Here is a 57,671-nt window from a genome sequence, read left to right as displayed (position 1 = left end):
ACCCGCCCGCGTGTTGTCACGCCGGGTTGGCAGTCAGGAGGCTGTGGGCTGATCGTGGCATCATGCCAGTGTTTTGCCCGGACGGGTCAAACGCGCCTCGGCCGGCAGAAAAAGCCGGACGAAAAAGTACAATGCCGTCAATGCCCTCGCTACTGTGCATGGGGTTGTTTTCGACCTTTTTTGATTCAGCGATAGTGCAGGGCGATCAGCTCGGCGATGCAGGCGGGCTTCTTGCCGCCTTCGATCTCGATCACGAGGTGATAGTTGACGCGCAGCCCGTCCGGCGGCACGTCCTCGGCTTCGGCGACGGTGACGCGGCCGCGCAGTTTTGAGCCCGCCGGCACCGGCGCCAGATATCTGATCCGGTCGGCGCCGTAGTTCAGCGTGTTGCGCAAGCCCTTCAGGCCGATCACCGAGCGGATGAAGAGCGGCGCGAGCGCCAGCGACAGCAGGCCATGGGCGATGGTTTTGCCGCCGGGCATCTCCTTGGCTGCGCGCTCCTGGTCGACATGGATCCATTGCTCGTCGCAGGTCGCCTCCGCGAACTGGTTGATGCGCTCTTGCGACACCTCGACCCAGTCGCTGACGCCGATCTCGGTGCCGACGGCGGATTTGATTTCGTTGAGATCGCTGAAGACGCGCATGGTTACCTCGTCAGATCTTCATTTCCGGGACAGTGTCGGGAATGGCGAGTTCGGCCTCCGTCACCGCCAGGACCTCGCCGATGCTGATGCCGGGCGCCGTTTCCAGCAGCGTCGCCTTGCCGTCGGGAAAGCCGATCACGGCCATGTCGGTGACGACGAGGTTCACCGGCCGCGCCGAGGTCAGGGGCAGCGTGCATTTGGCAACGATCTTCGACTTGCCCTTGGCCGCGTGCTGCATGGCGACGATGACGCGCTTGGCGCCGCTGACGAGGTCCATCGCGCCGCCCATGCCGGGCACCATCTTGCCCGGGATCATCCAGTTGGCGAGAAGGCCGTGCGCATCGACCTGAAGGCCGCCGAGCACGGTGACGTCGACGTGGCCGCCGCGGATCAGGCCGAACGACATCGCGCTGTCGAAGGTTGCCGCGCCCGGAAGCGCACTGATCGGCCGGCCGCCGGCGTCGGTGAGCAGGGGATGCGCCATTCCCTGCTCCGGTATCGGTCCGGTGCCGATCAGCCCATTCTCGGACTGGAAGAAGACCTTCAGATCGGACGGAACGTAGTTCGCGACCAGCGTCGGGATGCCGATGCCGAGATTGACGAGATTGCCTTGGCGGAGCTCCTTGGCGACGCGTCGAGCGATGATGATCTGCGGATCCATGACGTCACCCGTTCGCAATGATGTAGTCGACCAGCGGCGCCGGCGTGACGACGTGATCGGGGGCGATGACGCCGACGGGCACGATATGCTCGGCTGCGACAATCACGGTGTCGGCCGCCATCGCCATGATCGGATTGAAATTGCGCGCGGTCAGCGCGTAGGCGAGATTGCCGAGATAGTCGGCGAGGAAGGCGTGGATCAGCGCGAACTGCGCGCGAATGGCGGTCTCCAGCAGGAACGGCTTGCCGTCGACCTCGATCTGGCGCTTGCCCTCCGCAACGAGTGTGCCGACGCCGGTCGGCGTCAGCACGCCGCCCAAGCCGCATCCGCCCGCCCTGATGCGTTCGACGAAGGTGCCTTGCGGCACCAGATCGACCGAGATCTGGTTTCCAAGCATCTGCTGCTGGACCTTCGGATTGAGGCCGATATGCGTCGCCGTCAGCTTCGAGACCAACGTCGCATCGAACAGCTTGCCGACGCCCTTGCCGGGCGTGGCGGCGTCGTTGCAGATCAGGGACAGGCCTGTCTTGTTCTGCCGGACGAGCTCGTCCAGCAGACGTTCCGGTGTCCCGACGCCCATGAACCCGCCGACCATGACGCTCGCGCCGGACGGGATCATCGCGACGGCTTCTTCGACGGAAACGGCCTTCATGATCGGACCTCCGGTCGGCAGGCACAGGTGAATTGCGGTTCGATGTTGGAGGCGGGCGGTGTCGCAGCTTTGATCTGCGTCAAGGCTGCAGGCTCATTGCTGCGGGACGACACCGATGCTCTCCAGCGTCTCGTTCCAGAGTCTGCGCACCTCGGCATGCCGCCGATCGAGCGCTGCGCTCACGGCGTCCCGGGAAGGAAGGAGATCCGGTCCCTTCAGGAACAGGATCTGCGCCTGCAATAACCGGCCGCTCTCGAACTCGATGCGGCGCAGCGCCGTCACGAAAGGATCGTCGGCATTGGCGTCCGTCGGCAGTAGGGCCGCGGGCCGAATTCCGGCGTGAACGGCATGCGCGAGGATGGCGAGCTGGACCGCCTGCGCGCGGACGTGATCGGCGATGCCGTCGACCGGCGCCGGAAGCCAGGCCATCTCCCAGGACGCGGCCATGGGGCCCAGCGCAAGGTCCGGGACCCACGCGGTCGCACGCATCAGAAGCGAAACGATCTCGCTCTCGCGATAGAGCTGGGCGTTCAGCTCGGTCTGCCAGGCCGCGTCGAACTTCGCGGGAAGGGCGAGCGCGAATTGCCGCGCCAGTGCCCCATGAGCGGAGAGTAGGAATGCGGAGACCCGCGTCTGCTGATGCGGCGGGACGCGACCGTCGGCCTCCAGCGGTCCGAAGAAGGCGCTCATGTTGCCGCCCTCTGCACCGGGATCGCGCGCAGATGGTCATACCCGTCCGGAAACGGCGAAAAGTCTCCGCCGGCCTCTTCCGGCGCGATCAAGACCTGCTTGTTGCCCTGCCAGCGGCCGGCCATCACGTCCTCGGCGAAGCGCGCCAGCAGGTCGGCGGTGAGCGCCGCTTTTTCGAGGGTGAAAGCATGATAGGCCTTCGGGATGATGACGAGGGCGCTGTCGGGAATCTCGACCCGCAGGGTCTCGTGCAGCGCGCGTGGCGTGAGGAAATCGAACTCGCCATTCAGGATCATGGTCGGGACGGCGATGGCGGAGAGCTGCGGCGTCAGCGGCTTGAAGTCGAGAAAGGACTCCATCAGGTTCTGAAGGGCGTAGACGTCGTTCACCAGCCAGCCCTGCCGCTTCACGCTGTCGAGCTTGTCCAGCAGCGGCTTCAGCCATTGATCCGAGAGGTTCATCGGCAGCAACAGATCCTGGAGATAGCTGGTGCCGCCAAGGATGAGGCCGGTGCGCAAGGCATTGCCGATCAGCAGCAGTTGCGGTGAGAGCTCCGCAAAGCAGCTCATCGGCACGAGGCCCGACAGCCGTGCGCCGTGCTCGATGGCATAGCGCAGCGCGATCAGGCCGCCGAAGCTGATGCCGCCGAGAAAGACCGGGCCATCGCCGAGCTCGCCGATCAGGCGATGCAGCACGGCAACGTGGTCGTCCTGATTGATGAACAGCGCAGGCTTGTCGGAGACCCCCTGGCCGAGCAGATCGAATGTCGCGACGCGAAAATGACGCGCGATCAGTGCATCGCGGTAGGCGCCCCAGAGCTCGGAATATTGCGTGAGGCCGTTAACCAACACATAGGCCGGCGCACCCGCCGGTCCGTCGAGCTCATAGCGGATCCGATATGAGCCATGACTGAGGAAGGGCATTGCGGGCACCGGCCGGGTGATGATGGCCGCGATCCTCGGCGCCAGCGCGGGGATTCCATTGAGCTAAGTCAAAGCTCCCAGGTGCACGCAACCTAGCGTGCGCGCAAAACATCGCCAGGAGGAAGTTCGCCATGACCGGGAGAAGCGCGCTTGAGCGCTGCCTCATCAGCCTGATCTTGTTGCTGGTCGGCACCGCGCTTGCGGTGGCGCAGCCGTTCACGCGCCGCTCGTCGCAGATGCAGCATGACGGTCTCAAGAAGACCTACGAGATCGCCAATTTCCGCCTCGGCGGAAAGTACGACCTGGCCAATCCCTCCAAATGGGAAAATGGCGGCGAGGGCGGCGTGACGCTGGAATCGCTTGGCGGCGGCAAGCTGCGCACCGGCTACATCGCGATCGGCAACGCGCGGCGCAATGCCGCCGGCGAGATCACAAATGCCGTCGTGATCAACTCGTATTACTCCGGCGACTCCACCGACATGTACGAGCAGTGGGTCAAAGGCGCCGCCCTGTCAGGCGGCGTGCCGATCATCGGTCCCGGCCGGCCGATCGACACCGACCGTTACTACGTCATCATGGTCGATCCGCTCGGCACCTGGGGGGCGAGCAAGCCATCCGACGGTCTCGGCATCAAGTTTCCGCAGTACAGCTACTACGACATGGTGCAGGCGAACTACCGGTTGCTGCGCGACGAGCTGAAGGTCGCGCGCGTCGCGCTGGTCACCGGCGTCTCCATGGGTGGTACCCAGACCTATGTCTGGGGTGTCATGCATCCCGAATATATCGGCGCGTTGATGCCGATCGGCGGCACCACGCAGTCCGACGGCGAGGATCCCGTCGGCAACTGGACGTTCCAGATGATGACGGCCGCGATCCAGGGCGATCCGGTCTGGCAGGCGACCAAGGGTGACTATTACAAGCTGCCCAAGGAGAAGCATCCGGTTCCGGGCCTGGCCTTCGGCTGGTCGATCCTCGGCATGACGGGCTATGACTTCGCTTTCCGCACGACCCAGAACTGGGCGGCCGTCCAGCCCGAAATTTTCTATTGGGACCCGCCGAACGAGAAAGCCGGCTTGAACGTTATCAACCGCGCCAAGCTCTATGACGCGGTTGATCTCGTCTGGCGCAACCGGGTGGGCGAGACGCACAACGTCAATCCCTATCTCGGCCGCATCCAGGCCCGCACGCTGGTGATGCACATTACCAATGACCTCTGGCTGAACTTCAAGCTCGCCCAGAAGGCGGTCGACCGCGTGCCCGGTGCAGATCTGATCGCCGAGGAAAGCCCGGTCGCCCATTACGGCGTGTTCCCGCTGATCAACAATCGAAAGAACGATCCGAAGTTCGTCGCCTTCATGGACGACGTTGCGAGCCTCGATCGCGCGCAGAAATTCGTCGACAAGAATTACCGCGTGCCGGGCGTTGCTGAGAAGATCGATCCCCAAAAATCCTTCTGGAAGGATTCTGTGACCTATCCCTATCCGGTCAAATTCGCCAGTGCCAAGGACAAGAGCGGCAATGCCTGGCAGATCGGCTACATGGATGAATATGCCGGCACCGACAAGGATCCGAAGGTGCTCGTCATCATCCACGGCAAGGGCGCATTCGGCGGGCACTACGGCAACATCATGCAGTATGCCTTGCGCAGCGGCCTGCGCGTGATCGTGCCGGACCTGCCGCATTACGGCATGTCCGGGCCCGGCAATCTCGACAAGAGCCCCGCGCGGACCATGCAGGACATGCGCGAGGTCATCTACGATCTCGTCGTCAATCAGCTCGGCGTCAAGAAGGCCTATTATCTCGGCCACTCGCTCGGCGGCCAGTTCGTGGTGGGCTACGCGCTGACCTGGCCGGATGCGGTGCAGGGCCTTGCCCTGGAAGCACCCTCCGGCCTCGAGGAATATCCGCGCGAGATCACCATCGCCAAGGACAAGAAGGCGCCTCTTTTCGCCGACGGCCTCGGCCGCGATTTCGACAAGTGGAAGCAGATCTGGGACCAGACCGGCATCCTCGCGGCGGAGAAGGCGCGCGATGAGCAGAACATCCGCGACTTCTTCTATTTCAAGAAGCGCGATCCGAACACCGGCGCGGTATCGGCAGCCAAGAGCGGGTACTTCTTCAGCGACAGCGAATATGCCCGCCTCCACACCGAGCAGCGCGTCGGGCTCACCAAGGGCAACCCGAAAGAGCTCGAGCAATGGTGCAACGTCTTCATCTTCGACATCTACACGATCGGCGCGGAGCTACAGCAGGATGATCCGAAGAATCTCTATGAGCGCATCACCCAGATCAAGGCGCCGATCTTCCTGTCATTCGGCGACAAGGAGCCGTTCATCCCGACGCCCGCCTTCAACGGGCTGACGGACCTTGGGCGCGACGTCATCACACCGTTCATGTCGCGGATGACCAATGCCGGCAACCGACCGATCCTCAAGATCTATCCGGAGACCGGACATTTCATCCATACGGATAACCCGGTCGAGTTCTCCGTCGACGTGGTGGACTTCGTCACCAAGGGAACGGTCGACACGTCGTCGCCGCTGGGCACTGATCGCATGATCAGGGGCGCGGTGGTGTCGGCGCTGCCGGTAGCGCCCACGCCTCCCGGCGCAGCGCCGACGGCGGGTCTCAACAAATAGGACGCTCCGATGCCGAGAGTGCAGGCGGGCGAAGTCCAGCTTGGCTGGCGAGAGTGGGGACAGGGCGACGTCACTGTCGTCTTCATCCACGGCAATCTCGCGAGCAAGGACTGGATCGAGCTTGCCGCGCCTCTGTTTCCAAAGGGGCTGCGCGTCATCGGCCTGGACTGGCGCGGGTGCGGTGACAGCGACCGGCCGAAGCCGAGCGTGGCCTATTCCAACTATTCCATGCAGCAGCATGCCGAGGATATGCTGGCGGCGCTCGACACGCTGGGCATCGGCTATTGCCATCTCGCGACGCATTCGACCGGTGGCATCATCGCTGCGCGCATGCTGCTGATGCAGCCGCAGCGCTTCGGACGGGTGTTTGCGCTCGATCCGGTGACGCCGCTCGGCATGGCCTTCAACGCTGACCAGATCGGCCTGTTCCGGTCGATGATGATGAGCAAAGAGCTGACTCGCACGATCATGGCAACGGCGGCGTCCTCGCTGTTTGTGCCGGAGAGCATGGCGCCGAACGCCGTCCCGCGCTTCCGCGAAGGGCTGGGCGAGATCGAGGCGCTGTTCGACCGCATCATCGACCAGACGTTTGGCGTCTCGGAAGGAATCTGGATCGGCACCCCCGTCAACCTCACGCGCGAAAGGGAAAGCCGCGAGCTCGAGCGCCGCATGCCGGAACTGCGGCATCCGCATATGGTGCTGTGGGGTGAAAGGGACGGCTGGATTGCGCCGGACGATCTTCGTGCGATGGCCAAGGCGATGCCGGATTGCCGCCTCGTGATCGTGCCGGGCATCGGGCATTCGATGAATCTCGAACGACCGGCGCTCTATGCCGGCTATTTCGGTGCCTGGTTCGGAGGCCTGCCTTCCAGCTCCTGACTGGTCCTACAACAAGGGCAGTCCCGGCGCCCTCTCATGACGCCAGTGCTAGGCTTGCCATCATCAGACCGATCGCAGCGATCCAGCCGCCGAGTGCGCGGACGGCAATGGCGCGCCAGGATGTTGCGCTGTCCGAGTTCGTTCGCCTGAAGACCGCGGTCAGCGCCATCGTCAGGGTGATGGCGGCGTAGCCGACGCAAGCCAGTCCTGCCGCAAACAGCATCCGGTCGGTTTCGGGCGCGAGGTCGGCGCCATTCGCGGCGCCCCTTATCACGGCGACCGCGAAAGCCATCGCGCAGAGCAATACTGTGGGCACTTGCGCCGCTGCCGCGAGCAACAGGCCGATTGCCAGCATCATTGCCGCATCCGCGAGCTGTGTGGACGCCGCGCCGAAGACGTGCCCAAGGAGCAAGCCGGCCAGCAGCCCGAGCGGAAACACGGCGATCAGCCAGCGCCCCCTGGCGGCTCCGAGCGTACCCGCCAGCACGCCGGTCGCAGTCCAGAGAACGACATCCTGGAGATCGGTGACGGGATGTACGACCCCCATATAGAAGTCGCCGAGGCGGGCCGCGACGATATGCGCCTCGGCGGCATGTCCGCCGGCGAGCAGCATCGCTGCCGCGATCAACAGGCGCGCGGGATTCAGCTTCATGCGAAAGCTCCGACGCCCTGGGCGAGGAAATAGCAGCCGATTGCCGCAATGCCGGCCCCAAGTCCCTGGATGAGGCGCTCGCCGGCGGGCCAGCGCGTCAACGTGCCGATCGCGATGCCGCACAGATGCAACAGGCCGGTGGCGGTGACGAAGCCGACGCCATAGGCGAGCGCATTCGCCGCGCGCGGCAGCTCGGCGCCGTGCGCATGGCCGTGAAAAATCGCGAACACCGCGACGACGAGGGCGGCCGCGGCAAAGGGCAGGCGCAGCCGAGCGGCGACGGCAACCCCCAGGATCACGGCGGAGACGGCAATCATCACCTCCGGCATCGGCAGCGGCACATGCAGCACACCCAGCACTCCGCCGATCGCCATGACGAGCGGGAAGGTGATCGGCAGGATCCAGATGGCCGGCGCGCCGAGCTGCGCGCCCCAGATCCCGACGGCCACCATCGCGATCAGATGGTCGATGCCCGTGACCGGATGGAGCAGGCCGCTGACGAGGCCGCCCGCAACGCCGGCCTGCTCATGCGCGAGGGCCGGTTGCGTCAGCGCGAGCGAAACGATCGCGGTCGTGAGGGGGACGGGAAGGCGCAAAGACATTGTGTGGACTCTCGCTCAGATCGCTGCGAACACGCGCACCAGACGGCCGAAGAACCAGAACATCGACACCGATCCGATGAGGTAGGCCGGAAGGGCCTCGCCCCAGCGAGGCACGACGGCATCAAGCCGCCGGTGCGCCCAGATCAAGGCGAGCACCAGCAGCACGAAGGCGAGCTGTCCGATCTCCACGCCGATGTTGAAGAACAGCAAAGCTGCCGGAAGCAGGCGGCGTTCGAGCCCAAGGCCCGCGAGCGCGCTTGCAAAGCCGATGCCGTGCACCAGGCCGAAGCTGAACGCCACGATCCAGGGATAGCGGGCGGTGAGTCCGATCTCGCCGCGCTGCTGCTTGACGATTTCCACCCCGACGAACGCGATGCTCAATGCGATGCAGGCATTGAGCGGACGTTCCGGCGCGCCGATCAGGCCGAAAGCTGCCGCGGCGAGCGAGGCGCTGTGTCCGATGGTGAAGGCCGTGATGGTCTTCACCAGACGCCAGCCGCCGCCGACGATCCAGATCAAGCCGAGCACGAACAGCAGGTGATCGGCGCCGAGCAGGATGTGATCGATGCCGTAGTTCACATAGGTCCTGGCGAGCTCGAGCCACACCTCGAGCGTCGGCGCGCCGGTGCCGAGAACGGAAACGACCGGATTGGCCGTCGAGATCGTGTAGCTGCGCGGCTCGCCCTCGATCGGGATGACCTTGATCAGGACGACCGACATGTTGGAGCCGAGATTGGTGATGGTGATCGGGCCCACCAGCCCCTTCGCGCCGCAGTTCATCTCGGGCAGGCGGAGAAAACAGTGCGGCGGCATTCGCAGATCGACCCGCGATGCCCCGATCGAGGGCTCGATGCTCCAGCGGCCGACAAAGGCGCCGGGCCGGACCTCGCGGAATTCGAGCACGCCCATCGCCGCTTCATGCGCACTGAGCGCCGACGGCCGGATGATTACGGCCAGCGCCAACATCAGAGCCAGCAGCGCCAAACGCGGATATTGGATCGCTCTCACGGCTCGTACCGCACTTGATAGGATGCCTTGAGCCGCTTGACCGCTTCCCAGGCCTGCTTGCGGGTCTCATCCGTATGCCAGATCCTTGCGGCCTCATCCCGAACCTTGTCGAGGCTGGCGAGAGTCCCTGGACGCCGGGAATCCAGCCGGGCGACGTGCCATCCATCCTTGGACTGCAGCAGCTTCCATTCACCTTCCGGCATCGCCAGCAATTGATCGCGGAATCCTTCGCCGAAGGCGGCGGCAAGACTGTCGACCGGCCGGGCTAGGATGGCGCGCGTCAGATGCTGCAGCTCCTCGGATTCGCGCTGCTGGACGATGTCGTCGAGCTGACGCTGCGCCGTCGACTGGTCGGTGGGCGGGGTGATGTAGAAGGACACGCGCTCCGGCTCGTCGAAGCGGGCGTGATTTTCCGCAAACCACGCCTTGAGCTGTTCGTCCGTAGGACGCGGAACGCGGATCTGGTCGAAGATCAGCAACTGCATCTTGAAGGCAATCCGGTCGCGGATCGTCTCGTCGCCGCGGTCGACGCCAAGCGCCTTGCCTTCGCGGTAGAGGATCTCGCTTGCGACCCAGCTGTCGATCATCTTCTGGAGCTGTTCGCTGGACGGGGCGCGTTCCTTGTCCTCGTCGAAATTGTCGATGAAGGACTGGCGCATCGCCTTGGTCACCGTGATGACCTTTTCGTCCTTGGCGGGCGGATGCAGCACGGCGTCGACGCCGAAGATGATCGCTCCGAGCAGTGTGAAATGCAGCAAGGGTTCGCGCGAGAGCCGCACAAGCGCCGAGACGAAGGAGCGCGAGGGCTTTGCTGCGCTATGGGCGACATCGGCGCCCGAGTCCGAACCTCCCGCGTGCGATATCGGGAAAGACTGCACTTCAACTGGTGTCGCCGGCATTGACATATGGTTGTCACAAATCTCGCAGCACGCGCCGCCGCTTTATTCGGCAGAGCATTTCAACTGTCATCTTCAAGCGGCGCGGAAAATGCAACGGACAAACGCTGGAGGCAAGATGCCTGGCGGAAATTGTCGACCTGCGCGCGCCAAACATAAATCCTTCACGAAGTTGTATCGGAACTCTGGTCATGATCGCCGCGCGCAGGGAGTCGCTCACGCCGTTGGATCACATGGTGTCCGAATTCCCAAAGTCTCTGTTGTTGTTTCGCGATATCTGACTTGAATGAGGGGAGATAGATGTTTCCATCTGGCAAGACGATCCTGTTGACCGCCGCATCGGCATCATTGGCGCTGACTCAAAGCGCTACGGCCGAGGAGTTCGGTCGGGGCGAGCGCCGCGGCAATCCGTATGTCGCCGGCGACATGCACAATCACAATACGTGCACGGATGGTTCGGTTGCCGCCGGCTACACGATCGATCGCGCGGTCGGGCGGGGCACCGCATCGGCGGGCGGCAACAATTTCGATCTCGACTGGTTCACGCTCGGCAACCACGGCGGTTCCGGCAATCGCGACTGCCGCTTCAGCGACACCAGCGCCAACATTCCGGGGCAAACCACGACGACCTGGAGCCAGACTCTCGGTCAGACCATCGACGGCATCACCATCAGCAGCCTGAAGGGCACCCCGAACGGCTCCGGCACTGGCGCGCAGATGTGGCGCTGGCAGTCGATCCGCGAGGTCGAGTATCCGACCATCGTCGATCGTTCGGCGAAGTACGACAAGGTGCTGATCGAGGGTCTCGAATGGATCGCGCCCGGCCATGAGCACGTCGACGTTGCCGTCATCACCGGCCAGCACCCGCTGCACACGAGGAAGGGGCCCGGCAACGCGGACAAGATGGCGGAATTCGAATACCGCTTCGACCGCGCCGATACCGATGCGATCGGCCCCGTCATCGACGCTGGCGGCAACCAGCTCTGGCCCGGCAAGGACAACGTCAACAACACCGGCACGGCAGGCCACCAGAAGGCGCTCACGGGCGTCAAGTGGCTGCAGGCGAACTACCCGCTGCAATCCTACATCATTCCGACCCACACCGAACGTCAGGGGCCGTTCAACGCGACCGCCAACAAGGGCTACAACATCGAGCATTTCCGCGACTTCAACAATGCGGGACCGACGGTGGCGTTCGGCATCGAATCGCCCGGCCACTTCGCCGAAGGCGGCCTCAATGGCGGCTCCGGCTCTTACACCTCCAACGCGGTCGGCGGCGGCACCTACGGCATGAGCGGCATCTACACCGCGAAGGTCGGCGGCCTCTGGGACGGACTGCTCGGCGAAGGCCGCAACTTCTTCATGTATGTGAGCTCCGACTGGCACAGCCGCGGTGCGGGCGGTGCGCGCGATTCCTTCACGACCGCCGATTTCATTCCCGGCGAATACACCAAGCTCTATGTCCCGAACGCCGGACGGTTCTCGTCGCAGCACGTCGTCGACGGCATGCGCTCGGGCAACTCGTACTCGGTCAATGCGGATCTGATCGGTCCGGATCTGGTGTTCCGCGCCAAGACGCGCGGCGACGACTGGAAGACCATGGGCGAGACCCTGGTCGTGCGGCCCGGCGAAAAGATCACGGTCGAGATGGAGCTGACCGTTCCGAACGAGAACAACAGCCCCTACACCTTCAACAACCCGCTGCTGGTGCCGGTGGGCATCAAGCAGCCGCTCAACAAGCCGTCGCTCGACCACGTCGATCTGATCACCGGCCAGATCACCGGCGTCGTTGCGCCTGACGCGCCCAATTACGCGGTGGCGAATGCCGCGGGCACGGCCGGCGCCTCGATCGTGTACAACCCCTCGGCGACCATCGCCCGGCAGATCCCCGCGACGCAGATGCATCGCGAGCATCGGGGCGATCCTGACGGCGTGCGGCTGAAGTTCACGACGACGTTCACCGCAGGCACCAAGCCGTTCTACATCCGCGCGCGCGGAACCAACATTCCGAACGGCACTCCGAACGTCAGTGATACCGCCGGCAATCCGCTGCTCGATGCCAACAACGCGCAGGTCAGCTGCACCGACCCGGCATGCCCGACGCATCTGGAGACGGTGAATGGCGCCAAGAAGGTGACCCACGACGTTCAGGCCTATTCGAACGTCTGGTTCTACGCCAACCCGATCTTTGTCCGGCTGGAAGGCTCACCGAAGCTCCTGGTCGAGACCAACGCCGAGCTGGCGCGCCGGCTCGGGCAGCGGGCTGAACACGATCACCACGACCATGACGATGATCATCATCACGATCACCACTGACGGGATCTGAGGCCATCCGGCGGGACGCAAAAATGCGTCCCGCCGCACTCATTTTGAAGCGGGCTGTTGCTGCCCGGAACGACTGACATGCCTCTGTTTCGTATGACCGTCTGCTCATTCGGCCTGCTCGCCGGCCTTGGTTGCGCTGTGGCTGCTCCCGATGCTGCCGAGCCCGCTTCGGAGGAGCCAACCCGGGACGATTGCAATGCTGCGGTCGCGGAGGCGCGCGCATTGGCGGCGGCGTTGCCGCCCGATCATCTCTCGCGCTACTTCGCCGAACGGCACCTGCATCAGGCGCTGGTGGAAGCCGGCAATGGCGAGTTCGACGAATGTCTCGACATGGCCGCGCGTGCCTCTGTCGAGGTGCGCGAACGACGCCACGAGCTGCGGCCCGGCGAGAAGCTGAAAGTGCTGGGGGCCGACGAGTAGCAGGATCCTAGAATTTTGCAGATTCTGCATACTGTCATAGCAGCGTCATCTTAGCCCGCGCATTGTCTGCCCGCGTTTCAAGAACAGGGTGACGTTGCGACATGGATCAGATCGAGCCGCTTTTCCCGATTCCCCTGCTGCGGTCGCCCGGGCTGCTTCCGCCCTCGCTGAACGAAGCCGCCGTGGCCGCGATCCGGAACACCCGGATCGAAGGCAATCTGCGTTCGGGCCAGCTCTTCCACACCGAAGTTGCCGATCCCCGCGACAACGAGCTGTTTCGTCAGATCGCCGAGCTTGCCGTCCCCAAGCTGGTCGATTTCGGTGTCCTTCTGTTCGGCGAAAAGCTGCGCTGGACCGTCAAGGAGATGTGGACCAACATGCTGGAGACCGGCGGAAACCAGACGCTGCATTCCCACGCCAACAGTTTCGTCTCCGGCATCTTCTATTTGACGCCCTCGCATCCGGCCTGCAAGACGGTCTTCGTGCGGCCGCCCGGCGGCTTCGACTTCTCCTTCCGTCACCATACGCGCGAAGCCGCCATCGGGCCCTTCAACGCGGGCAAATATGCCCTGCCGGAGGCTGAGCCCGGCGATCTCGTGCTGTTTCCAAGCTACCTCTATCACGAGGTGCCGAGGAATCAGGGCGGCCAGCGGATCACGATCGCCTTCAACGCGATTCCCGATCATCTCGACTGCTGGGGCTATCGCGTCAACTTCGCGCCGTAAGGCGGGCGGATCACTCGTTCCGCAAGCCGAATTCGCGCAGCAGCAGCTCTCGTGCCTCCGGCCTTGAAGGTGCCGCCTCATTGATCTTGCGCAGCAGGCGAGCCGCTGCCGCGCGGTCCGAGCCGAGCAGCGATTTCGCCATCCCCATCAGCGGCCCATAGGCCGGATCGAATTCGGGGCTCAGGCGAAGCGCGTCGATGAGGCCCGGGGAGGCCGCTTCGATCAGGGCGGCACCACGGGGATCACCGGGCAGCGATGCGCCGGCTTCGAGGAAGCGGTTGCGCGCGCGCCAATAGGCGGTGAGGCGTGGGCTCAAGGCCTCGCGCCCGGCTCCGCCAGAGAGGAGCTCATTCGGATCCGGCTGAATGTCCTTCGTCACGGCAAGCAGCAGCGACCAGGGGGCTGCGCGGAGCGCGCGGACATTCCGCCGAGCATCGAACGTCACGAACGGATAATCGTCCGTGTTACGCGGACCATCGCCGGTGAAGGCGGAGAGAGCGTGGGGACCTCCGAGGTATTGGCCGAGCAGGTCGATCGGGGCCTCGAAACCCAGCGGCCGTACGACCTTCGCGGTCGCGGGATCGCGCAGCCGTGCTTCCAGCGCATCGATATCGAGATGGCCGCCGTCCCGCGTTCCAATCAGCGCAAGCATCGGGGTGCGGACGCTGTAGTGATTGAGCCAGGCTGCGCCGTCGGGATAGACGTCGAGAAAGCCGCGGATGATGGCGCGGAGCGAAGGCATGTCGAGCTGGTACAGCGGCAGCCATTGGCAGAAGATGCCCCCGGCCGCCAGCCTGCGTTTCACCGCCTGGAAGTGCTCCACCGTATAAAGCGCGCCGCTGCCGTCGAGCGCGGGGTGAAACAGGTCTGCGATGATCACGTCATGCTGGCCCGTATCCGCCGCGACGTAGCGGCGGGCATCCGCCACGGTTATGCGCGGCACTGACGCCGCCGGCGGATCGACGAACCAGGGCAGCAGGTCCACCACTTCCCGGGAGAGTTCGACGCCGCGTACGCTGACACCGGGCATCTGCGTTCCCCCAACCATGGTGGCGCCCGTGCCGATCCCGAGGAACAGGGCGCGGTGCGGCGCTTCGTGCAGCAACAGCGGCAGCATCGCCTGCCGGTAGTCAGACCGCGTCGAGCTCGTTCCGCCCATGCGGAAGTGACCGTTGACCTCGAGGTAGCGTGTCCCTGCTGCGTCATCGACAACACTCGCCGTCGCCATCGGCCCTTCACGGACCGCAAGCAGCGCGCCGCCCGACGGCACGCGCGTCAATGGTGGCGAAGGATCGAGCCACAGGACGAGCGCGAAGGCCGCCGGAACCGCGGACCACAGCAGTGCCGATCGGCCGGGCGGCAGCAGCAGCAAATAGCCGAGCGCAACGGCTAGCAGCGCCGTCCAGGCGCCAAAGGCCGGAATCAGGAATTGCGCCGCCAGCAGTGGCGCGATGCAGGCGCCGAGGCTGTTGATGCCGACTGCCGCGCCGACCGAGCCGCGCTGATCGCTCACCCGCTGCGCCAATAGGCCGAACAGTGCGCCCATTGCGGTGGCGGGAACCAGGAAGAGGGCGATCGCCACCGCCAGTTCGCCGAACACGTCTGCAGGCGATGCGATCTGGACCAGCCGGCCGGCATGGGGCGCAAGCGCGGCGGTCGTGATGCAGGCGAATGCGGTTGCGGCGAGCAGGCCGCGGAGATTTCCATTATTCGCATCGCGCCCGGTCCGCTGCCAGAGCAGGCCGCCCGCCGCGGTGCCGAGCAGATGCGCAGCCAGTAGTCCTGCGAAGGTGTAGACGGTATCTTCCATCACCTGCGCGGCGAGCCGGACCACGAGGACCTCGAAGCTGATTCCGAGCAGTCCGGTGGCGAACAAGGTGATCGTGAGCCGCAGGTCGCGAATTCGCTCGGGCCGCGGCTGTTCGGCATCGGCTTTGCCCGCTGCCGATCCAAGCGAAAGCGCAGCGAGGGCGCAGAGCGCATTGACGCCGGCGAGACAGAGCAGCGTTCCCGAAAATCCCACCGCCGGGATCAGCAGGAATGTGGAAGCGAGCGTGCCGGCCAGAGCCCCGGCCGTATTTGCCCCATACACGCCGGCCGTGACGCGCGCCTCGCCGCGCGCTTGTCGCGTCATCCGTTCCAGCGCGGCCAGTGTTCCGCCCATGGCGACCGTTGCGGGGAGCAGCGCGAGTGTCGGCAGCGCCAGACTGCCGGCCCACAGCAGGACCGGAGACGGTTCGGTGCCGAGCAGAGGCGGCAGGACCCGCCCGGCCGCCGGCAGCAGCCACACGCTGATCAGGCCCCAGACGGCGATGACGGCTTCAAGGATCGCATAGAGGCGCCATGGCGATGTCGAGCGGCGGATCAGCCGATCGAGTGCAAACGCGCCGAGGGCCAGGCCGCCGAAAAATCCGGCAATGACACCGAGCACCGCCATCATCTCCGTGCCGAGCGCAAGGCTCAGCTGCCGCGTCCAGACGATCTCGTAGCCGAGGCCCGCAAAGCCCGACGCGGCCACGATGGGGACGAGGGCCCAAGGGCGTGCAGCGTGCCCACGCATCGAGGCGGCCTCGTCCTGTGCCATGCGCGCGAACCGCTCTGCCGAGGCGATCATGGCGATATCAGGCTCAGATTGCATTCCCCTCACTCCTGCCTCGAATACGACCGCTGGGCGGTCGGAGCCGGGGTCTTGCGTCAGCCGAACGCGTGCGCTCGGTTCATCAAAGCATCCGCTCTATGTCAGATTTTTTCAGGATTTATGACGGCCGGCGCCGGCGGCTTCCATGCCGGTCCCGCAAGTTCGCTGTGCTCAGAATCTCGCCGCCACCGTCAGCCGCACTGCAAGCGGCTCGGCCGGATGGACGTGACGATCCGCAACGCCCTCGATGGGCTCGCCCGGCAGTCGCGACAGATAATAGTACTCGATCTGGTTGGTCTGGGCGTTGAAGAGGTTGAGCACGTCGAGTTGCACCCGAACGCCGTTGTCGAACCTGTAGCCGGCGCGCGCATTGAAGATCAGCGAAGACCGTGAACGGACGCTGTCGTCCTCGATCAGGGGACGCGGGCCGAAATAGCGCGCCTTCAGCGCGCCGAACCAGCCGGTGTCGCCGCCGAGCGTGACGGCGCCGCTCGCCACCCACGCCGGCGCGCCGGGGATGCGGGCACCGGCCGGATCGAAATCGGTGAAGCGGGCGTGCGTATGAGCGACGTCGAGATCGACCGTCATCCACGGCAGCGGCTTGTACTGGTTCGTCCATTCCACGCCGACGCGGCGGCTGGGCCGGCTCGGCTCCGTGGTGCCGGCGTCTCCGACGAACAATAGCTCCGAGTCGAAGTCGAGCACGAAGACCGCGAGCGAACTGGTGAGACCCTCGATCGGTTTGGTGCGGACACCGAGCTCGGCGCCACGCGAGCGCGCGAGCAGCGGCACGCGGTCGAGCGGCGTCACCTTGTCGTTGGGATCGACGGTGATCGTCGCGCCGCGGATGTCGTTGCTGTGCAGGCCGTAGCCGGCGTTGGCGTAGAGCTCCGTCCTGTACCAGGGGCCGAGCACGAGACCGGCCTTCGGGCTCGCCATCGACGCCTGAGCGTTGCCCGAATTCTGCGGCGTGTCGCTGAAGACGTGCCCGGCGAAGACGTCTTCGCGGATGCCGACGGTGGTGCGCAGCCAATCGGTCCACCGCGTGGTCGTATCGGTCCACAGGCCGACATTGCCCTCCTGCACGCGGTCATCGCGCACGGTCGAGAGCCAATTGCGCTGCTCGGTCTTGAACAGGCCGACATGGATATCATCGTAGCGGCTCTGCACGCCGACGCGGGTTTGCGCCTCGATGCCGGCAAAGCGCCAGTCGAACGCATGCCGGGCATCGACGCCGCCGAAGCTGCGGCGGTCGAGCTGGCTGAACTGGTCGCCGTTGACCGGATTGTCGAGAAAGTAGGTGAAGTCGTTGTAGAGCCGCAGGTCGGAGCGCACGACATAGGCGCGGACATTGGTCTGTCCGTAGTCGCCCGACTGCGCCCAGCTGCCGGACAGGCTGAATCGGCTGGACGTGCCGCCGTCGGTCGGATCGAGCGTGCCGAGGCGATCGATCAGGCCCTGGTCGATCGCGCGTTGCGCGACCTGGTCGGTGGAATTCCAGCCGTTGGAATAGGCCATCGCCGTCAGCGTCAGGCTGTCGGTCGCGGTGCCCTGACTGTAGCGCAGCACGCCGTTCAGCTTGCGGACGTCGTCGGGCGACTGCCACGGGCCATCATATTTGGTGGCCTCGAGCGCCGCCAGCAGCGTGCCGGCACCGACAGCGTTCGACGTTGCCGCCAGGGCGCGGCGATAGCCGAAGCTGCCGAAGGTCATCTCCGCGATGTTGTGCGGCAGCTTGTTGACGTAGTCGATCGCCACGGCGCCCGCGGACGCGAAATCGCCCTGGTCGGCGAAATACGGTCCTTTTCGCACATCGACGGAGTGGATCAGCTCGGGGATCAGGAAATTGATGTCGGCGTAGCCTTGCCCATGCCCATGCGTCGGCATGTTGACGGGCATCCCGTCAACGCTGATCGCGAGATCGGTGCCGTGATCGAGATTGAAGCCGCGCAGGAAATACTGATTGGCTTTGCCCTCGCCGGAGTGCTGGGTGACGATCAGTCCCGGCACAACTTCGAGGGCTTCACCGGGCCGCGAGAAGGGGACGGCATTGACCTCTTTGCCGCTGATGCGAACTGCGCTGGCGGAAGTGGGCTGCAGGGCGGACGAGCCGGCGGGCGCCGCACCGGCCGCACCGCCGCCCTCGGTCGCGCTGTCCGCGCGAGCGGCACTCCGATGATTGCGTGGCGCCCCATTCTTCGGCGGCTTCTTGCGAGCGAGCCGTTTCGGAGGCTGTTCCTCCGCCGCGACGGTGACCGGCGGCAGCTCGGCGGCCGCGCTGAGCTCGTGGGCTGCTGCCGGAAGCGCACACAGGGCAGACGATGCGGCGGCCGAAAACATCCGCAACAAGGTCCCACGCACCGCCACGTTTCCGCACCCCAACCAGTCCAGCAACGCCACGCTCTAGCAGGGGAGTATGACGATGAGGCAACAATGTCATACTGGGGCCCAGAGCCGCTGTCGAGGCGCCGGGGGAAACATCGGGGAGGTCGCGGATGTTTCGCACAAGTGTCACATCGGCGGCCGATAAGCCTTGCTCCCCTCGGCGTCAGTGCCTGGCGAGCCGCTTGTCTTGCCTGAGCTGGCCGCCGGCCTCCCTGACCGAGAATCTTGCGCGTTGCCCCCGACAGACCGATGACGAGAAACATGAGAGGGCACAAGGCGGCGCGACGAATATCGGTGGGCTTCGTGCTCGTGCTGGCGTCTTTGCTCGACGTGTCCGCCTCGACCTCGGCGCTGCCGGCGGATTTCCCTGACATCGACGTGCCGGGCTTCAACGGGCCGACGTCCAGCCTTGGGGAATATCCGACAACGTTGGCGCCGGTGGTTTCCACGGCGCCATCGCGGTCTCCGGTCAATCGAGAGGCGATGCGCGGCAATCCGCTCTGGGCAGTCCCGCTTGCGGCACTGACGGACACGAACGAGCGGCCGATCTTCTCGGCCTCGCGGCGGTCGCCGCTGCCACCGGTGATTTCGGCGCCTGCGACGCAAGCGCCGCCCGTGCCGCCCGTCCCACCGCCGGCCGAACTGCGGCTCGTGCTGGTCGGAACCGTCGTCGGCGGCGATCAGAGTGTCGGCATTTTCGTCGACGAGACGAGCAAGGCCACGCTGCGCCTGAAGCTTGACGGAGACTACCAGGGCTGGCGACTAAGTTCGGTGCACCAGCGCGAGGTGACGATGGTGCGCGGCGAGCTGACCGAGACGCTGACATTCGCGAAAGCAGGCGGAGCTACGCCCGCGACAGGACCGGCGGTTGCGGAAAGTGCAGTGAAGCGCGGCAGCTCGCACACGGCGCAGTATGATTGAACGAGGCATTCAAGTTGGACGTCGCTGCGCCTTGAGGCCCGCGCAACTTAAATCCGAAACACCTGCCGGGGCGCGCGTGTCAGACACTCATGTCCGTTTTCCGTGACCAGCACGGTCTCGCTCAGCGCGAGCCCGTCGGCGGAAACATACATGTGGAACACCATGCCTTCCTCCAGCCTCCAGTCGACGTTGGGCAGGAAGATCCGTGAGAAGTCGCTGGTGCGCGGCGTGTGGGCCGGATAGCAGCCGAGCGAATAGCCGGTGATGTTGGGATAGTCCGGCCGCAGGCCTTCGGCGAGGATCGTATCTCTCGCCAGCGCATCGATATCGGCGGCTGCGGCGCCCGGCTTCATCGCTTCGAGCTGCCGGTCCTGGATCTCGATCAGACGGCGGGCGAGTTGCGACCGGCGCGGGTCGAGGTCGCCGATGACGGCCGAGCGCATCAGGCGGGCGCCGTAGCCGTCAATATAGGGCAACAGCTCCATATGCAGAACGTCGCCCTTGGCGAGCGGCTGCTTGGTGAGCCCGCCGTGCAGAAAGGCGTTGCCGACGCCGGCGGTGATGATCCCCGCGCGTGCGGCATCGGCGCCTTGCTGCATGAACACCTGATAGACGGCCGCGGCCGCGTCGCGGGCCGATCGGCCTTCGCCGGCCGCCTTCAGAGCGGCATCGATGCCGAGATCGCCGATCGCGGCGGCGCGGCGGAGCACGGCGATTTCCCTCGCGCTTTTCCTGGCGCGGAGCGACGCCATCACGCCGGAGAAGTCGAAAAATTGCGCGTCCAGCAGCTGTGCCGACAGATGCTTGAAGCGGGACAGCGGCATGCAATAGGAGTCTTCGTCGAGGCCGACACGGCCCGTCGCACAGCCGAGGCCGCGGATGGTATCGGCGAGGACCTTGACCGGATCCTCCCAGTCGGCGAAGGCGACGGAGCGCTGCAGCCATGAGCTCTCGCTGAACGGGCCGAGGTCGACGGCGCGGAGGATCATGATCGGCTCGCCATCGCGCGGCAGGAGGCAGGCCCGATACATGTTCTCCGAGATCAGGAAGCCGGTGAGATAGGCGAGAAACTCGCTCTGATCGATGATCAGGACATCGAGATCACGTGCCGCCATCTGCTCGCGCACGCGCTTGACGCGCGCGTCATATTCGTCGATCGGAAACAACATCGTCAGCCGCAAATCTCGAGGATGGCGAGCATGTAGATGCGGATCATGTCGACGAAATCGACGATATCGACCCGTTCGTTGGGCATGGTGTTGTAGCGTCCGCCGGGACCGCAAACGATGCCTTCCATCTTGCCGAAATAGTGCAGGTGACCGGCATCGGTGCCGTAGAAGCAGCTCGGCGCAACAGGCCCGGTCGGCTGGTCTTCGCCGCGCACCGTCCGATAGGCGCGGTTGATCGCGGCAACGATCGGGCTGGTGCGTGCCACTTCGAATGGCGGCATGGTCGGCACGCCCGAGCGATCCTCCGACATGATCTTGGCCTTGAGGCCGGGAAACCGCGCTTCGAGCGCATCGAGCTCGCGGCGCATGTCGGCCAGTGCACCGGCCTCGGTCTGGCCCGGCGCATAGCGGCCCGAGCCCTTGATCCGGACGAAGTCGGCAACCTGCGGCGCGCGCCATTCGTGCAGCTCGCGCCCGAGTGCGCCGTGGACGACGCCGACATGGACGCGATTGATTCCCTCGTGTTCCGGCGAGAGGGCGCCTGAGAATTTCATCGCGTTGAGACGCGGGATGAGGTCGCACGCCGCGGTGATCGCATCGACAGCCTCTTCGCGCTTGGACAGGTGACGGGTATTTCCTGTGAGCTCGATGATGAACATGAACGCCGCGGCGTGCATGGTCATCGCCTTCAGGTCGGTCGGCTCGGAATTGATGAAGTAATCGGCGCGAAGTCCCTGCTCGACCAGAGAGTAGGTGCCGACCCCGCCTTGCAGCTCGCCGACGACGTAGGTGAGGATGACGTCACCCCGGAGCTTGACGCCGGCGTCGATCAGCGTCTTCACCGCACAGAAATAGGCGGCATCGCCGGCCTTCATGTTGGAGACGCCGATGCCGTAGATGAAGGCGTCGTCGACCTTGCCTGCCCAGGGATCGACGGTCCAGCCCTCGGTCACCGGGTTGGTGTCGAGATGGCCGTTGAACATCAGACTCTTGCCGCCGCCCGAGCCCTTCCAGCGGCCGACGGCGTTGACTCGTCCCTCATTGCCGAAGGGTGAGAGCTCGGTATCGAGCCCGATCTCGCGCATGCGGCCGGCCATGAAGGACGCGAGCTGCTTCTCGCCCTCCGACTTGGAGTAGCTCTTGTGCTGCACCATGCGCGACAAGAGGTCGAGGGCGGCGGGCACGTCGATCCGGGCGAGAAGTGCGTTGTGATCCATGGAAGCAAATCCTTGTCGTCAGCCGACCGGCACGGGCGAGGCGGCCATCAGTTCGCGGGTATAGGGATGAACGTGCTCTGCGTCGAAATCCTCGGCCGGCAGCAGGTCGACCATTTCACCGCGGCGCATTACGGCGATGCGGTGGGCGATCTGACGGATGAGGTTGAGATCATGGGTGATGAAGAGGAAGGCGGTGCCGGTCGCGGCACGCAGCGCCAGCAGCAATTCGATGATCTGCGCCTGCACGGAGACGTCCAGCGGCGCCGTGATCTCGTCGCAGATCACGAGCTTCGGTCGCGCGGCAAAGGCCCGCGCGATCGCGACGCGCTGCTTCTGGCCGCCGGAAAGCTGGTGCGGCCAGCGATCGGCAAAGGACGTCGGCAGGCGGACCTGTTCGAGAAGGCGAGGAATCTCGGCGGTGTTGCCGCCGTACAGCTTCAGAGGGCGCGACAGGATTTCGCTGACCTTCTGGCGCGGATTGAGCGAGGAATCCGGATGCTGGAAGATGATCTGCACGTCGCGGCGATAGGCCGCGTTCATGTCGCGCGCGTCCGTGATCTCTCGATTGTCGAAGCGAACCTTCCCGGAGAAGTGGGCAAGACCGGTGAGCGCACGTGCCACGGAGGATTTGCCCGACCCGGATTCGCCCACGAGGCCGAGAATTTCTCCGGCCCGCACGTCGAGGCCGATGCGTTTGGTCGCGGGAGGCGGCGCATGGCCCAAGAGGGTGGCGCGGCCGTAATGAACTTCGATGTCCGAGGCCGCGAGAAGGACCTCGTCACTGGACTTGTCGTGAATGAGACGCCGTTCCGGCCGCGGCACGGCTTGCACGAGGGCCTGCGTATCGGCATGCCGCGGCGCGCGGAAGATCTCGGCCGCCGGGGCCTGCTCCACCAGACGGCCGTGTTTCAGGACCGCGACCCGGTCGGCAACCCGCGTCACCAGCGCGAGGTCATGGGAAATATAGAGCGCGGCAACGCCGGTTTCCTCGCGCAGCCGGGCAAACAGCTCGAGGATGCGTGCGCCGGTGATGACATCGAGTGCCGTGGTCGGCTCGTCGAACAGGATGATGTCGGGCCGGCAGCCGAATGCCGTGGCAATGATGACGCGCTGCTTCTCGCCGCCGGAGATCTCGTGCGGATAACGACGCATGATCGCGGCGGGATCGCGCAGCTCGACATGACTGAGCAGGTCGACGGCCAGCACATCCGCTTCGCGCTGCTTGATGCCGCGATGCTGGATCAGCGTCTCCGTCACCTGCCGGCCGATGGTGAGGGTCGGGTTGAGCGAGGTCGATGGATCCTGGAACACCATGCCGAGCCGGCGTCCCCGGATCCTGGTCAGCTCCCGCGGGCTCAGGCGCTGGAGGTCGATGTCGCCGAGATGCAGGGAGCCTGCGATCTCGCGGGCATTGTCCGGCAAATGGCGCATCAGCGCCCAGGCGAGCGAGCTCTTGCCCGAGCCGGATTCGCCGACAAGGCCCAGCACCTCGCCCGGGCCGATCTGCAGCGAAATGTCGTGCAGCACGCGCACCGGTCCCGCGGCCGTCGCGTAGTCGAGCGTATAGTTCTTGACGGCAAGGGCAGGGATCACCGCTCATCCTTCGGATTGAGGGCGTCGCGAAGGCCGTCGCCCAAAAGGTTGAACGCAATGGCGGTGAGTGCGATCGCCGCGGCGGGCACGATCAGACCCCACGGCGCCTGGTACATATACTGCCGGGCATCGGCCACCATGAGCCCCCATTCCGATGCAGGCGGTTGCGCACCGACGCCGAGGAAGCTGAGGGTCGCGAACAGCATCACGGCAAAGGACACGCGAATGGTGGATTCGATCACGATCGGCGCCATCACGTTGGGCAGCATCTCGCGGAAGATGATCCAGGCTGCGCCCTCGCCACGCGCGATGGCCGCCTTGACGTAGTCCTGATTGCGCACATTGAGTGCAACCGAGCGGGTGACGCGTGCCATGCCCGGTGCAAAAGCCACCGCGATGGCGATGACGGCGTTGCCGGCGCCATTGCCGAGCGTCGAGACCAGCAACAGTGCTAGCAAAAGGCCGGGGATCGCCATTACCGCGTCGTTGGTGCGCATGATGGCCTCGTCGGTCCGGCCGCCGAGATAGGCCGAGCCGACGCCAATGATGGCGCCGGCCGCGCTGCCGACGAAGGTCGCGATCAGGGCCATTGGCACGGTCGAGCGGGCGCCGACCATCAGGCGGCTCAGGATGTCGCGGCCGAATTGGTCCGCGCCAAGCCAGTTCTGCCAGCCGGGTGGACGAAACCGGCCGAGAAAGTCGATCTTCTCCGGCGCGTACGGGGCAAGCGCCTGCCCGAACAGGCACGCAACGGCAATGAGCGCCAGCAGTGTGACTCCGACGAGCCCTTGCGGTCTTCGGATCAGGCGGACGAACAGCTCAATCATAGCGGATCCGCGGGTCGAGAACGGCATAGGCCATGTCGGCAAGCGTGTTGGTGACGGCGTAGGTCGCCGCCATGATCAATGCGCCCGCCTGGATCGACGGCAGGTCGCGCGCGGCGATGGCGACCATCAAGGCCCGTCCGATGCCGGGAATGGCGAAGATCTCCTCGATCACGATGATGCCGCCGAGCAGGTAGCCGACATCGAGCCCGATGATCGTCACCACCGGCAACAGGGCGTTGCGCAGCGCGTGGCGAAACAGCACGCTGCGTTCCGGCAAGCCCTTCAGGCGCGCTGCGCGGATATAGTCCGATTTCAAGACGTCCAGCGTCTCGGAGCGCATCATGCGCATCACGTGCGCGATGAGGATCACCGAGATCGTCAGCACCGGCAGCGCCAAATGAGAGATGCCGTCGCCGAAATGTTCCAGCGGCGAGACGTAGCCCGTCGCCGGCAGCCAATGCAACGTGTCGGCCAGCAACAGCGCAAGCAGCGTTGCGGTGACGAATTCGGGCAAGGAGACGCCGAGATATGCGATCAGACTGACGCCGGTGTCGGCGAGTCTTCCTTGCCGCAGCGCCGCCACCACACCAAGCGGTACGGCGACGACCAGCGTGACGAGGATGGACGATGCCGCGAGCAGCAGCGAACGCGACAGCGCGCTCAGCATTTCCGGGCCGACGGGCTGGCTGGTCCGCATCGAGATGCCGAAATCGCCGGTGAAGACATGGCCGGCCCAGCGCAGATATTGCTGCCAGGCCGGCGCGCCGAGCCCAAGCTTCGCCCTGAGCGCGGCCAGCATTTCCGGCGTCGCATTCTCGCCGAGCAGCGACTGGGCAGCGTCGGCCGGCAGGACCTGCGTGATGGCGAACACCAGCATCGACACCACGATGACGGTGTAGACCATCAGCAGCAGACGGCGCGCGAACCAGGCGAGCGACACCGATGTCTCCGCGTCAGCCGCGCTTCGGCGCGCCGGCGCCGAGCGAGACCAGATCGAGGCGGAACACCGAGCCGCGCGGATGCAGCGTGTAGCCCTCGACATAGGAACGCTGTGCGGCAAGAAGATCGAAGAACGCCGAGATCACGGTGGGAACCTCCGCGTTCATCATCTCCTGCGCCTTGGCATAGAGCGCGGTGCGCTTGGCCTCATCGGTCTCGACGCGGGCCGCATTGATGACGGCATCGAACGCGCTGTTGTTCCAGCGCGTCTCGTTCCAGGTCGCATTGGACGTGTAGAGCAGGTTGAAGATCGCATCAGCCGTCGGCTGCATGTTGTAGAAGCCGACGTAGAAATTGCCCTTCTTCCAGACCTGATCGAGGTAGGTCGCGTGCGGCATCGTCTGCACGTTGATGTGGAAGCCGGCTGCCGCGGCCATCTCGCGAACGGCGACGCCGAGCTGGGTGCGGGTCGCGGGGCGGTCGGATGCGATCAGCGTGAGGTCGATGCCGTTGGGATAGCCGGCCTCGGCCAGAAGCTGCTTCGCCTTGGCGACGTCGGGCTTCTTCATCGGGATGTTCTTGTAGAAGTGATAGGCGGAATTCAGCGGCGTGTCGTTGCCCGGGGTGCCGTAGCCACCGGCGACGAAGCCGACGGTCGCCTCGCGATCGACCGCCAGCGCCAGCGCCTGGCGGACCCTGACGTCATTGAACGGCTTCTGGTCGCATCCGAGGTTGATGTTGAGGAACTGGCCGGAGGGCGTGCGCAGTGCCTTGACGCCGGCCGCCTTCACGAGCCGCTCATATTCGCCGGGCGTCGTCGTCAGCAGCAGGTCGATCTCGCCGGACATCATCGCCGACGCCTCGGCGGTGCGGTCCGGATAGACCAGCAATTCCACGCGATCGAGGTAAGGCCGTGCCGGGTCGTAATAGACGGCGTTGCGTTCGACCACGATCTTCCGGTCGGGCTCGTAGGACACGAGCTTGAACGGCCCGGTGCCGTTTGCGGTCGTCGACAGGCTGGCGAGATCGGAGGCGATGACCTTCGCCGGAACGATCCGCGCGTTGAGATAGGTCAGGGCCACCGGCAGGTCGGCGTAGGCGCCGGACAGCGTGAACTTGACCGTCAAGGGATCGATCGCCGCGACCTCCTTGATCGGACCGACATTGGTGCGGCCGGGCGAGGCGGTCTTCGGATCGAGGATGGCATTGATGCTGGCGACGACATCCTCCGACGTCAGCGGCGAGCCGTCGTGGAACGTCACGCCCGGGCGCAGCTTGAAGATCCACTCCGTGCGCGTCTCGTTCGGCTCCCAGGAGAGCGCGAGGTCCGGCTCCACGGTCATGTCCGGCTTCAGCCGGGTCAGGTTGGAGTAGAGCAGTTCGGTGACGAGATATTCCGGATTGACCCGCGCCAGCATCGGATGAATCACCGACGCCGCCTGGTCGAGCGACATCCGCAGCACGCCGCCACGCTTGGGCGCATCGGCGACGGCGATCCTGGGGAGAGTGACGAGGCTGATGGCCGTGCCGGCAAGAAACAGGCGGCGGGTGACGGACAGCATGGCAGTAGGCTCCTCGAGTTAGCGAATGGCGGTTGCTTCGGGCGAAATATCGGGACGGAATTCGGCGGAGAGGTACGCCAGGACCGACTTCGCGAGCGCGATGATGTCGGGGAGCGTGGTGAATTCGCCGGGCGCGTGAATGCGGCTGTTCGGCCGGCCGAGGCCCGTCAGAAGGATCTCCTGCATGCCGGTCGCCTGCACCCAGCCGAAATCGGAGCAGCTCGTCGCGCCCCATTTGGCGAATTCGTCGGGTGCGTAGCCGAACCCGGCCGACAGCGCGTCCTGCCAACGCGGCCAGTGCGGCCCGGTCGGATCCGACGTTGGCATCAGGTGCCCCGTGAGGGAGATCTCGATCTCGGCGTGAGGCGCAGCCTTGCGGATCGCATCCTCGATCTCGCGTCGGGCGGCGAGGAAGTCCTCCTCCGGCGCGTAGCGGCGGCAGATCAGGATCTCGAACTGCGAGGGAATCTGGCCGCCGCACTGGCCGCCATGAGCGGCGGATATGTCGAGCTGTGCGGCGAGCGGGCGTGTCGCGCCGGGCAGGGCGGAGATGCGCTTTGCGATGTGCGGCTTCAACGCGGCGAGCGCATTGAGGATTGGCAGCGCGGCCTCGATGGCATTGGCGCCGCTTCCGGCGTTTGCCGCTTCGCTCGCATGAACCGTCCGGCCATGGACTTTCACCAGAAGCGTGAAGAGCCCGAAGCAGCCGGCCCAGATGCGTGGCGCCGCCGCGCCGTTGAAGTTGAGGATATGACCTTCAAGCAAGCCCTGGTCCGCGAGATAGCGGACACCGGGATAGAGCCCGCCTTCCTCGTCGGTGCAGAACAGCAGCATCGGATCATAGCCGAGTGACAGGCCGGTTCGGTCGGCGGCGCGCAGCGCCAGCAGCACGGCAGCGATCGTCCCCTTCATGTCGGCGGCGCCGAGGCCGATCAGACGGTCGCCGTCGCGCGTCAGGTGCAGCGGATCGGTGGCCCAGCCTGGCGCAGCCGGCACGGTGTCGACATGAAAATACAGGCCCAGCGCCGGTTTGCCGGAGCGTTGGCGTGCGATGAGATTGGTGCGCGCGCCATGCGCGGGGCCGCCGGAGACATGCCACAGATGCTCGGGCACATCGATGCGCCGGCACTCGAGGCCAAGCGGCGCAACGAAGCTCTCCATCAATCCGGCAAACGCCTGGTATCCCGCGCCGGGCGGGAAGGACGTGTCGACCGCCACCATCCGCGCAAGATCGTCGACCGCGCTTTCGGCGGCGCGTTCGATCTCGGCGAATCCCAGGCTCAGCCCGGACTGCCCTGGACCGTTAAGCGGAGAAACCATTTGCGGCGGCTCATTTCTATATTCTATAAAGAAATACACGATGAGAACCGATTGCTGTCAATTCCAAAGAATGAGGCAGAGGTGACCGGTAAACAGGCAAAAGCGGCGGTGACGGGTTCGTCGAGCCTGCCGGTTCCTCTGTACGAGCACGTCAAGCGGCAGATCGCCGAGGCGATCCTGGTTGGTGACCTCGCCCCTGGTACGGTGCTGCCCGGCGAGGTTGCACTTGCAACACGGTACGGAGTTGCTGTTGGCACCATTCGCCGGGCGCTCGCGGATCTGACTGCCGACGGCATGCTGGTGCGCCGTCGCAAGACCGGAACTGTCGTCACCGGCCGTGCTCCGCAGCACAGCCTGCGCTTCTTCTTTCAATACTTCCGCTTGCACGGCGAGGACGGCGGCCTGCAGCGCTCCGTGCCTGAGGTCTTGTCCGTGGCCATCCGGCCGGCAGACGCCGAGGAAGCTGCGCTGTTTTCGGAGCCGGCGGGTGAGCCGCTGCTATGTCTCGATCGTATCCGCAGAGTCGGCGCCGTGCCGGTGATGCATTCGCAGATCAAGCTGCTTGCGCGTCGCGTGCCTGACTTTCCGCGCGATCCGGCCCGTGTGCCGGCGCTTCTCTATCTTCATCTGCTCGACGTCTACGGCATCCGCGTTGCTGCGGTCCGCGAAAAACTGTCGGCAGAGATCGCGGACGCGAAGGACCGGCGTCTGCTCGGCTTGCGATTGCCGAGCGCCGTCCTTGCCATTCACGAAGAGGCCTACGATCAGACCGGCGCATTGGCGCTGCTCAGCGAGCACCGCGCGACGACCGCGCACCATCGCTATGTGAACGAAATCCGCTGACGCGATCGGAGCAGCCACCGCTGCGGCCACGTTCGGCCGCCATGTAAGCACGCGCGGGGTCTCAACCATCGGTTCTGATAACTGCTCCCCGCCATAAGAATTCGCTATGGCGGCAGACCGCAGTCGTGCTTCCCCTGTCATCGAACGTAAATCTATTTTTTACCGTCGGCCGCAGCAAAAAATTCCAAGGGTAAGACCACTGAAGTGGCAGGGTTCGCGGACGCATCATTTTGTGGCAGCAACGGAGCGGGCTAATGACGATCGAGCTGAGCCGACGGGGATTTTGCATCGGAGCCACCATGGTTGGGCTCCAGACCATCTCCTCCGGCGCTTTCGCGGCCCGAAGTGAAGACGGAACCGTGAGGCTCGGGCTCGTCGCGCCGATGAGCGGCCCGAACGCCCGTTACGGGGCCTTCTCGATGCGCGGCGCGCAGATGGCCGCGAAGGAGATCAACGACGCCGGCGGCGTGGGCGGACGCAAGATCAGCGTCATGCCCGGGGACAGCCAGGGCACGCCGGTCGAGGGCGTTTCCGCGACGCGCCGTCTGATCGATCAGGACCAGGTCGACTTCATCATCGGCGACGTCTCGAGCTCGGTCACGCTGGCGATGCAGCCGGTCGTCGAGGACGCCGGCGTGCTTCTGCTGAATGCGGCCTCGTCGAACCCGATGATCACCTACAAGGCGGGCGTCGGCGGCTTCAAATGGTCATTCCGCAACTATCCGACCGACGAGAACCGCGCGCTGCTCGTGCTGCAATACGCTGCCGAGAAGAAGGGCTTCACCAAATACGCCGTGCTCTCGGTCGACAGCGACTACGGCCGTGCCGCCATTCAGTTCACCAAGAAGTACCTGCCGCGCTTCAAGAGCGCGATCGTGACGGAAGACTATTACAAGGAGGGCGAGGTGGATTTCCGCAGCGTGCTCTCCAAGATCCGCGATTCCGGCGCCCAGGCCATCATCATGTACGGCAATGCCGATTCATCGCCCATCGTCGGGCGCCAGATGATGGAGGTCGGGATCGCAGGCAAGATCCCGCTGATCGGCAACGCCGAGTTCAATACGGCGAGCACCATCAAGGCAGCGCCGAAGGCGATGGAGGGGGCGATCGAGGCGGCGGCGTGGCTTCCGGCGTACGACTCTCCGAAGAGCAAGGCCTTCGTCGAAAAATTCACCGCCGAATACCGCGAAGCTCCCAACAATCACGCTTACGTGCATTGGGAGACCGTGCATCTGCTCGCCAAGGCGATCGAGCAGGCCAAGAGCATCGATCGCGAGAAAGTCCGCGCCGCGCTCTCCGGCATCAAATATGATAGCGCGGTCGGCGAGGTCACCTTCGACGATCACAACCAGGCGCGCCTGCCGATGATCCTCCTCGAGATCGAGGGCGGCAAGCCCGCGATCAAGGGCGCCTACAAGGCCGAGATCGACTATCCCAAGTAGGAACGGTGGCCCATGTTCTACACGATCATCGAGCAGGTCGTTAACGGCATCGTTTCCGGATCGGTCTACGCGATCGTTGCCGTCGGCATGACGATGATCTTCGGCGTCCTGCGGGCCATCAACTTCGCCCACGGCGAATACTACATGCTCGGCACGTTCGGGGCCTGGTTCGCGATCGACTATTTCGATCTGCCGTATCCGGTCGCGGTCGTGATCGGCGTGGTTGCGACGGCGGTCATCGCCGTCGTGGTCGGCAACTTCGTGATGCAGCGGATCGTCGGGGCGCCGGCCGAGGCTGGCGTTCTCGCCACGCTCGGCGTCGCCCTGATCCTGCAGAACACGGTCATCCTGCTGTTCGGCGGCAGCTACAAGTTCTTCTCCGGCGGCTATATCGAGCCGGTGAGCGTCTTCGGCTTCACCCTGGCCGAACAGCGCATCCTGATCATCATCGTCGGTCTCGTCACCTTCGTCGGGCTCGAGCTGATGGTGACCTACAGCCGGATGGGCAAGGCCATGCGCGCGGTCTCCCAGAACATCGAGTGCTGCGCAGTGGTCGGCATCGACGTTCGCCATATCGCACTGTGGACGTTCATCGTCGGTGCCTGTCTTGCCGCGCTCTCGGGCGTGCTGACGGCGCCGGTGAACGTGAGCGTCTATGGCGGCATGGGTGAGCTGATCACCTTCAAGACGCTGCCGATCATCATCATGGGCGGGCTCGGCAACGTGCGCGGCACGTTCGTCGCCGCCATGATCCTCGGTATCGCCGAGAGCCTGGTCGCCACTTATGTCGGCCTGCAATTCCGAGACACGGTCGGCTTTGCGACCCTGATGCTGGTGCTGATGTGGCGCCCGCATGGGCTGTTTTCCGCGCAGGCGCGCTTCTAGATGCGGTGGTGATGACAGGTGAGCGAGATCGCCCGAGAGCCGAACATGACGCCCGCTGAACTCACAGCCACGACGACGGGGCGCGACCTCCGCGTTCCCTTCGGTATCGCGCTGATCGCGCTGGCGTGTATCGCGCCGCTGTTCCTCGGCAACTATCCCCTGCACGCGATCATTATCGCCCTGATCTTTCTCCTGCCGGCGCACGGGCTCAACCTGCTGCTCGGCTATACCGGGCTGTTGTCGCTCGCGCAGGCCGCGTTCTTCGGCATCGGCGCCTACACGTCCGCGCTGCTCGCGGTGCATTTCGGAACGCCCTTCTATGTCAACTTCCTGGCAGCGGGCCTCATGGCCGGTGCCATCGCGCTGCCGCTCGGCATTCCCGCGCTGAGGCTGCGCGCGACCTCCTTCGTGATGTGCACGCTGGGCTTCGTCATCATCGGCCAGGCCATCGCCAAGAACTGGATCAGCCTGACGCGCGGCGACATGGGCCTGGCGGCGATTCCAAAACCTTGGTTTGCGCTGGGGCCGGCGTCGTTCACCGTCTCCGGGACGGTCAGCTTCTACTATCTGGTCCTTGCGATCGCCGCGATCGCCACGCTGGTCGCCTACCTCATCGTTCGTTCGCCGGCGGGGCGGAACATGATCGCCATCCGCGAGAACGAGACGCTCGCGGAATCCGTCGGCATTCCCACCTGGTACTACAAGCTGGTGGTCTTCATGATCAGCGCCGCCTTCGCCGGCCTCGGCGGCAGCCTCTATGCGCACTACCTCACCGTCGTCAGCCCGCTCACGTTCCAGATGTACTACTCGACCACGATGCTGATCATCGTGCTCGGCGGCGGCGCGGGGACCATTTCGGGCGTCATCTTCGGCAGCCTGCTGTTCGTCGGTCTCACCGAAGCGCTGCGCGTCGCGCCGGAGCTGCGCATGATCGCCTACGGCTTCTTCCTGCTCGGGCTCGTCTTCTGGTTCCCCAGCGGGTTCGCGCCGCTCATCGCCCGCTTCTGGTCCTTCCTGGAGAGGCGCAAATGACCGGCCTTCCGATCCTCGACATCTCCGGCCTCTGCAAGTCCTATGGTGCGGTACGCGCCGTCGACGGCGTCGATCTGCACGTGGATCGTGGCGAGATCTGCGGGCTCATTGGCCCGAACGGCTCGGGCAAGTCGACCTTCTTCGATTGCGTGACGGGGCTCGCGAAGCCCAGCGCCGGCGCCGTGAAGCTCGACGGTCAGGACATCACCGGCTGGTCGCTGAACGACATCGCCCGTGAAGGCCGCATGCTGAGGTCATTCCAGAAGACCGTGGTGTTCTCCGCGCTCGATATCGAGGAGAACCTCGTCATCGCCGGCCAGATGTTCACCTTTCCCGGTATCTTGTCGACGTTCGGGATTGGATCGGCGGCGCGCAACCGCGTCGCGGCGCTGCGGGAGCGTGCGCGCGAGCTGATCAAGATCGCCGGCCTTTGGGACGTGCGCTTCCAGCCGGCGGGCAAGCTGTCCGGCGGCCAGCAGAAGCTGATCCAGTTCGCCTCGATGCTGATGCCGGAGCCGAAGCTCATCCTGCTCGACGAGCCGATGGCCGGCATCAATCCCAAGCTGATCGAGAGGGTGGTCGACAGCATCCGTCTCGCCAACACCTCCTTCGGCGTCAGTTTCCTCATCATCGAGCACAACATCGACGTGGTGACGAGCCTCTGCAAGCGTGTGGTCGTGCTCGACCAGGGCCGCAAGCTTGCTGAAGGCACACCCGACGATATCGTCCAGAACCAGGCGGTGCGGGAGGCCTATCTCGGTGGCTGAACCCTCTCTCTCGATCAAGGGACTGCGCGCGGGCTACGGCTCGCTGGATATCCTCAATGGGGTCGATCTCGATGTTCCGCAAGGGCAGTTCGTCGCGCTGATGGGACCGAACGGCGCCGGCAAGTCGACCCTGCTGAAGACGCTCTATGGGATGACGACCATCAAGGGCGGCAGCATCAACTGGCAGGGCAAGGAGATCACATCCTTCAGGTCGCGTGCGATCCTGGCGGAAGGCATCTCCTGGGTGCCGCAGGGACGTTGCAATTTTCCGGTGATGACCGTCGACGAAAATCTGCAGATGGCCGCCTATACGTTGCGTGACAGCCAGGTGAAAGCGGAACGGGACTATGTCTACGACCTGTTCCCGATCCTGAAGACGCGTCGCAATACCTTGGCCGGAAACATGTCCGGCGGCGAGCAGCAATTGCTGGAGGTGGCGATGGCCGTCCTGCAGCGGCCGAAGATCCTTCTGGTCGACGAGCCGTCAGTCGGGCTTTCGCCGAGCGCGATCGGCATCGTGTTCGACGAGCTGCTCCGTATCAACGCGACCGGCCAGACCATCCTGCTGGTCGAGCAGAACACCAAGAAGGCGATGGAGGTCGCCCAGCGCGCGGTGATCCTGCGCCTCGGCAAGGTGATCTGGGACGGCAGGCCTGCGGATATCACCCACGACGAGCTCGGCGAATTGTTCCTCACGGGCCGCATGCGCGGCGAAACCGAGGTCGAGCACTAGCAATCATTGCGTTCGCCGCGAGCGGGCGCGGATACATTCGAAACTCAAAGGACGACCAAAGTGACGATTTTCGTGCCGGCTGCGCGCGTCTCGCGTATCAAGATTTCTCCGACCACGGCGGCGTCCGCCCGCGTTCGCGAACTGAAGGCGGCGGGACGCGACATCGTCGACATGGCGATCGGCGAGCCGGACTTCGACACGCCCGATGACGTCAAGACGGCGGCGCACGAGGCGATCGATCGCGGCGAGACGAAATACACCGCGGTCAACGGCACCGTCGCCCTGCGCAAGGGGATCATCGCCGACTACAAACGCCGCCTCGGCCTCGACTATGCCGACAACGAGATCTGCGTCGGAGGCGGCGCCAAGCAGATCCTGTTCCTGGCGCTGATGGCGAGCGTGGAGGAGGGGGCGGAGGTCATCATCCCCGCACCCTATTGGGTCTCCTATCCCGATATGGTGATCGCCAATGACGGCAAGCCCGTCATCGTCCGCTGCTCGGAGAACCAGGGCTTTAAGCTGACGGCGGACGCGCTCGAGGCTGCCATCACTCCAAAGACGCGCTGGCTGATCCTCAATGCGCCCTCGAACCCGACCGGCGCGGCGTATTCGCGCTCGGACCTTCAGGCCCTCGGCGAGGTTCTGCTCCGCCATCCGAACGTGCTGGTGCTGTCCGACGACATCTACGACCAGATCTGGTACCGCGACGAGCCGGCCACCACGCTGGCGGCTGCCGTGCCCGCGCTGAAGGAACGCGTTCTGCTCACCAACGGCGTGTCCAAGACCTACGCCATGACCGGATGGCGCATTGGCTACGCCGCGGGTCCCGCGCCGCTGGTCGCCGCCATCAACAAGCTGCAGTCGCAGATGTCGTCGTGCCCTTCGTCGATCAGCCAGGCCGCAGCGGCGCATGCGCTCACGAGCGACCAGTCGTTCGTGCGGGACAGCGTCAAGCTCTACAAGGAACGGCGCGACTATGCCTGCGCGCGGCTGAATGCGATTCCGGGCCTGTCATGTCTGGTGCCGGACGGGGCGTTTTATCTCTACCCCGGATGTGCCGGTGTCATCGGCAAGACCACGCCGGATGGCAAGGTCATCGAGAACGATCTCGACTTCGTGCTCTATCTGCTGGATGGCGTCGGCGTGGCGGCCGTCCAGGGCGCAGCTTACGGGCTCTCACCGTATTTCCGCCTCTCGATTGCGACCTCGATGGAGGCGATCAGGGAAGCCTGCGACCGCATCGAGAAGGCTTGCCGGGCGCTTTCCTGAACGTGAGGCGCAGGGGCGCCTGGAAAACAGCGGTGTCGAAAAGAATCTCATTGAAATCAATGGGCTAGATAAAGGATAGTACTGCTCTAGACCTTCTTTCCAGGACCAGCATTCGACCGAGATGAGCGTCGATTTCAGGAAGCTGAAAAGCTTTGTCAAAGTCGTCGACGCCGGCAGCGTCTCGCGCGCCGCCGGCCTGTTGCGGACGGCACAGCCCGCGCTGTCGCAGCAGATCGCCGCGCTTGAAAGCCATTTCAAGCACAAGCTGCTTCTGCGCAGCAACCACGGCATCGTCCCGACCGAAGCGGGGCTCATTCTCTACCGCCACGCCCAATTGCTCTTGAAGCAGATCGAGCAGGCGCAGATCGATATCGATCAATCGACCAAGGCGCTGGCCGGGCGCGTGTCGATCGGGCTTGCGACCTATTCGGCGTCGAGCACGTTGTCGCTGCCGATCCTGAAAGAGATGTCGGCGCTGCATCCGCAGATCATCGTCCATATCAATGACAGTTTCGGTCATGTGCTGAGCGAACTCATCATGACCGGCAAGATGGACATGGCCATGATCTACGGCTCCGGTCCGATCAAGGGCGTGAAGCTGCAGCCGCTGTTTCGGGAGGAGCTGTATCTGGTCTCCCGGGCGGAGCAGGGAGCAAAGAAGGCGGCCGATGAACCGCTGGCGCTCTCGGCGCTCGCCGACGTCAAGCTGCTCTTGCCGAGCCAGGGCCATTTCCTGCGGCGATTGATCGATGAATCGCTGGCGCGGGCGCGGGTGACGCCGAACGTCGTCTCGGAGATCGAATCCGTCTCAGCGCTCGGAGCTGCGGTCACGGAAGGGCTCGGCTCGACCATCCTGCCGGCCTCGGTGGCCGCAAGCGCATCCAGCTTCGAGGGCGTCGAGGTCCGGCGGCTCATTCGTCCGGCGATCGAGGCGACCGTTTCGCTGTGCGTGTCGGATCACCTGCCGCTCTCGGAGCCCGCGCTGGCGACACGATCGGTGCTTCTCACGGTGGTAGAGAAGCTGATGCGCGGCCATCCGCAAGGCATCCGCGCGGTCTAGACCCCGCCGGCCGGCGTATCCATTGCAGGGACAGACGTGTCCAACGCCGATCGCTGCACGCCATAAGCAAAACCTATGGCGGCAGACCGGAGTTGTGTTGGCCAGCGGCGGGTGCATTTCCTACCGTCGAAGACATCGTCGAACCCGGCGTTCCCGATTCAGGCGTTGATCGCACGGTTCAGCAGGCAGCTCGAAAATCCTTCGTCATCCTGCACGGCGATCGCTTCGAGGAAAAAGATGGCCAAGCTCGCATTCGATACCGGGGGAACCTTCACCGATTTCGCGCTGCTCGACGACAAAGGTGAATTGCATCTCCACAAGGTGCTGAGCACGCCTAACAATCCCGCCGAAGCCGTGGTCCGCGGTGTGTCCGAACTGCTCGAGCAGTTCGGTGATCTCGTCGATCTCGACAAGCTCCAGGTGCTCGGCGCGACCACCGTGGTCACCAATGCCGTGCTGGAACGCAAGGGCGTCAAGACCGGCTTCATCTCGACCGCCGGCTTCCAGGACATGCTGCGTATCCGCAACGAGGGACGCTACGATCTCTACGACCTCAATCTGAAATATCCGGATCCGCTGGTCACGCGCGCGAACAGTTTTGGCGCGGTCGAGCGCATCTCCGCCGATGGCGAGGTTATCACGGCGCTGGAGGAGGAGACGGTCCGAGGGATCGCAGGCCGCCTGCGCCAGGAGGGCATCAAATCCGTCGCCGTCTGCCTGCTGCACGCCTACAAATATCCGACCCACGAGCAGCGCATCGCAGCCCTGCTGCGCGAGGAGGATCCTGATATCTTCGTCTCGCTGTCCTCCGAGGTCTGCCCGGAGGTGCGCGAATTCGACCGCGCCTCGACCACCGTCGTCAACGCCTATACGCGGCCGCAGATGTCGGGTCACGTCGCCCACCTCGAGCGCGAATTCGCCGTCAAGGGCATCGATCGCCAGGTGCTCTGGATGACCTCGTCCGGCGGCCTCGTGCCGAGCAGCCGTGCCGCCGAGCTGCCGGTTCGCCTGATCGAGTCGGGGCCGGCCGCAGGCGCGGTTGCCGCCGCCGAGTTCGGTCGCATCGCCGGAGAGGGCAGCGTGCTGTCCTTCGACATGGGGGGCACCACGGCGAAGCTGTGCCTGATCCCGAACGGCGAGCCGACGGTCGGCACCGATCTCGAGGTCGCCCACTATCATCGCTTCCGCAAGGGATCGGGCTTCCCGCTCAAGATCCAGTCGATCCGCATGATCGAGATCGGCGCCGGCGGCGGTTCGATCGCGGCGAAGAACCCGCTCGGGCTTTTGGATGTCGGGCCGCGTTCGGCCGGCGCGATGCCGGGACCGGCGGCCTATCAGCGCGGCGGCACCGAGCCGACCGTCACCGACGCCGATATCCTGCTCGGCTACATGGGCACCGAGTCCTTCGTCGGAGGCTCGTTCAAGGTGTCGGAGGAGGCCGCGCTCGCGGCAATGACGAAGCTTGCATCTTCGCTCGACGTCAGCGTTGCCCGCTGTGCCTTCGGCATCCACGATCTCGTGAACGAGTCCATGAGCAAGGCCGCGGCGGTGCACGCGACCGATCTCGGTGTCGATCCGCGCAGCCTGCCGATGGTCGCCTTCGGCGGCGCCGGTCCCGTTCATGCCTATGGCATTGCGCGCAAGCTCGGCATCAAGCGCATCATCTGCCCGACGGGCGCCGGTGTCACCTCGGCGATCGGCCTGCTGATCGCGCCGGTCGCGGTTGATCTCTCCGCGAGTTTTCCGATGCAGGTCGACAGCTGGGATTTTGCCACCATGGATCGCCTGCTCGGAGATCTCGCGGCCCAGGGCGCCGAAGTCGTCCGTGCCGCGGGCGTTGCACCCGAGACCATCACCAACACTTACACCGTCGACATGCGTCACGTCGGCCAGGGCCACGAGATTACCGTCGCGCTGCCGGATCGCGGCCTGCCGCCCGAGCAGTTCCATGAAGAGCTGCTCGCCAATTTCTTCAAGCTCTACCGCGAGCTGTTCGGCCGGATCGTGGCAGGCTCATCGGTCGAGGCGATCACCTGGCGCTTGCGCTGCAGCGGTCAGAAGGATCAGGTCACCCGGCCGCACACACGCCATGCCGCCGAGGCGAAGAAGGGGACCCGTTTGGTCTATTTCAGCGAGCGCGGCGACTTCGTCGAAACACCGGTCTACGATCACTACAAGCTGCCGGTTGGCGAGGAAATCAGGGGACCGGCCATTGTCGAGCAGAGAGAGTCCACCGCGGTCGTCGGACCGAACGGCGTCGCTCACGTCGACATCAATGGCAATCTCGTGATCAATATCGCCTGAGGACGAGGTATCCATGTCCGTGAACGCTGCTGATTTCAACGATCCGATCAACCTCCAGGTGATGTGGAACAGGTTGATCTTCATCGCCGACCAGGCCGACATCGTGCTCGGCCGGACCGCCTTCTCGCCGATCGTGCGCGAGAACCACGACTATGTGACCGTGCTGCTCGACAGCCGTGGCCGCGCGCTTGCGCAGTGCACCTGGTCGATTCCGGTGTTCATCACCTCGCTGCCGGTCGCCGCGCAAAAATACTTCCTGCCGAAGTTTCCGGCAGAGACGCTGGAAGACGGCGACGTGCTCGCCACCAACGATCCCGAAATCGGCACCGGCCATCTTCCCGACGTGACGATGATCACGCCGATCTTCAGGAAGGGCAAGGTCGTGGCCTATGCCGGCTCGATCGCCCATTTGCCCGATATCGGCGGCGCTCCGCTGCATTCCGAGGCCAGCGACATCTTCGAGGAGGGCATTCGCTTTCCGATCGTGAAGCTGCACAAGGCGGGTGTGCCCAATAAGGATGTGCTCGACATCATCGCGGCCTCCGTTCGCCTTCCGACCGAGGTGATGGGCGATCTCGAATCCATGGTCGCGGCCAACAACGTGATGGGCCGCGAGCTGCTGGAATTCCTGGACGAGTACAATCTCGAGAGCATCGACGAGCTCGCGGACGCCATCCATACCAGGTCGGAGGCGCAGACCCGCAAGGCAATCCGGGAATGGCCGAACGGAACCTATTCGGCCGAGGTCCTGCTCGACGGCTATGATACCGACGTGACACTCAAGGCATCCGTCATCGTCCGTGACGATTCCATCCATGTCGACTATGCCGGCACCTCGGACCAGGTGCTGCATTCCATCAACTGCCGTACCAATTATCGCTACGCCCATTCGGTCTATGCGCTGAAATGCCTGCTCGATCCGGACACGCCGAACAACGAGGGCTGCATCACCCCGATCACCGACGAGGCGCCGCTCGGCTCCATCCTCAATCCGCAGCAATGGACGGCGGGCAATTCGCGCAACCTGATCGGCCACGTCATTCCCTCGCTGATCTTCAAGGCGCTGGAAGGGGTGGTGCCGGACAAGGTGATGGGCGACAGCGGCGGCGCGCCGATCTGGGCCGCCAATTGCGTTGGTCGGCGCGACGACGGCTCGCAATACGGCTCGGTGCAGAATTTCCACGGCGGGCAGGGGGCGCGTGCCGAATTCGACGGCCTCGACACGTTGAGCTTCCCGTCCAATTGCAGGGTCACGGCCATCGAGATGTTCGAGCTCGCCGTGCCGGCGCTGGTCGAGTGCAAGGAGCTGATCCCGGATTCCGGCGGCGCCGGCAGGAGCCGGGGCGGTCTCGGCCAGCACGTCGTACTGCGCAACCTCGGCCGCAACCCGATGAATATTTACCTGGCCTCCGAGCGGGTGCGTCATCCCTGCTTCGGCGTGGTCGGCGGTCAGTCCGGCAGCGCGGGCAAGGTGTATAAGAACGGCGAGCCGCAATTTCCGAAGGGCAAGGTCGTCCTGAAGACCGGAGACCGTCTGGAAGTCGAGACGCCCGGTGGTGGCGGCTGGGGCAAGACGTCCGAACGCTCGGCGGCATCGATCGAGCTCGACCTTGCAGAGGGGTTGATTACGCCGCAGGCTGCGCGGCAGTTCTACGGATATCAACCTTCAAGCCTGGCGGCGACTGCCGCCGAATAGGTGAATCATGGGGCTGCTCGACGGAAAGATTGCGCTCGTCACGGGGGCCGGCACGGGGATCGGGCGAGAGACCGCGATCCTGCTGGCCCAGGAGGGGGCGACCGTTGTCCTGACCGGGCGACGCATCGCGCCGCTCCAGGATGTCGTCTCCGTCATCGAGAAGGCGGGCGGCAAGGCCGTCGCTCGCGCGCTCGACGTGGCCTCGCGTGAGGCGATCATCGAGACGGTGGCCTGGGTCAAGGGCAACGTCGGATCGATCGACATCCTCGTCAACAATGCCGGAAGCGCCAGCAAGGTGCTGAACGCGCGGTTCATCAGCGAGGCCGAGTGGAATGCCACGGTCAATGTCAACCTGACGGCCGTGTTCAACCTGACCCAGGCCGTGCTCGAGGACATGCTCGCCAGGAAGGACGGCACGATCATCACGGTGTCCTCGCTCGCGGTCGTCAATCCGAACCTGCTTGGCGGCGCCGCCTACGGCGCAGCCAAGGCCGGGGTGAAGAACTTCATGACCTTCCTGCACAACACGTTCCGCAATCAGGGCATCCGCGCGACGACGATCCTGCCGGGCGAGACCGACACGCCGATCATGGACAACCGCGCCCGCCCGCCGATGGACAGCGAACGCGCCGTGATGCTCAATCCGCACGACGTCGCACGCGCGGTGCTGTTCTGCGCAAGCCTGCAAAAGGGTGCGATGATCCCCGAGCTGCACATCTGCCCGACCTTCATGCGCGATACATCTGCGGATATCGAGACGGCCCGCTGGGTCGGCGCACCCGCGGGTCTTGCCGACAAGCCGAAGAGCTAGAGAAGGATTCCATGAACGGAGCCAAGTTGCGCGAGCGCCTCGCCAAGGGCGAGGCGGTCACCATGTTCACGCCGCATCACGCCTCATCGGGATTGGCGGTCCGGCTGGTCGAGCTCGGTGCGGACGCCATCTTCGTCGATTGCGAGCACGGCACCTGGAGTTTCGAGGACGTGCGTGTGACCGCGCAGGCCATCCGAGGTGCCGGCGGCGCCGCGATCGTTCGCCCGCATTCCCATGAACGGCCGGTGCTGATCCGCTATCTCAACGCCGGCGCCGACGGCCTGATGGTGCCGATGGTCGATAGCGCGGAGCAGGCGAGGGCCATCGTCGATGCGGTGCGCTACGCCTGTCCCGCTGATTACGAGAAGCGGCTTGTCATCGCCATGATCGAGACGCCAAAGGCGATCGACGACATCGACGCGCTGCTCGCAGTCGAAGGCATCGATGTTTTCTTCATCGGGCCCGGTGACCTCTCGCAGAACATGGGCTATCCGCCGGCGCCGCCCTTCGGGCAGCCGCGGCCGCAGGCCGTCACCGAGCGGGTCGATCTTGCGGTCAAGAAGATCCGTGCCGCGGGCAAGATCGCTGGGACGCTCGTGACATCCGACGAACTGCCGTTCTGGCTCGAGCGGGGCGTCAAATATTTCTACATCCATTCTGACCCGTTCCTGCGGATCGGTTTGGCCGGCATCAAGAAAGCGCTTGGACGGTGATTTCAGCCGGGCAGCGCGCGCGGATGGCGATTCATCCCGGCGACGGTAAATAGATCAGCGCTATTTCCCCGACATTTCGGCGCGGTACCAGTCGCCGATTTCGCTTGCGGTCATCAGGGCGACGCCATCATGGCAAATGACATGATCGAGTAGCGCCTCCAGATATTTGATCCGGTGCGGCACGCCGGTGATGTAAGGATGGATCGAGATCGCCATCACCCGCGCATTATCGGCGCCTTCGAGATAAAGGCGGTCGAACTGGTCGGTGCAGCGCTTCAAAAACTGCTCGGACGGCAAATGCTGCAGCGCATGGATGACAATGTCGTTGGTCTCCACCGAATAGGGGATGGTGGTGATGGTGCCGTGGGGCGTGGCGATCTCCTGCGGCAAATCGTCGATCACCCAGTCTGCGACATATTCGATGCCGTTGAGGCGGAGCAGGTCGAGCGTGGCCTCAGTCTCGGTGAGGCCCGGGCTCTCCCATGAGCGCGGCGGCTTGCCGGCGAACTTGGCGATGGTGTCGACCGCGCGCTTGATCGCGTCGGCCTGGTTGTCGAGCTTGTGCATCGGCCCCTGCAGGAAGCCGTGGCCCATGAACTCGAACCCGGCTTCGAGCGCGGCGGAGGCGACGCGGGGATAGGAGTTGCAGACATTGCCGTTGATCGCGAGCGTCACCGGGATGTTGCGCTCGGTGAGTGCCTTGAACTGGCGCCAGAAACCCGCGCGCATGCCGTATTCATGCCACGACCAGTTCGGCACGTCCGGCAACAGCGGCTGGCCCATCGGAGGCGACAGCACAGTACGAGGCATGGCGTTTTCGATCCGCCATTCCTCGACATTGAGGATGACCCAGACGGCGAGACGCTTGCCGCCGGGCAGCTTGAGCTTCGGGCGGTCGACCTGCGCCAGATAGGGGATGCGATCGGAGAGAGCCATCGCGTTCAACCTGCGGCGTCTCGGCTTCGGGCAGAGGCGGCGTTGACGCGTGGCATGACTTGCTCGGCCATCAGGATCATGGAGCGGCGGCCGGCCTCGCGGTCGCGCCAGTCCTTGCCGGCGTAGAGGAGCGTGCCGAAGGTGCCGACGTCCTCCTGGAAAGCCAGCAACTGGTCGGCAACGCTCTCCGGTGTGCCGTAGATGATGAGCTTTTCGCAGATCGACTCCAGCGTCACCTCATCGTCGGGCTGGTCGCGCCGGGTCTTGAACAGCTCGATGCGGCCACTCCGCTTCAGCTTGGTGAAGAGTGAGCGATAGTAGTAGACATAGGGTCCGTTTGGATCGGTGGCGTAGGCCTTCGCGGTAGCGGCGTCCTTGGCGACGAACACGCTTTTGGCCACGCGCCAGTTGGCGGGATCGGCCGGACGGCCGGCGCGCTCACAGCCCTCGACATATCTCGGCCAGTGGCTCTTCACCCATGCCGGCATCAGGAAGTTGGCGGAAATCGGTTCCCAGCCGCGCGCGGCCGCCTCGGTCACGCCCTTGGAGAAGGGCGCGACCGCAGTAACCACGATCGGCGGATGCGGACGCTGCAGCGGCTTTGCGATGAAGCCCTGACCGATGTCCTCGATCAGGGTTTTTTCGATCGAGATGTTCCAGTATTTGCCCGCAAGATGATAGGGCGGCTTGCCCTCCCAGATTGCCAGCACCTGGTTGATCGCCTCCAGGAACATCGCATTGCGATCGGCCTCGAGATTGCCAAACAGCTCGGCGTCCGACAGCAGGCCGCCCGGGCTGATGCCGAAGATCAGCCGGCCATCGAGCATGTGGTCGAGCATTGCGATGGAGGCGGCAATTGCAGCCGGATGGCTGTTCGGCATGTTGACCGTGCCGGTGCCGAGCTTGATCTGCTTGGTCGCGGCGGCAAGCCAGGCGATGAAAGCGACGCAGGACGTGATGTTTTCGGCGCGGTCGGTGACGTGCTCGCCGACATAGGCTTCCGAAAATCCCAGTTCGTCGGCCAGCAGGAAGGCTTCCCGGTCCTCCTTCAGGGATTGCCGCCAATCCTTGTCCAGGGGATGGATCGGCATCGTGAAGAACCCAAGCTTCATGATTGCTGTGCCTCCCCGAGCTGTTCTTGTTGGCGGGAGCGTGCGTCGGCCAGTCGATCAAGGCAAGTCCGAAAGTCGAAAAGACTGCGAAATCTAGTCGCTTGACCTTCGAAAAGTCCCACCCTCTAATCCCCCAAAAGCAGAAAAGCAGGACCGGGGAGGGGCTTGCCCGAATGAAAGCCGCGGCTTTCGCCTACGCACGCGCGACCAGCGTTGCCAATGCGCTGGAGCTGCTTGCCGTGCACGGAGAAAAAGCGAGGGTGCTTTCGGGCGGGCAAAGCCTGATCCCCGCGATGAATCTGCGGCTGGTTGCACCGGACGTGATCGTCGATATCGGCGAACTCGCCGAATTGCGCGGGATCGCGGTCAAGGGCGAAACACTGGTCATTGGCGCTCTGACCCGGCATGCCGATCTGCTGAAATCATCCGACATTGTGAAATGCGCGCCGCTGCTCGGGGCGGCCGCGGCGCATGTCGCGCACCCCGCCATTCGCAACCGGGGGACCATCGGCGGTAGCCTTGCGCAGGCCGATCCGGCATCCGAACTGCCCGCCTGCATGCTGGCGCTGGGTGCGTCGATCGTCGTCCACGGCCCCGGCGGCGAGCGGCGGATTGCTGCAGAGGATTTTTTCACCGGCATCTACGAGACGCAGCTCGCACCGCAGGACCTGCTGGTCGCCATCGAACTGCCAGTCGCCCGTACCGGCTCGGCGCATTTTTTCCAGGAGTTTGCGCGACGGCATGGCGACTATGCGATCGTCGGCCTTGCGGCGCAGGCAGTGCTGCAGGGCGATCGGTTCGCCGACCTCCGGCTCGGCTATTTCGCTGTCGGCGACAAGCCCGTCCTGGCGAAGGCCGCCGGCAAACTGGCTGGCGTTGCAATCACGCCCGCACTGCTGGCCGAGGCCTCCGACGCGCTTTCCCATGAGCTTGACCCGCATGAGGATCAGCAGGCAACGCCCGCAATGCGCCGGCATCTCGCAAGAGTGTTGCTGGCGCGCTGCGTCGCTTCGCTCCTGAACCGTCCCGATCTCAACATCGGAGGACGTGCGTGACGGCTCCAGTGACCATCTCAGTCACGGTCAACGGCGAGCGCGTGGAAGCGCATGTCTTGCCGCGACTCCATCTTGCGGATTTCCTGCGCGAGCATCTGAAACTGACGGGCACGCATCTCGGATGCGAGCATGGTGTATGCGGAGCTTGCACGGTGCGCGTCGGCGGCGAGATTGTGCGCTCCTGCCTGATGCTGGCGGTGCAGGCGAATGGCGCCGTGGTCGAGACGATCGAGGGCCTGTCCGACTCCGGCGAGATCGCCGATTTGCAGGCGGCGTTTCGTGACCGCAATGCGCTGCAATGCGGCTTCTGCACGCCGGGCATGCTGATGGCGGCGCAGGATCTGTTGCGCGAGAACCCAGCGCCCGCTCGCGAGGAGATCCGCGAGCATCTCTCGGGCAATTACTGCCGCTGCACCGGCTATCACGCCATCATCGACGCGATCGAGACGACCGCGCGGGCGCGGATGGAGCTGAAGGCATGAGCCCGGTCCGCAGCAATCCCGAAAGGCTGTCGGTCCTGGATCGGCCGAACTCCTATATCGGCAAGACGGTGCCGCGGCCGAATCTCGACCGGCTGCTGCAGGGCCGCGGCAGCTATGTCAGCGACATGGAGCTGCCGCGGATGGCGCATGTCGTATTCTTGCGCTCGCCGTATGCGCATGCGGAGATCGTGAGCATCGACGCCGCCGCCGCAAGGCGGATGCCGGGCGTGGTCGCGGTTGTCACGGGCAAAGAGCTTGCGGACGTCATCACGCCCTGGATCGGCGTGCTCTCCCATCTCAAGGGCCTCAAATCCGCGCCACAATCGGCGATCGCAGTCGACCGGGTCTGCTGGCAGGGCGAGGCGGTGGCCGCCATCGTGGCGACGAGCCGGGTGGCGGCTGAGGATGCCGCTGAGCACGTTGCGGTCGAGTATAGGGAACTCGAAGCCGTCACCGACATGCGCACGGCGCTCGATCCGGCGACACCGGTCATCCATGCTTCGCTTGGCGACAATCTGGCGTTCGAACGCGTCCTCGACGCAGGCGCCGTGGATCAAGCCTTTGCCGGTTCCGATGTGGTGGTCGAGGCCGAATTCATCTTCGGTCGCCACACCGGCGTGACGCTGGAGCCGCGTTCGGTCGTTGCCGACTGGGATGCTGCTGAAGCGCGGCTCACGATCTATCAGGGGACGCAGGCCCCGCATATGGTGCAGAACATCGCGGCACTGCATCTGGGTTTGCGAGAGTCGCAGGTTCGCGTCGTCTGCAAGGATGTCGGCGGCTCGTTTGGCATCAAGGTGCACATCTACGCCGACGAGATGGCGACTTATGCGCTGGCCAAGCTGCTGCGTCGGCCGATAAAATTCGTCGCCGACCGCGTCGAGAGTTTCAATACCGACATTCACGCCCGCGACCATCGCTGCAGGGGAAAGATCGGCGTCAGGCGCGACGGCGCCATCACGGCGTTCGAGATCGACGATCTTACCGGCATCGGGCCTTATTCGATGTACCCGCGCACGAGCGCGATCGAGGCCAACCAGGTCGTCAACCTCGTCGGCGGCGCCTACACCACCGAGAACTATCGCGCACGGGCGCGGGTGGTGTTTCAGAACAAGAACGTGATGTGCCAGTACCGCGCAGTCGGCCATCCCATCGCCTGTTCGGTGACTGAGGGATTGGTCGATCTCGCCGCCATGAAGATCGGTATGGATCCGGTGGAAATCCGCCGCCGCAATCTCATTGCTGACGACGCCTATCCCTGCGCCTCGCCGTCGGGGCTGCGGTTCGAGCAATTGTCGCACCACGCGTCGCTGGCCAAGATCGTCGAGATGATGAACTATGAAGCGCTGCGCGCCGAGCAGGTGGCCTTGCGCAAGCAGGGCATTCATCGCGGTATCGGCATCGCGAGCTTTATCGAAGTCACCAATCCCAGCGCTGCGTTCTACGGCGTCGGAGGGGCCAAGATTTCGTCGCAGGACGGCGTGGCGGTGCGGCTGGATGCGCAAGGCTCGGTGATCTGCCAGACCAGCATCACCGAGCAGGGGCAGGGTTCGCAGTCGCTCACGGCGCAGATCGTGGGCAGCGTCCTCGGTGTTTCCATGGATCGCGTTCGCGTCATCCTCGGTGATACCGACATGACGCCCTACGGCGGCGGCACCTGGGCTTCGCGCGGCGCCGGCATTGGCGGCGAGGCGGCGCTGCAGGCGACGAAGATCTTGCGCAAGAATATCCTCGATGTGGCCGCTGTCATTCTGCAATCGACCCCGGCCGAACTCGATATCATCGACAATGCCGTGGTCAATATTGGCGATGGCGCGCCGCGCATCGAACTCGATGAGCTTGCGCGCATCGTCTATTTCCGTCCCGACACCCTGCCGCCGGGTATCCAGCCCGAACTGATGGCGACAAGGCACTATGTGCCCCGTGAATATCCTTTCGCCTTTACCAATGGCGTTCAAGCCGCCTGGGTCGAAGTCGATACCGACACCGGTTTCGTCAAGTTGCTCAAGCACTGGGTGGTCGAGGATTGCGGCACCATCATCAATCCGCAGCTGGTCGATGAGCAGATCAGAGGTGGGGTGGTGCAGGGGCTTGGTGCGGCGCTGTTTGAAAAGTGCGCCTATGACGACCGGGGACAGCTGACCAATGCCAACATGGCCGATTACCTGGTGCCGATGTCCGGCGAAATGCCTGACATCGACGTGGGCCACGTCGTCTCGCCGACGCGCGAGTCCGAGCTCGGCGCCAAGGGCGCGGGCGAGGCCGGTACCGCAGGGGCGGCGGCGGCAGTGGCCAACGCGGTCAACGACGCGCTCCAACCGTTCGGGACAACAATTACCGAGATTCCCCTGACACCGCAGGTTATCCTGACGGCCTTGGGACGGATCTGACGAGGGACGCTGCCGCAAAACCAATACAATCACATCAAGCAACAACGACCCAGGGGAGAGAAGTGCCAATGTCGAAGAAGGTCTCCAAGCCAGGATCGATTTCCCGCCGCCGCCTGCTGGCGACGGCCGGCGCGGCGCTTGCTGCCACGCCGCTCGGCGTCAAGTTGGTGCAGGGGCAGCAGACGCCGATCAGGATCGGCATGAGCATGCCGCAAACCGGCGGTCTCGCGGGCGGCGGCAAGGCCTCGCTGCTCGGCATCGAGATCTGGCGCGACGACGTCAATGCCAAGGGCGGGCTGCTCGGAGGCCGCAAGATCGAACTCGTCGTCTATGACGACAAGTCTAGCGCGTCGGAGACGCCGGCGATCTATTCGAAGCTGATCGATGTCGACAAGGTCGATCTCCTGTTCGCGCCCTATGCGACCGTGCCGACGGCGCCGATCATGCCGATGGTCAAGCAGCGTGGGCTTCTGCTGATTGGTAACTTCTCCTTCCAGGTCAACAGCAAGGTCGGCCACGACATGTGGTTCAACAATGCGCCGTGGGGGCCGGCCGACAGCTGGGCGACGTCGTTCCTCGATATCGGTCAGAGAGCCGGCGGCAAATCCATGGCGTTGTTGGCCGCCGACCAGGAATTCGCCCAGAATCTGGCGAAGACCGCGCGTGAAGTCGCAGCGAAGCGCAACCTGCCGATCGTATTCGACCAGGCCTATCCGCCGAACACGGTGGAATTCTCCAGCATCATCCGCGCGCTCAAGGCGGCCAAGCCCGACATCGTCTATGTCGCGTCTTATCCGCCGGACTCGGCGGGCATCCTGCGCGCCGTGAACGAGATCGGGATCGGCGACAATGTCAAGGTTTTCGGCGGCGGCATGGTCGGCCTGCAGTTCGGCGCCGTGATGGAGAATATGGGCTCGCTCCTCAACGGCGTCGTCAACTACAACACATGGCTGCCCGAAAAGAGCATGTATTTCGAGGGAACCAAGGAGTTCTTCGACAAGTACACAAAGCGCGCCGTCGAAGCCAAGATCGATCCGCTCGGTTACTATCTGGCGCCGTTCGGCTATGCCAGCGGCCAGCTCATCGAGCAGGCAATCAACGCAGCGGGGTCGCTGGAGCAGAAGGCACTCGCAAAATATCTGCGTGAAAACACGCACAAGACCATCGTCGGTTCGATCGCGTTTTCGCCTGATGGCGAGCGCAAGGAAACCGCGGTGCTGCAGGCCCAGTTCCGCGGCGTCGTTGACAAGAACATGGAGCAGTTCCGTAGCTCGGGCAGGCAGGTGATCCTGTTCCCGGAGAACCTGAAATCCGGCGAGTTGGTTGCTCCGTTTGAGGCAGCGCGGAAATAAACCGGATATCGCGAAGGCGGCCCGGGAAAGATCGTCCGGGGCAAGGGACCGGATACCCTGTACGAGCTGACCGGAGAAACGGGCTCAAGGCGGGTCAAGGGGGGCCTCAATTGTTTTCATTTGATCTGCTGCTCGATGCGGTCGTGATCGGGGTGCTGCTTGGCTGCTTCTACGGCGCGGTCAGCCTCGGATTGTCCGTGTCGTTCGGCCTTCTTGACGTGCCCCATGTGGCCCATCCGGCGTTCCTGGTGCTGGCGTCCTACGCGGTGTATTTCCTTAACGAGCATTATGCCGTTGATCCGCTGCTCGCCGGGCTGCTGATCACGCCGGTATTCTTCCTGCTTGGGCTTGTGGCCTATCGCCTGTACTACGAAACGTTCGAGAAGCGAGGCAGCGATGCCGCCGTGCGCGGCATCGCCTTCTTCTTTGGCGTTGCCTTCATCATTGAAGTGCTGATCATCCTGCAATTCGGCGTCGATCAGCGCTCCGTCACCGCCGATTATATCGGCAGGGCGTGGCGGCTCGGCGATATCCGCATTCCGTACCGGCTCCTGGTCGCCTTTGCTGTCGCAACGGCGCTGACCGTCCTGCTCACGCTGTATTTGTCGCGGACCTTCATGGGACGTGCCATTCGCGCGGTCGCGCAGGACCAGGAGGCGTTACGGTTGATGGGCGCCAACCCGATCAAGATCAAGCAGTGGGCATTCGGCATCGCCACCGCTGTGCTCGGGATCGCCGGCGCTCTGCTCATCATCGTCGCCCCTGTCGATCCCACGCTCGACCGCGCCTATATTGGGCGCACATTCTGCGTCGTTGTGATGGCGGGGCTCGGCAGCATGGGCGGCACGCTCGTCGCCGCCATCATTCTCGGTGTCGCCGAGACGATTGTGCTCACCATGTTCGGCGCCTCCTGGGCGCCGGCGATTTCCTTTGCGATGTTGCTCGGCGTTCTCGCCGTACGGCCGCAGGGCCTGTTTGGCAGGCGATCATGACGCGCAACAGCATTGCTTTCTGGACCGGGGCGACCGTCTTTCTCGTCGCCGTCTTTGTGATGACACAGGTCGTCGGCAACCAGTATCCATTCTTTGCCGGCTACGTCATCTTGCAGTTCATCGCGCTTGCCGTCGCATGGAGTATTCTTGGCGGTTATGCGGGTTATGTGAATTTCGGCACCAGCGCGTTTTTCGGCGTTGGCGTCTATGCTGCGGTATTCCTGGTCAAGGCCTTTAGCGCGCCGCTTCCCCTGCAGATCCTGGCTGGCGCCGCGATCGGGGCGCTGATGGGGTTTGCGCTCGGTCTCCTGACGCTTCGCATGCAGGGCATTTTCTTTTCGATCGCGACGATTGCGCTGACGATCATCATCGAGACGACGATAACGAACTGGCGATACGTCGGTGGAGCTGCGGGCATCCAGATCCAACGGCCGGCGGTGACGGCGCCATTCGACAACTATGTACAGATGCTGTTCTTCGTCCAAGCCCTCCTCGTGGTTCTGGCGGTTGCGATCTCGCGCTACATCCAGAACTCGTGGATCGGCCGCGGCCTGCAGGCACTGAGGGACGACGAACTTGCGGCCGAATGCACGGGCGTGCCGACCTTGCGATTGAAGCTGCTCGCTTGCGTGATCTCGGGGGCGCTGATGTGTGCCGTCGGCGCGCCAACGGCGATGTATCTGCAATATGCGGATCCCGCGTCCGCGTTCAATCTCAACTACTCCGTCACGACACTCGCGATGTCTCTGATCGGCGGAACCGCGCATTGGTCCGGGCCGATCATCGGCGCGATCCTGCTCGGCACAACGCAGCAATTGCTGACGGTAACGATCTCCTCGGAGATCAATGTGCTGGTGCTGGGTTTGATGCTGGTGCTGTTTGTGGTGGGCGCCCCGGAGGGCATCATCGGCCTGATCCGCAAGCTGCGCGATGGCCGCAAGGAGGGTGAGGTATGACGCTCTCCGGCGCCCAGTCGCCCCTGCTGCGGATTTCGTCGCTCACCAAGCGCTTCGGCGGGTTCACGGCGCTCCGCGATGTCAGCGTCGACATTCGGCCCGGCGAACGGTTCGGCCTGATCGGTCCGAACGGCTCGGGCAAGACCACGCTGATCAACTGCATTTCCGGTGCGTTCCGCACCGAACCCGGCACCATCCTGTTTCGCGATGAGGACATCACGCTGTTGCAGCCGCATTTGCGTACCCGCCGCGGCATCGCTCGCAGCTTTCAGATTCCGCGACCGTTCAGGAGCATGACGGTCGCCGAAAATCTCATGGTCGCACTCGATTTCGCCGCGCACGAGCACGTCTCGGTGGCGCAGCGGCGAGACACCATGATGTCGATCCTCGATCAAATGGGCCTTGGCTCGAAGGCCAACGTCTCGGCCACGCAGCTTAGTCAGGTGGAATTGCGCAAAATGGAACTTGCGCGTGCAATGGCGACGCATCCGAAGCTCCTGATTTCGGACGAGGCCATGGCAGGCCTTTCCACCTCGGAAGTCGACGAAGTGCTTGATCTGCTGTTGAGCCTCGCAAGCCGGGACATCACCATCATCATGATCGAGCATATCATGCAGGCCGTGATGCGCTTCTCCGAACGCGTCATGTGTCTTGACGCCGGACGGATCATCGCGATAGGCACGCCATCCGAAGTCATGGCAAACCAGCGCGTGCAGGAGGCTTACCTTGGCACTTAGCCTTGCCATCAATGATCTTGATGCGGGTTACGGCGCCGTGAAGGCGTTGCGCGGCGTTTCGCTCCATGTCGAGGCCGGCGAGACCGTTGCCTTGCTCGGCACCAACGGCAACGGCAAGAGCACGATGATGAAGTGCATCGCGGGCCTGGTGCGGCCGCAACGTGGCGCCATATCGCTGACGATCGACGGAACGGCGCACGATTTGTCCCGTCTGTCGACCGAAGACATCGTCGAGCTCGGCGTAGCGATGGTTCCAGAGGGGCGTCGTTTGTTCCCACGGCTGACCGTGCTCGAGAACCTGATGCTCGGCGCGTTCCGTAAGGCAGCCCGGCGCAGTATCGACCGTAATCTTGCGGTCGCTTTCGAAGCATTTCCCGTCCTCAAGGAGCGGCAGGCGCAGCTCGCGGGCACGATGTCGGGCGGACAACAGCAGATGCTGGCGATTGCGCGTGCCCTGATGTCGTCGCCACGCTTGTTGTTGGTTGACGAACCTTCGGTGGGACTCTCGCCGCTACTGGTCTCGCAGACCATCACCAAGATCGGCGAGCTCAATCAGAACCTCGGTCTGACCGTGCTGATGGCGGAGCAGAACTTCAATCAAGCGATCCGGATCGCGAGCCGCGGCTATATCATTGTGCATGGTGAAATCGTCGTGGCGGCCGCTTCGGTCGACGAGTTGAGGGGCAACGATATCGTCAAGCGGCTCTATCTTGGCAGCGTCGCGTGATTGAGAGCGCGACCGGTCACGTTAGACGCTTTGTCGTCGGATGTCACGTGGCCGGATTGATGGGCGCCTTTTCCATCGTCTCTACCATCTTCACTCCACTCGTTCCAAACCCTGCCCGGTGCGAACCGCGATGACTTCGAGGTCCTCCGAATATCGCGCGCGACGAGCCGGCCGCTCCTCGAGAATCCGCTTTACGGAATGGGAGCATAGTCCGCACCGGACGGTGCAGCCGAGGCAGCCGTAGACCTGTGCAGCCGAGCAAAGCTCGCCGTCGGTCGATGCCACACCCCTGATGTCGTGATCGCTGATGACGTTGCAGGAACAGACGATCATGCCGGATTCCATTGTGAGATCCGTCGGCCGGCGTGGAGCCTGACGGCGGCTGTTGTCGCGTGGGCGATGGTGCGCCCGCGGCCGTCCGTTCCGGTCCACTGGGCATCGCGCCCGCGCGGGTCGATCTCCAGTAGTTTGACGCCGACCGGAATTTCGCTGCCGTCGCGGGCGATGCCGCGCAGAACCCCGTCACGCGGCGCGAGCACCGGAATGCCGGAGAGATGGCCAAGCACGAGATCCTTGTAGACGCGGGTGCCGATCTCGATCGGTGTGTGCCAACGGCCCGCGAATTGCGAGTAGACGAAGCGTTCCGCGCCGACATCACCGAGCGTGCTTGCGACGCCGTCGGCGGCGTCGGTCCAGCGCCGCTCGCCTACAAGCCCGATCCTGCCGGGGCGGGTCTCCACCGCGACATCGCAATTGAAGTGTGACGAGAATCCGGGGCCGAGCCCAATGGTCAGCCGGGCGAGCCGCCTGAGGTCGGGCGTGATCCGACGCTTCTGAAGACGTGCATCGATGAGGAGGTCAATGTGGCGGACGGGAAGCAGGTCGAGCAGACCGAGCCAGGTGACCAGGATTCGCGCCGGCCGGCGCAGGGCCTGGTAGACCTGCATGCCGTCGTCCACGCGTTCGGCAACGATGTCCTCAAGTTGAGCGGTGTCGGTGAAGAGGGCGTCGTGGAAGGCCATCTTGCGGCGGATCACCGGCGGGTCCGGATCGTGAGACAGGACCACACAATATCCTGCGCGCATGAGCTGGATGCCGATCGCGGAAGCGATCTCATTGGTGCCGAGGATAACAGCAAAGAGTCGTTGGTCGTTCGGCTGGGGCATTTGAAACCACGTTTGCAGGAAAAGTGCAGCAAGACAGGGCGCGAATGAACGTTGAAACGGGAAGAGCAAGAGCCGGGCCATTTGGAACGATTGAAAAACGGCTCTCAACTGCTGATCAACCTTCAGGAAGAAGGAGCGCACCGGGACGGTCGTGTTTGGTCCGAAACTCTACGCGTCCCTGTTGCAAATCTTTCAACGTGTCGCGAAGCTGACATCCGGTCGCAAAAACTGTGGTGATTAGCCGGCAAAGCGTGGCCCAAATCCTGCAAAGTTGCTCCTGTTGTCATCGTGCGGCGCCCGCCGGGGCGCGGTGAGGAGCTTTGCGTGACGCTCGATCTGCTGGACCTCGACGGCGCACGGGGCGACACGTCGGCACCCGATGTCGCGCTGTGCCCGTTTCACGGCGACAAGGCGCGCGCGCAACACGGCGCGCAGAAAACGCTCGTATTGACCGGTGCGTCGCGGGGTATCGGTCACGCGACGGGAAAGCTGTTTTCCGAAGCCGGCTGGCGGATCATCACCTGTTCCCGGCAACCATTTGATGGTGATCGATGCCCGTGGGATTCGGGGACGGACAACCATGTGCAGGTTGAATTGAGCGATCATCGCGCGTTGCCGCGCGCGGTCGCCGAGATCAAGGAGCGGCTCGACGGCCGGCCGCTGCATGCGCTGATCAACAACGCAGGTATTTCGCCCAAGGCCGTCGACGGCAGCCGGTTGAACTCGCTGACGACGCCGGTCGAGACCTGGATGAGCGTGTTCCACGTCAACCTGCTCGCGCCGATCCTGTTCGCTCAGGGCCTGGTCGACGAACTGAAGCTGGCATCCGGTTCGATCGTTAACGTCACCTCGATCGTCGGTTCCCGGGTGCACCCCTTTGCCGGCACGGCCTATGCGACGTCGAAGGCAGCCCTTGCGTGCCTGACCCGCGAGATGGCGCACGATTACGCGCCGTTCGGGATTCGCGTCAACGCAATCGCTCCCGGCGAGATCAAGACAGACATTCTGTCGCCGGAGACTGAAGCCCAGCTGGCACCGATCATCCCGCTGCACCGGGTCGGCACGCCGGACGAGGTCGCAAAGGTGATCTTCTTCCTGTGCTCCGACGCGGCCAGCTACGTCACAGGTGCGGAAGTACCGATCAACGGCGGGCAACACGTGTGATTACATGGCCGTCGCTAGCCACCAAAGAAACGTCGCCGATTTGCGCTGGATCAATGCGGAGATCGCGCTTTCGGGCGTGTCGCGCATTCCGACGGTAAATTCCGCGGGTCGGATGACAAAGCGTGCATATGTGATGGAATCTTTTTGCAGCGTTGCCGACAAGTTGAGCGCGACTCCCGACACGACATGAATGAGAATAAGACAAATTCCAAAGAAGGCTGCGGGGAGGATGTAACAGGCAACGGAGATTCCGTCATGCTGCACGCTGCTCCCATGGTTGAACGCCCGCAGGCCGATCAGATCGCGCCGATCGTGCCGCTGAACGAGATCGCACTGACCGGCATCTTCGAGATATCGAAGATATTGACGGCCCCGACCCGCCTGGAAACGACGCTCGCGAACGTCATCAACCTCTTGCAATCATTCCTCCAGATGCGTCACGGCGTTGTCGCGCTGCTCTCCGATGACGGCGTTCCCGATCTTGCGGTTGGCGCCGGATGGAGCGAGGGCAGCGACGAGCGTTATCGCGGGCGGTTGCCACAAAAGGCCGTGGACCAGATCGTTGCGACGGCGATGCCGCTGGTCGCGGAAAACATTGCCACCCATCCCGCCTTCAGTCCGTCGGACGTGGAGACTCTCGGGGCGTCGGAGACGACGCGTGTGTCGTTCATCGGTGTGCCTATCCGCATCGATGCCAAGGTCGTCGGCACGCTGACGATCGACCGTGTCTGGGACGAGCGGCCGTTGTACCGGCTCGATTCCGACGTGCGTCTGCTGACGATGATCGCCAATCTCGTCGGTCAGACCGTGAAACTGCACCGCGTCGTTGCGCAGGATCGCGAACGGCTGATGCATGAGAGCTACCGCCTCCAGAAGGAGCTGTCTGAGCTCAAGCCGACGCGCGATCGCCGGAAGGTCCATGTCGAAGGCATCATCGGCGACAGCCCGGCGCTGCGCGGGCTGCTCGACAAGATTGCTGTCGTGGCGAGGTCTAACTCGACGGTTCTGCTGCGCGGTGAATCCGGCACCGGCAAGGAGCTGATCGCCAAGGCCATTCATGAGCTATCGCCGCGGGCCAAGCGCCCGTTCATCAAGATCAACTGCGCGGCTCTGCCGGAATCAGTGCTGGAATCCGAGCTGTTTGGCCACGAAAAGGGGGCGTTTACCGGCGCGCTCAATTCACGGAAGGGGAGGTTCGAGCTCGCGGACAAGGGCACGTTATTCCTTGACGAGATCGGCGAGATTTCCGCCTCTTTCCAGGCCAAGCTGCTGCGGGTGCTCCAGGAGCAGGAGTTCGAGCGGGTCGGCGGCAACCAGACCATCAAGGTCGATGTTCGCGTCATTGCCGCGACCAACCGCAATCTCGAAGAGGCGGTGTCGCGCAACGAATTCCGCGCCGATCTCTATTACCGCATCAGCGTGGTGCCGATGCTGTTGCCGCCGCTGCGCGAGCGGCGCAGCGATATTCCGCTGCTCGCCAACGAGTTCCTGAAGAACTTCAACACCGAGAACGGCCGCGCGTTGAGCTTCGACCGGCACGCGATCGAGGTGTTGATGAGCTGCGGCTTCCCCGGCAACGTGCGAGAGCTCGAAAATTGCGTGCAGCGCACGGCGACGCTGGCGCCGGGACCGGAGATCGTCAGGAACGATTTCGCATGCTGTCATAGCCAGTGCCTGTCGGCCATGCTGTGGAACGGCGGCTCCGAAAGCGCGTCGCAGCGCTCCTTGCCGATTGTGCCGCTCTCCGTCCTTCCAGCCGCTGCCCCGCGCGAGACGGCTGTTGCCAGACCTCCGGCAAGCGCGGAGCCGGTAGCTTCCGCGTCGAGCGCTGCACTCACCGGCAGTGTGGCGGAGCGCGACCGCGTCATCGCTGCCATGGAGAAGTCCGGTTGGGTTCAGGCCAAGGCCGCGCGCCTGCTCGGCCTGACGCCGCGGCAAATCGGCTACGCGCTGAAAAAGCACGGCATCGAGGTCAAGCGGCTCTGACGGCGGCTGTCGCAGATGCGACATGCTGTTGGGGTCACGACAAGCCGCCTTGGGCAAATAGCCGTTGAATTTCCGACGTTTCCCGGTTGGCACGACGCTTGAAAGGAGATGTCCGACGACATCGTCTGCTCAAGGAGTCGGAACACATGTCCTACAAGATTGTCGCCTCGCAATGCACGGTTTGCGGAGCATGTGAGTTCGAGTGCCCGAACGCCGCGATCAGCCTCAAGCGCGACATGTACGTGATCGATCCGAAGAAGTGCACGGAGTGCGAAGGGCATTTCGACACGGCGCAATGCGCGGTCGTGTGTCCGGTGCCAGACACCTGCGTTCCGGCCTGAGGGGCAGGTCGATGACGCGGTCGAGGCCAGTACTCTGGATTTTGAACTTGGGCACGGGTATCCGCCGCTGTGTCGCGCAGATCGGCCGGTTGATGGTGAGCCCCGACCGGCATGTCACTCTGGTGATTGCGCGGGCTGCGAACCAGGCGCGCAGGCGGCCCATGATTGACGCGGTCGGACATGTCTCCTCGCGGACGGTGCGATAGATGGCGGCGGTTCAGGAAACCATCGAACGGGTCCGCGGCATCGACGTCGACCAGTATCGTTATGGGTTTGAGACCCTGATCGACTCCGAGAAGGCCCCCAAGGGGCTGTCGGAAGAGATCGTAAAATTCATCTCACAGAAAAAGAATGAGCCCGCCTGGATGCTCCAGTGGCGGCTCGAGGCGTATCGCCGTTGGCTGACCATGACGGAGCCGACCTGGGCGCGCGT

The 57,671-nt window shown here is 64.2% G+C and carries 51 protein-coding genes and 1 pseudogene; 30 read left to right on the top strand and 22 right to left on the bottom strand.

The window, feature by feature from the left end; genetic code table 11:
- Positions 1 to 185: 185 nt before the first annotated feature.
- The 5 genes from JQ635_RS35610 to JQ635_RS35590 form a co-directional block, all read right to left on the bottom strand.
- Positions 186 to 644, bottom strand: a complete 459-nt coding sequence (locus JQ635_RS35610; protein ID WP_211414429.1) for a MaoC family dehydratase — start codon at positions 642 to 644, stop codon at positions 186 to 188.
- A 10-nt stretch (positions 645 to 654) separates the two neighbouring features.
- Complete coding sequence (locus JQ635_RS35605) at positions 655 to 1,305, bottom strand: 3-oxoacid CoA-transferase subunit B (protein WP_211414428.1); 651 nt, start codon at positions 1,303 to 1,305, stop codon at positions 655 to 657.
- 4 nt (positions 1,306 to 1,309) lie between these two features.
- Positions 1,310 to 1,957 carry a CoA transferase subunit A gene (locus tag JQ635_RS35600; RefSeq protein ID WP_211414427.1) on the bottom strand — a complete coding sequence of 216 codons (648 nt, stop codon included), beginning with the start codon at positions 1,955 to 1,957 and terminating at the stop codon, positions 1,310 to 1,312.
- A 93-nt stretch (positions 1,958 to 2,050) separates the two neighbouring features.
- Complete coding sequence (locus tag JQ635_RS35595; protein WP_211414426.1) at positions 2,051 to 2,647, bottom strand: hypothetical protein; 597 nt, start codon at positions 2,645 to 2,647, stop codon at positions 2,051 to 2,053.
- Complete coding sequence (locus tag JQ635_RS35590) at positions 2,644 to 3,570, bottom strand: alpha/beta fold hydrolase (RefSeq protein WP_211414425.1); 927 nt, start codon at positions 3,568 to 3,570, stop codon at positions 2,644 to 2,646. The genes JQ635_RS35595 and JQ635_RS35590 overlap by 4 nt, the downstream gene beginning before the upstream one ends.
- A 131-nt stretch (positions 3,571 to 3,701) precedes the next feature.
- On the opposite strand from JQ635_RS35590, the gene JQ635_RS35585 reads away from it, so the two are divergent.
- Positions 3,702 to 6,209, top strand: a complete 2,508-nt coding sequence (locus tag JQ635_RS35585; RefSeq protein ID WP_211414424.1) for an alpha/beta hydrolase — start codon at positions 3,702 to 3,704, stop codon at positions 6,207 to 6,209.
- Positions 6,210 to 6,218: 9 nt separating this feature from the next.
- Positions 6,219 to 7,088 (top strand): alpha/beta fold hydrolase, encoded by an 870-nt coding sequence (locus JQ635_RS35580; RefSeq protein ID WP_211414423.1) that lies wholly within the window; start codon positions 6,219 to 6,221, stop codon positions 7,086 to 7,088.
- 34 nt (positions 7,089 to 7,122) lie between these two features.
- Here the strand turns inward: JQ635_RS35580 and JQ635_RS35575 are convergent, their stop codons facing one another.
- Genes JQ635_RS35575 through JQ635_RS35560 form a run of 4 tightly spaced genes read right to left on the bottom strand, consistent with a single transcriptional unit; the run spans position 7,123 to position 10,108 of the window.
- Positions 7,123 to 7,740, bottom strand: coding sequence for a HupE/UreJ family protein (locus tag JQ635_RS35575; protein ID WP_211414422.1), 618 nt, complete (start codon positions 7,738 to 7,740; stop codon positions 7,123 to 7,125).
- The gene (locus JQ635_RS35570; RefSeq protein ID WP_211414421.1) at positions 7,737 to 8,342 is read right to left on the bottom strand and encodes a HupE/UreJ family protein; all 606 of its coding nucleotides are present in this window, start codon (positions 8,340 to 8,342) and stop codon (positions 7,737 to 7,739) included. The genes JQ635_RS35575 and JQ635_RS35570 overlap by 4 nt, the downstream gene beginning before the upstream one ends.
- A 15-nt stretch (positions 8,343 to 8,357) precedes the next feature.
- Complete coding sequence (locus JQ635_RS35565) at positions 8,358 to 9,308, bottom strand: HupE/UreJ family protein (protein WP_211414451.1); 951 nt, start codon at positions 9,306 to 9,308, stop codon at positions 8,358 to 8,360.
- Positions 9,309 to 9,346: 38 nt separating this feature from the next.
- Positions 9,347 to 10,108, bottom strand: a complete 762-nt coding sequence (locus JQ635_RS35560; RefSeq protein WP_246583976.1) for a peptidyl-prolyl cis-trans isomerase — start codon at positions 10,106 to 10,108, stop codon at positions 9,347 to 9,349.
- A gap of 438 nt (positions 10,109 to 10,546) precedes the next feature.
- On the opposite strand from JQ635_RS35560, the gene JQ635_RS35555 reads away from it, so the two are divergent.
- The 3 genes from JQ635_RS35555 (at position 10,547) to JQ635_RS35545 (ending at position 13,716) form a co-directional block, all read left to right on the top strand.
- Complete coding sequence (locus tag JQ635_RS35555) at positions 10,547 to 12,562, top strand: hypothetical protein (RefSeq protein ID WP_211414419.1); 2,016 nt, start codon at positions 10,547 to 10,549, stop codon at positions 12,560 to 12,562.
- Positions 12,563 to 12,649: 87 nt separating this feature from the next.
- Positions 12,650 to 12,991 (top strand): hypothetical protein, encoded by a 342-nt coding sequence (locus JQ635_RS35550; RefSeq protein WP_211414418.1) that lies wholly within the window; start codon positions 12,650 to 12,652, stop codon positions 12,989 to 12,991.
- A gap of 101 nt (positions 12,992 to 13,092) precedes the next feature.
- Complete coding sequence (locus tag JQ635_RS35545) at positions 13,093 to 13,716, top strand: 2OG-Fe(II) oxygenase family protein (RefSeq protein WP_211414417.1); 624 nt, start codon at positions 13,093 to 13,095, stop codon at positions 13,714 to 13,716.
- 10 nt (positions 13,717 to 13,726) lie between these two features.
- Here JQ635_RS35545 and JQ635_RS35540 read toward each other — a convergent pair whose 3' ends face one another.
- Together JQ635_RS35540 and JQ635_RS35535 are read right to left on the bottom strand one after the other, a co-directional pair.
- Complete coding sequence (locus JQ635_RS35540; RefSeq protein ID WP_433996592.1) at positions 13,727 to 16,300, bottom strand: spermidine synthase; 2,574 nt, start codon at positions 16,298 to 16,300, stop codon at positions 13,727 to 13,729.
- A gap of 225 nt (positions 16,301 to 16,525) precedes the next feature.
- A complete protein-coding gene (locus JQ635_RS35535; RefSeq protein WP_211414449.1) occupies positions 16,526 to 18,694 on the bottom strand; it encodes a TonB-dependent receptor in 2,169 nt (722 codons plus the stop codon).
- A gap of 306 nt (positions 18,695 to 19,000) precedes the next feature.
- Between JQ635_RS35535 and JQ635_RS35530 the strand changes: the two genes are divergently transcribed.
- Positions 19,001 to 19,660: a general secretion pathway protein GspN gene (locus tag JQ635_RS35530; RefSeq protein WP_211414416.1), complete on the top strand. Its 660-nt coding sequence runs from the start codon at positions 19,001 to 19,003 to the stop codon at positions 19,658 to 19,660.
- Between the two features lie 47 nt (positions 19,661 to 19,707).
- On the opposite strand, the gene JQ635_RS35525 is transcribed toward JQ635_RS35530, so the two are convergent.
- From JQ635_RS35525 to JQ635_RS35495, 7 genes are read right to left on the bottom strand one after another with little or no spacing between them, the layout of a single operon-like run.
- Positions 19,708 to 20,829, bottom strand: coding sequence for a M24 family metallopeptidase (locus JQ635_RS35525; RefSeq protein ID WP_211414415.1), 1,122 nt, complete (start codon positions 20,827 to 20,829; stop codon positions 19,708 to 19,710).
- A gap of 2 nt (positions 20,830 to 20,831) precedes the next feature.
- Positions 20,832 to 22,046 carry a M20 family metallopeptidase gene (locus JQ635_RS35520; protein WP_211414414.1) on the bottom strand — a complete coding sequence of 405 codons (1,215 nt, stop codon included), beginning with the start codon at positions 22,044 to 22,046 and terminating at the stop codon, positions 20,832 to 20,834.
- Positions 22,047 to 22,064: 18 nt separating this feature from the next.
- A complete protein-coding gene (gene nikE, locus JQ635_RS35515) occupies positions 22,065 to 23,639 on the bottom strand; it encodes a nickel ABC transporter ATP-binding protein NikE (protein ID WP_211414413.1) in 1,575 nt (524 codons plus the stop codon).
- Entirely contained in the window at positions 23,636 to 24,466 is an 831-nt protein-coding gene (locus tag JQ635_RS35510; protein WP_211414412.1) for an ABC transporter permease, read from the bottom strand. Before JQ635_RS35510 ends, nikE begins: the two co-directional genes overlap by 4 nt.
- Positions 24,459 to 25,406, bottom strand: a complete 948-nt coding sequence (locus JQ635_RS35505) for an ABC transporter permease (RefSeq protein WP_211414411.1) — start codon at positions 25,404 to 25,406, stop codon at positions 24,459 to 24,461. The genes JQ635_RS35510 and JQ635_RS35505 overlap by 8 nt, the downstream gene beginning before the upstream one ends.
- A gap of 13 nt (positions 25,407 to 25,419) precedes the next feature.
- Complete coding sequence (locus JQ635_RS35500; protein WP_211414410.1) at positions 25,420 to 26,967, bottom strand: ABC transporter substrate-binding protein; 1,548 nt, start codon at positions 26,965 to 26,967, stop codon at positions 25,420 to 25,422.
- 18 nt (positions 26,968 to 26,985) lie between these two features.
- On the bottom strand, positions 26,986 to 28,287 hold the full coding sequence (locus JQ635_RS35495; protein ID WP_211414409.1) for a M20 family metallopeptidase: 1,302 nt from the start codon (positions 28,285 to 28,287) through the stop codon (positions 26,986 to 26,988).
- An 81-nt stretch (positions 28,288 to 28,368) separates the two neighbouring features.
- Between JQ635_RS35495 and JQ635_RS35490 the strand changes: the two genes are divergently transcribed.
- From JQ635_RS35490 to JQ635_RS35435, 12 genes are all read left to right on the top strand, one after another.
- A complete protein-coding gene (locus JQ635_RS35490) occupies positions 28,369 to 29,130 on the top strand; it encodes a GntR family transcriptional regulator (RefSeq protein ID WP_211414448.1) in 762 nt (253 codons plus the stop codon).
- Between the two features lie 254 nt (positions 29,131 to 29,384).
- Positions 29,385 to 30,572 (top strand): ABC transporter substrate-binding protein, encoded by a 1,188-nt coding sequence (locus tag JQ635_RS35485; protein ID WP_211414408.1) that lies wholly within the window; start codon positions 29,385 to 29,387, stop codon positions 30,570 to 30,572.
- Between the two features lie 12 nt (positions 30,573 to 30,584).
- A complete protein-coding gene (locus tag JQ635_RS35480; RefSeq protein ID WP_211414407.1) occupies positions 30,585 to 31,457 on the top strand; it encodes a branched-chain amino acid ABC transporter permease in 873 nt (290 codons plus the stop codon).
- Positions 31,458 to 31,502: 45 nt separating this feature from the next.
- A complete protein-coding gene (locus tag JQ635_RS35475; RefSeq protein WP_211414447.1) occupies positions 31,503 to 32,489 on the top strand; it encodes a branched-chain amino acid ABC transporter permease in 987 nt (328 codons plus the stop codon).
- A complete protein-coding gene (locus tag JQ635_RS35470) occupies positions 32,486 to 33,256 on the top strand; it encodes an ABC transporter ATP-binding protein (RefSeq protein WP_211414406.1) in 771 nt (256 codons plus the stop codon). Before JQ635_RS35475 ends, JQ635_RS35470 begins: the two co-directional genes overlap by 4 nt.
- Positions 33,249 to 33,989, top strand: coding sequence for a branched-chain amino acid ABC transporter ATP-binding protein (locus JQ635_RS35465; protein WP_211414405.1), 741 nt, complete (start codon positions 33,249 to 33,251; stop codon positions 33,987 to 33,989). The genes JQ635_RS35470 and JQ635_RS35465 overlap by 8 nt, the downstream gene beginning before the upstream one ends.
- Positions 33,990 to 34,049: 60 nt before the next feature.
- Positions 34,050 to 35,258, top strand: coding sequence for an aspartate transaminase (locus JQ635_RS35460; RefSeq protein ID WP_211414404.1), 1,209 nt, complete (start codon positions 34,050 to 34,052; stop codon positions 35,256 to 35,258).
- Between the two features lie 121 nt (positions 35,259 to 35,379).
- Positions 35,380 to 36,318: a nitrogen assimilation transcriptional regulator NAC gene (gene nac, locus JQ635_RS35455; RefSeq protein ID WP_211414403.1), complete on the top strand. Its 939-nt coding sequence runs from the start codon at positions 35,380 to 35,382 to the stop codon at positions 36,316 to 36,318.
- A 237-nt stretch (positions 36,319 to 36,555) separates the two neighbouring features.
- Complete coding sequence (locus JQ635_RS35450) at positions 36,556 to 38,622, top strand: hydantoinase/oxoprolinase family protein (protein WP_211414402.1); 2,067 nt, start codon at positions 36,556 to 36,558, stop codon at positions 38,620 to 38,622.
- Positions 38,623 to 38,635: 13 nt separating this feature from the next.
- The gene (locus JQ635_RS35445; RefSeq protein WP_211414401.1) at positions 38,636 to 40,318 is read left to right on the top strand and encodes a hydantoinase B/oxoprolinase family protein; all 1,683 of its coding nucleotides are present in this window, start codon (positions 38,636 to 38,638) and stop codon (positions 40,316 to 40,318) included.
- A 7-nt stretch (positions 40,319 to 40,325) separates the two neighbouring features.
- Positions 40,326 to 41,129, top strand: coding sequence for an SDR family NAD(P)-dependent oxidoreductase (locus JQ635_RS35440; RefSeq protein ID WP_211414400.1), 804 nt, complete (start codon positions 40,326 to 40,328; stop codon positions 41,127 to 41,129).
- 11 nt (positions 41,130 to 41,140) lie between these two features.
- Positions 41,141 to 41,842: an HpcH/HpaI aldolase family protein gene (locus JQ635_RS35435; RefSeq protein ID WP_211414399.1), complete on the top strand. Its 702-nt coding sequence runs from the start codon at positions 41,141 to 41,143 to the stop codon at positions 41,840 to 41,842.
- 60 nt (positions 41,843 to 41,902) lie between these two features.
- Here the strand turns inward: JQ635_RS35435 and JQ635_RS35430 are convergent, their stop codons facing one another.
- Positions 41,903 to 42,778 carry a polysaccharide deacetylase family protein gene (locus JQ635_RS35430; RefSeq protein ID WP_211414398.1) on the bottom strand — a complete coding sequence of 292 codons (876 nt, stop codon included), beginning with the start codon at positions 42,776 to 42,778 and terminating at the stop codon, positions 41,903 to 41,905.
- 5 nt (positions 42,779 to 42,783) lie between these two features.
- Positions 42,784 to 43,890 carry an LLM class flavin-dependent oxidoreductase gene (locus JQ635_RS35425; RefSeq protein WP_211414397.1) on the bottom strand — a complete coding sequence of 369 codons (1,107 nt, stop codon included), beginning with the start codon at positions 43,888 to 43,890 and terminating at the stop codon, positions 42,784 to 42,786.
- A 173-nt stretch (positions 43,891 to 44,063) separates the two neighbouring features.
- Here JQ635_RS35425 and JQ635_RS35420 point away from each other — a divergent pair, with 173 nt between their 5' ends.
- The 8 genes from JQ635_RS35420 to JQ635_RS35385 all read left to right on the top strand — a co-directional run bounded on the left by JQ635_RS35420 (position 44,064) and on the right by JQ635_RS35385 (position 52,581).
- Positions 44,064 to 44,945, top strand: a complete 882-nt coding sequence (locus JQ635_RS35420; RefSeq protein WP_211414446.1) for an FAD binding domain-containing protein — start codon at positions 44,064 to 44,066, stop codon at positions 44,943 to 44,945.
- Complete coding sequence (locus tag JQ635_RS35415) at positions 44,942 to 45,427, top strand: (2Fe-2S)-binding protein (protein WP_211414396.1); 486 nt, start codon at positions 44,942 to 44,944, stop codon at positions 45,425 to 45,427. Before JQ635_RS35420 ends, JQ635_RS35415 begins: the two co-directional genes overlap by 4 nt.
- Complete coding sequence (locus JQ635_RS35410; protein WP_211414395.1) at positions 45,424 to 47,817, top strand: xanthine dehydrogenase family protein molybdopterin-binding subunit; 2,394 nt, start codon at positions 45,424 to 45,426, stop codon at positions 47,815 to 47,817. Before JQ635_RS35415 ends, JQ635_RS35410 begins: the two co-directional genes overlap by 4 nt.
- A gap of 68 nt (positions 47,818 to 47,885) precedes the next feature.
- Positions 47,886 to 49,169, top strand: coding sequence for an amino acid ABC transporter substrate-binding protein (locus JQ635_RS35405; protein WP_211414394.1), 1,284 nt, complete (start codon positions 47,886 to 47,888; stop codon positions 49,167 to 49,169).
- 110 nt (positions 49,170 to 49,279) lie between these two features.
- Positions 49,280 to 50,161 (top strand): branched-chain amino acid ABC transporter permease, encoded by an 882-nt coding sequence (locus tag JQ635_RS35400; protein WP_211414393.1) that lies wholly within the window; start codon positions 49,280 to 49,282, stop codon positions 50,159 to 50,161.
- Positions 50,158 to 51,117 carry a branched-chain amino acid ABC transporter permease gene (locus tag JQ635_RS35395; RefSeq protein ID WP_211414392.1) on the top strand — a complete coding sequence of 320 codons (960 nt, stop codon included), beginning with the start codon at positions 50,158 to 50,160 and terminating at the stop codon, positions 51,115 to 51,117. The genes JQ635_RS35400 and JQ635_RS35395 overlap by 4 nt, the downstream gene beginning before the upstream one ends.
- The gene (locus tag JQ635_RS35390; protein WP_211414391.1) at positions 51,114 to 51,854 is read left to right on the top strand and encodes an ABC transporter ATP-binding protein; all 741 of its coding nucleotides are present in this window, start codon (positions 51,114 to 51,116) and stop codon (positions 51,852 to 51,854) included. The genes JQ635_RS35395 and JQ635_RS35390 overlap by 4 nt, the downstream gene beginning before the upstream one ends.
- 37 nt (positions 51,855 to 51,891) lie before the next feature.
- Positions 51,892 to 52,581: an ABC transporter ATP-binding protein gene (locus tag JQ635_RS35385; protein WP_349631898.1), complete on the top strand. Its 690-nt coding sequence runs from the start codon at positions 51,892 to 51,894 to the stop codon at positions 52,579 to 52,581.
- A 329-nt stretch (positions 52,582 to 52,910) separates the two neighbouring features.
- Here JQ635_RS35385 and JQ635_RS35380 read toward each other — a convergent pair whose 3' ends face one another.
- Positions 52,911 to 53,747 (bottom strand): xanthine dehydrogenase, encoded by an 837-nt coding sequence (locus tag JQ635_RS35380; protein WP_211414445.1) that lies wholly within the window; start codon positions 53,745 to 53,747, stop codon positions 52,911 to 52,913.
- Between the two features lie 324 nt (positions 53,748 to 54,071).
- Between JQ635_RS35380 and JQ635_RS35375 the strand changes: the two genes are divergently transcribed.
- Positions 54,072 to 54,911, top strand: a complete 840-nt coding sequence (locus JQ635_RS35375) for an SDR family NAD(P)-dependent oxidoreductase (RefSeq protein ID WP_433996591.1) — start codon at positions 54,072 to 54,074, stop codon at positions 54,909 to 54,911.
- Here the strand turns inward: JQ635_RS35375 and JQ635_RS35370 are convergent, their stop codons facing one another.
- Positions 54,912 to 55,175, bottom strand: a complete 264-nt coding sequence (locus JQ635_RS35370) for a hypothetical protein (protein WP_211414389.1) — start codon at positions 55,173 to 55,175, stop codon at positions 54,912 to 54,914.
- On the opposite strand from JQ635_RS35370, the gene nifA reads away from it, so the two are divergent.
- From nifA to JQ635_RS35355, 3 genes and pseudogenes are all read left to right on the top strand, one after another.
- Positions 55,167 to 56,897, top strand: a complete 1,731-nt coding sequence (gene nifA / locus JQ635_RS35365; protein ID WP_211414388.1) for a nif-specific transcriptional activator NifA — start codon at positions 55,167 to 55,169, stop codon at positions 56,895 to 56,897. The two genes, JQ635_RS35370 and nifA, sit on opposite strands and share 9 nt — an antisense overlap.
- Positions 56,898 to 57,043: 146 nt before the next feature.
- The gene (locus tag JQ635_RS35360; RefSeq protein ID WP_211414387.1) at positions 57,044 to 57,238 is read left to right on the top strand and encodes a 4Fe-4S dicluster domain-containing protein; all 195 of its coding nucleotides are present in this window, start codon (positions 57,044 to 57,046) and stop codon (positions 57,236 to 57,238) included.
- 206 nt (positions 57,239 to 57,444) lie between these two features.
- A pseudogene (locus tag JQ635_RS35355) lies at positions 57,445 to 57,671 on the top strand (Fe-S cluster assembly protein SufB); the annotation flags it as partial.

Origin of the sequence: Bradyrhizobium iriomotense (assembly GCF_018130765.1) — a bacterium.
Taxonomy (GTDB): domain Bacteria; phylum Pseudomonadota; class Alphaproteobacteria; order Rhizobiales; family Xanthobacteraceae; genus Bradyrhizobium; species Bradyrhizobium iriomotense_A.
This window is presented reverse-complemented; position numbering and strand designations above follow the sequence as displayed.

Coding starts and splice junctions, on each gene's coding strand:
- JQ635_RS35360 (WP_211414387.1), top strand. CDS start 57,044: ATGTCCTACAAGATTGTCGCCTCGCAATGCACGGTTTGCGGAGCATGT.
- JQ635_RS35595 (WP_211414426.1), bottom strand. CDS start 2,647: ATGAGCGCCTTCTTCGGACCGCTGGAGGCCGACGGTCGCGTCCCGCCG.
- JQ635_RS35485 (WP_211414408.1), top strand. CDS start 29,385: ATGACGATCGAGCTGAGCCGACGGGGATTTTGCATCGGAGCCACCATG.
- JQ635_RS35575 (WP_211414422.1), bottom strand. CDS start 7,740: ATGAAGCTGAATCCCGCGCGCCTGTTGATCGCGGCAGCGATGCTGCTC.
- JQ635_RS35530 (WP_211414416.1), top strand. CDS start 19,001: ATGAGAGGGCACAAGGCGGCGCGACGAATATCGGTGGGCTTCGTGCTC.
- nac (WP_211414403.1), top strand. CDS start 35,380: ATGAGCGTCGATTTCAGGAAGCTGAAAAGCTTTGTCAAAGTCGTCGAC.
- JQ635_RS35450 (WP_211414402.1), top strand. CDS start 36,556: ATGGCCAAGCTCGCATTCGATACCGGGGGAACCTTCACCGATTTCGCG.
- JQ635_RS35495 (WP_211414409.1), bottom strand. CDS start 28,287: ATGGTTTCTCCGCTTAACGGTCCAGGGCAGTCCGGGCTGAGCCTGGGA.
- JQ635_RS35550 (WP_211414418.1), top strand. CDS start 12,650: ATGCCTCTGTTTCGTATGACCGTCTGCTCATTCGGCCTGCTCGCCGGC.
- JQ635_RS35565 (WP_211414451.1), bottom strand. CDS start 9,308: ATGTTGGCGCTGGCCGTAATCATCCGGCCGTCGGCGCTCAGTGCGCAT.
- JQ635_RS35510 (WP_211414412.1), bottom strand. CDS start 24,466: ATGATTGAGCTGTTCGTCCGCCTGATCCGAAGACCGCAAGGGCTCGTC.
- JQ635_RS35585 (WP_211414424.1), top strand. CDS start 3,702: ATGACCGGGAGAAGCGCGCTTGAGCGCTGCCTCATCAGCCTGATCTTG.
- JQ635_RS35390 (WP_211414391.1), top strand. CDS start 51,114: ATGACGCTCTCCGGCGCCCAGTCGCCCCTGCTGCGGATTTCGTCGCTC.
- JQ635_RS35520 (WP_211414414.1), bottom strand. CDS start 22,046: ATGGATCACAACGCACTTCTCGCCCGGATCGACGTGCCCGCCGCCCTC.
- JQ635_RS35405 (WP_211414394.1), top strand. CDS start 47,886: ATGTCGAAGAAGGTCTCCAAGCCAGGATCGATTTCCCGCCGCCGCCTG.
- JQ635_RS35600 (WP_211414427.1), bottom strand. CDS start 1,957: ATGAAGGCCGTTTCCGTCGAAGAAGCCGTCGCGATGATCCCGTCCGGC.
- JQ635_RS35605 (WP_211414428.1), bottom strand. CDS start 1,305: ATGGATCCGCAGATCATCATCGCTCGACGCGTCGCCAAGGAGCTCCGC.
- JQ635_RS35445 (WP_211414401.1), top strand. CDS start 38,636: ATGTCCGTGAACGCTGCTGATTTCAACGATCCGATCAACCTCCAGGTG.
- JQ635_RS35535 (WP_211414449.1), bottom strand. CDS start 18,694: ATGTTTTCGGCCGCCGCATCGTCTGCCCTGTGTGCGCTTCCGGCAGCA.
- JQ635_RS35395 (WP_211414392.1), top strand. CDS start 50,158: ATGACGCGCAACAGCATTGCTTTCTGGACCGGGGCGACCGTCTTTCTC.
- JQ635_RS35540 (WP_433996592.1), bottom strand. CDS start 16,300: ATGGCACAGGACGAGGCCGCCTCGATGCGTGGGCACGCTGCACGCCCT.
- JQ635_RS35570 (WP_211414421.1), bottom strand. CDS start 8,342: ATGTCTTTGCGCCTTCCCGTCCCCCTCACGACCGCGATCGTTTCGCTC.
- JQ635_RS35500 (WP_211414410.1), bottom strand. CDS start 26,967: ATGCTGTCCGTCACCCGCCGCCTGTTTCTTGCCGGCACGGCCATCAGC.
- JQ635_RS35580 (WP_211414423.1), top strand. CDS start 6,219: ATGCCGAGAGTGCAGGCGGGCGAAGTCCAGCTTGGCTGGCGAGAGTGG.
- JQ635_RS35610 (WP_211414429.1), bottom strand. CDS start 644: ATGCGCGTCTTCAGCGATCTCAACGAAATCAAATCCGCCGTCGGCACC.
- JQ635_RS35425 (WP_211414397.1), bottom strand. CDS start 43,890: ATGAAGCTTGGGTTCTTCACGATGCCGATCCATCCCCTGGACAAGGAT.
- JQ635_RS35555 (WP_211414419.1), top strand. CDS start 10,547: ATGTTTCCATCTGGCAAGACGATCCTGTTGACCGCCGCATCGGCATCA.
- JQ635_RS35420 (WP_211414446.1), top strand. CDS start 44,064: ATGAAAGCCGCGGCTTTCGCCTACGCACGCGCGACCAGCGTTGCCAAT.
- JQ635_RS35430 (WP_211414398.1), bottom strand. CDS start 42,778: ATGGCTCTCTCCGATCGCATCCCCTATCTGGCGCAGGTCGACCGCCCG.
- JQ635_RS35525 (WP_211414415.1), bottom strand. CDS start 20,829: ATGTTGTTTCCGATCGACGAATATGACGCGCGCGTCAAGCGCGTGCGC.
- JQ635_RS35380 (WP_211414445.1), bottom strand. CDS start 53,747: ATGCCCCAGCCGAACGACCAACGACTCTTTGCTGTTATCCTCGGCACC.
- JQ635_RS35470 (WP_211414406.1), top strand. CDS start 32,486: ATGACCGGCCTTCCGATCCTCGACATCTCCGGCCTCTGCAAGTCCTAT.
- JQ635_RS35475 (WP_211414447.1), top strand. CDS start 31,503: ATGACGCCCGCTGAACTCACAGCCACGACGACGGGGCGCGACCTCCGC.
- JQ635_RS35410 (WP_211414395.1), top strand. CDS start 45,424: ATGAGCCCGGTCCGCAGCAATCCCGAAAGGCTGTCGGTCCTGGATCGG.
- JQ635_RS35590 (WP_211414425.1), bottom strand. CDS start 3,570: ATGCCCTTCCTCAGTCATGGCTCATATCGGATCCGCTATGAGCTCGAC.
- JQ635_RS35545 (WP_211414417.1), top strand. CDS start 13,093: ATGGATCAGATCGAGCCGCTTTTCCCGATTCCCCTGCTGCGGTCGCCC.
- JQ635_RS35435 (WP_211414399.1), top strand. CDS start 41,141: ATGAACGGAGCCAAGTTGCGCGAGCGCCTCGCCAAGGGCGAGGCGGTC.
- JQ635_RS35440 (WP_211414400.1), top strand. CDS start 40,326: ATGGGGCTGCTCGACGGAAAGATTGCGCTCGTCACGGGGGCCGGCACG.
- JQ635_RS35480 (WP_211414407.1), top strand. CDS start 30,585: ATGTTCTACACGATCATCGAGCAGGTCGTTAACGGCATCGTTTCCGGA.
- nifA (WP_211414388.1), top strand. CDS start 55,167: ATGCTGCACGCTGCTCCCATGGTTGAACGCCCGCAGGCCGATCAGATC.